This is a genomic window from Candidatus Dadabacteria bacterium (assembly GCA_026705445.1).
In the GTDB taxonomy this organism is placed as follows: Bacteria; Desulfobacterota_D; UBA1144; order Nemesobacterales; family Nemesobacteraceae; genus Nemesobacter.
Genome location: JAPPAR010000040.1, coordinates 1 through 57,671 on the forward strand (window position 1 = coordinate 1; position 57,671 = coordinate 57,671).

The 57,671-nt window shown below is 52.9% G+C and carries 47 protein-coding genes (1 of these 47 running past the window's edge); 20 read left to right on the plus strand and 27 right to left on the minus strand.

Annotation, left to right across the window (positions count from 1 at the left end; genetic code table 11):
- Positions 1-258: 258 nt before the first annotated feature.
- Complete coding sequence (locus OXG75_07435; GenBank protein ID MCY3625801.1) at positions 259-10,629, minus strand: SDR family NAD(P)-dependent oxidoreductase; 10,371 nt, start codon at positions 10,627-10,629, stop codon at positions 259-261.
- A 356-nt stretch (positions 10,630-10,985) separates the two neighbouring features.
- Here OXG75_07435 and OXG75_07440 point away from each other — a divergent pair, with 356 nt between their 5' ends.
- Positions 10,986-11,717, plus strand: a complete 732-nt coding sequence (locus tag OXG75_07440; protein ID MCY3625802.1) for an ion transporter — start codon at positions 10,986-10,988, stop codon at positions 11,715-11,717.
- A gap of 185 nt (positions 11,718-11,902) precedes the next feature.
- Positions 11,903-13,246 carry a hypothetical protein gene (locus OXG75_07445; GenBank protein MCY3625803.1) on the plus strand — a complete coding sequence of 448 codons (1,344 nt, stop codon included), beginning with the start codon at positions 11,903-11,905 and terminating at the stop codon, positions 13,244-13,246.
- 59 nt (positions 13,247-13,305) lie between these two features.
- Here OXG75_07445 and OXG75_07450 read toward each other — a convergent pair whose 3' ends face one another.
- The 12 genes from OXG75_07450 to OXG75_07505 all read right to left on the minus strand — a co-directional run bounded on the left by OXG75_07450 (position 13,306) and on the right by OXG75_07505 (position 22,842).
- On the minus strand, positions 13,306-13,965 hold the full coding sequence (locus OXG75_07450; GenBank protein ID MCY3625804.1) for an outer membrane lipoprotein carrier protein LolA: 660 nt from the start codon (positions 13,963-13,965) through the stop codon (positions 13,306-13,308).
- The gene (locus OXG75_07455) at positions 13,962-16,160 is read right to left on the minus strand and encodes a DNA translocase FtsK 4TM domain-containing protein (protein MCY3625805.1); all 2,199 of its coding nucleotides are present in this window, start codon (positions 16,158-16,160) and stop codon (positions 13,962-13,964) included. Before OXG75_07455 ends, OXG75_07450 begins: the two co-directional genes overlap by 4 nt.
- 59 nt (positions 16,161-16,219) lie before the next feature.
- The gene (locus OXG75_07460; protein MCY3625806.1) at positions 16,220-17,677 is read right to left on the minus strand and encodes an NADH-quinone oxidoreductase subunit N; all 1,458 of its coding nucleotides are present in this window, start codon (positions 17,675-17,677) and stop codon (positions 16,220-16,222) included.
- A 60-nt stretch (positions 17,678-17,737) separates the two neighbouring features.
- Positions 17,738-18,205 carry a M67 family metallopeptidase gene (locus tag OXG75_07465; GenBank protein MCY3625807.1) on the minus strand — a complete coding sequence of 156 codons (468 nt, stop codon included), beginning with the start codon at positions 18,203-18,205 and terminating at the stop codon, positions 17,738-17,740.
- The gene (locus OXG75_07470) at positions 18,199-19,140 is read right to left on the minus strand and encodes a cysteine synthase family protein (GenBank protein ID MCY3625808.1); all 942 of its coding nucleotides are present in this window, start codon (positions 19,138-19,140) and stop codon (positions 18,199-18,201) included. The genes OXG75_07465 and OXG75_07470 overlap by 7 nt, the downstream gene beginning before the upstream one ends.
- A complete protein-coding gene (locus tag OXG75_07475) occupies positions 19,140-19,379 on the minus strand; it encodes a sulfurtransferase TusA family protein (GenBank protein MCY3625809.1) in 240 nt (79 codons plus the stop codon). Before OXG75_07475 ends, OXG75_07470 begins: the two co-directional genes overlap by 1 nt.
- Before the next feature lie 124 nt (positions 19,380-19,503).
- Positions 19,504-19,878, minus strand: a complete 375-nt coding sequence (locus OXG75_07480; protein MCY3625810.1) for a PIN domain-containing protein — start codon at positions 19,876-19,878, stop codon at positions 19,504-19,506.
- The gene (locus tag OXG75_07485) at positions 19,865-20,068 is read right to left on the minus strand and encodes a type II toxin-antitoxin system VapB family antitoxin (protein ID MCY3625811.1); all 204 of its coding nucleotides are present in this window, start codon (positions 20,066-20,068) and stop codon (positions 19,865-19,867) included. The genes OXG75_07480 and OXG75_07485 overlap by 14 nt, the downstream gene beginning before the upstream one ends.
- A gap of 96 nt (positions 20,069-20,164) precedes the next feature.
- A complete protein-coding gene (gene purQ, locus OXG75_07490; protein ID MCY3625812.1) occupies positions 20,165-20,905 on the minus strand; it encodes a phosphoribosylformylglycinamidine synthase I in 741 nt (246 codons plus the stop codon).
- Positions 20,905-21,159, minus strand: coding sequence for a phosphoribosylformylglycinamidine synthase subunit PurS (gene purS, locus OXG75_07495; protein MCY3625813.1), 255 nt, complete (start codon positions 21,157-21,159; stop codon positions 20,905-20,907). The genes purQ and purS overlap by 1 nt, the downstream gene beginning before the upstream one ends.
- Positions 21,160-21,197: 38 nt before the next feature.
- The gene (locus OXG75_07500) at positions 21,198-22,055 is read right to left on the minus strand and encodes a ParB/RepB/Spo0J family partition protein (protein ID MCY3625814.1); all 858 of its coding nucleotides are present in this window, start codon (positions 22,053-22,055) and stop codon (positions 21,198-21,200) included.
- A 1-nt stretch (position 22,056) separates the two neighbouring features.
- Positions 22,057-22,842, minus strand: a complete 786-nt coding sequence (locus OXG75_07505; GenBank protein MCY3625815.1) for an AAA family ATPase — start codon at positions 22,840-22,842, stop codon at positions 22,057-22,059.
- Between the two features lie 96 nt (positions 22,843-22,938).
- Here OXG75_07505 and OXG75_07510 point away from each other — a divergent pair, with 96 nt between their 5' ends.
- A complete protein-coding gene (locus OXG75_07510; protein ID MCY3625816.1) occupies positions 22,939-23,391 on the plus strand; it encodes a phosphatidylglycerophosphatase A in 453 nt (150 codons plus the stop codon).
- A 33-nt stretch (positions 23,392-23,424) separates the two neighbouring features.
- Here OXG75_07510 and OXG75_07515 read toward each other — a convergent pair whose 3' ends face one another.
- The 4 genes from OXG75_07515 to OXG75_07530 form a co-directional block, all read right to left on the minus strand.
- The gene (locus tag OXG75_07515; GenBank protein ID MCY3625817.1) at positions 23,425-23,850 is read right to left on the minus strand and encodes a PIN domain-containing protein; all 426 of its coding nucleotides are present in this window, start codon (positions 23,848-23,850) and stop codon (positions 23,425-23,427) included.
- On the minus strand, positions 23,840-24,127 hold the full coding sequence (locus tag OXG75_07520; protein ID MCY3625818.1) for an AbrB/MazE/SpoVT family DNA-binding domain-containing protein: 288 nt from the start codon (positions 24,125-24,127) through the stop codon (positions 23,840-23,842). The genes OXG75_07515 and OXG75_07520 overlap by 11 nt, the downstream gene beginning before the upstream one ends.
- Positions 24,128-24,224: 97 nt before the next feature.
- The gene (locus OXG75_07525) at positions 24,225-24,521 is read right to left on the minus strand and encodes a type II toxin-antitoxin system RelE/ParE family toxin (protein MCY3625819.1); all 297 of its coding nucleotides are present in this window, start codon (positions 24,519-24,521) and stop codon (positions 24,225-24,227) included.
- On the minus strand, positions 24,518-24,727 hold the full coding sequence (locus tag OXG75_07530; protein MCY3625820.1) for an addiction module protein: 210 nt from the start codon (positions 24,725-24,727) through the stop codon (positions 24,518-24,520). The genes OXG75_07525 and OXG75_07530 overlap by 4 nt, the downstream gene beginning before the upstream one ends.
- 124 nt (positions 24,728-24,851) lie before the next feature.
- On the opposite strand from OXG75_07530, the gene OXG75_07535 reads away from it, so the two are divergent.
- The 9 genes from OXG75_07535 (at position 24,852) to OXG75_07575 (ending at position 40,155) form a co-directional block, all read left to right on the plus strand.
- Positions 24,852-26,096, plus strand: coding sequence for a competence/damage-inducible protein A (locus OXG75_07535; GenBank protein MCY3625821.1), 1,245 nt, complete (start codon positions 24,852-24,854; stop codon positions 26,094-26,096).
- Between the two features lie 43 nt (positions 26,097-26,139).
- A complete protein-coding gene (recA, locus tag OXG75_07540) occupies positions 26,140-27,159 on the plus strand; it encodes a recombinase RecA (protein MCY3625822.1) in 1,020 nt (339 codons plus the stop codon).
- A 289-nt stretch (positions 27,160-27,448) separates the two neighbouring features.
- Positions 27,449-28,135 (plus strand): tRNA (adenosine(37)-N6)-threonylcarbamoyltransferase complex dimerization subunit type 1 TsaB, encoded by a 687-nt coding sequence (gene tsaB / locus OXG75_07545; GenBank protein MCY3625823.1) that lies wholly within the window; start codon positions 27,449-27,451, stop codon positions 28,133-28,135.
- Between the two features lie 108 nt (positions 28,136-28,243).
- A complete protein-coding gene (ilvB, locus tag OXG75_07550) occupies positions 28,244-29,956 on the plus strand; it encodes a biosynthetic-type acetolactate synthase large subunit (protein MCY3625824.1) in 1,713 nt (570 codons plus the stop codon).
- A gap of 127 nt (positions 29,957-30,083) precedes the next feature.
- Positions 30,084-31,349, plus strand: coding sequence for an ABC transporter substrate-binding protein (locus OXG75_07555; GenBank protein MCY3625825.1), 1,266 nt, complete (start codon positions 30,084-30,086; stop codon positions 31,347-31,349).
- Positions 31,350-31,705: 356 nt separating this feature from the next.
- On the plus strand, positions 31,706-33,061 hold the full coding sequence (locus OXG75_07560; GenBank protein MCY3625826.1) for a hypothetical protein: 1,356 nt from the start codon (positions 31,706-31,708) through the stop codon (positions 33,059-33,061).
- A 441-nt stretch (positions 33,062-33,502) separates the two neighbouring features.
- The gene (gene priA, locus OXG75_07565) at positions 33,503-35,926 is read left to right on the plus strand and encodes a primosomal protein N' (protein MCY3625827.1); all 2,424 of its coding nucleotides are present in this window, start codon (positions 33,503-33,505) and stop codon (positions 35,924-35,926) included.
- 9 nt (positions 35,927-35,935) lie between these two features.
- Positions 35,936-38,737, plus strand: coding sequence for a bifunctional [glutamate--ammonia ligase]-adenylyl-L-tyrosine phosphorylase/[glutamate--ammonia-ligase] adenylyltransferase (gene glnE, locus OXG75_07570; protein ID MCY3625828.1), 2,802 nt, complete (start codon positions 35,936-35,938; stop codon positions 38,735-38,737).
- Positions 38,737-40,155, plus strand: a complete 1,419-nt coding sequence (locus tag OXG75_07575; GenBank protein ID MCY3625829.1) for an alkaline phosphatase family protein — start codon at positions 38,737-38,739, stop codon at positions 40,153-40,155. The genes glnE and OXG75_07575 overlap by 1 nt, the downstream gene beginning before the upstream one ends.
- 6 nt (positions 40,156-40,161) lie before the next feature.
- Here OXG75_07575 and OXG75_07580 read toward each other — a convergent pair whose 3' ends face one another.
- On the minus strand, positions 40,162-40,659 hold the full coding sequence (locus OXG75_07580) for a CarD family transcriptional regulator (GenBank protein MCY3625830.1): 498 nt from the start codon (positions 40,657-40,659) through the stop codon (positions 40,162-40,164).
- Between the two features lie 79 nt (positions 40,660-40,738).
- On the opposite strand from OXG75_07580, the gene lhgO reads away from it, so the two are divergent.
- From lhgO to OXG75_07595, 3 genes are all read left to right on the plus strand, one after another.
- Positions 40,739-41,944, plus strand: coding sequence for an L-2-hydroxyglutarate oxidase (lhgO, locus tag OXG75_07585; GenBank protein ID MCY3625831.1), 1,206 nt, complete (start codon positions 40,739-40,741; stop codon positions 41,942-41,944).
- Positions 41,945-42,082: 138 nt separating this feature from the next.
- Positions 42,083-43,348, plus strand: coding sequence for an NADH-quinone oxidoreductase subunit NuoF (gene nuoF, locus OXG75_07590; protein MCY3625832.1), 1,266 nt, complete (start codon positions 42,083-42,085; stop codon positions 43,346-43,348).
- A gap of 275 nt (positions 43,349-43,623) precedes the next feature.
- On the plus strand, positions 43,624-44,235 hold the full coding sequence (locus tag OXG75_07595) for a sodium-independent anion transporter (protein ID MCY3625833.1): 612 nt from the start codon (positions 43,624-43,626) through the stop codon (positions 44,233-44,235).
- Positions 44,236-44,290: 55 nt separating this feature from the next.
- Here the strand turns inward: OXG75_07595 and OXG75_07600 are convergent, their stop codons facing one another.
- Both OXG75_07600 and gatB read right to left on the minus strand, forming a co-directional pair.
- Positions 44,291-44,503: a hypothetical protein gene (locus OXG75_07600; GenBank protein ID MCY3625834.1), complete on the minus strand. Its 213-nt coding sequence runs from the start codon at positions 44,501-44,503 to the stop codon at positions 44,291-44,293.
- 88 nt (positions 44,504-44,591) lie between these two features.
- On the minus strand, positions 44,592-46,022 hold the full coding sequence (gene gatB / locus OXG75_07605) for an Asp-tRNA(Asn)/Glu-tRNA(Gln) amidotransferase subunit GatB (GenBank protein ID MCY3625835.1): 1,431 nt from the start codon (positions 46,020-46,022) through the stop codon (positions 44,592-44,594).
- Between the two features lie 305 nt (positions 46,023-46,327).
- On the opposite strand from gatB, the gene OXG75_07610 reads away from it, so the two are divergent.
- Both OXG75_07610 and OXG75_07615 read left to right on the plus strand, forming a co-directional pair.
- Positions 46,328-47,596, plus strand: a complete 1,269-nt coding sequence (locus OXG75_07610; GenBank protein ID MCY3625836.1) for a porin — start codon at positions 46,328-46,330, stop codon at positions 47,594-47,596.
- Positions 47,597-47,827: 231 nt separating this feature from the next.
- A complete protein-coding gene (locus OXG75_07615; protein MCY3625837.1) occupies positions 47,828-48,493 on the plus strand; it encodes a PIG-L family deacetylase in 666 nt (221 codons plus the stop codon).
- 2 nt (positions 48,494-48,495) lie between these two features.
- Here OXG75_07615 and OXG75_07620 read toward each other — a convergent pair whose 3' ends face one another.
- From OXG75_07620 to OXG75_07630, 3 genes are read right to left on the minus strand one after another with little or no spacing between them, the layout of a single operon-like run.
- On the minus strand, positions 48,496-49,146 hold the full coding sequence (locus OXG75_07620) for a hypothetical protein (protein MCY3625838.1): 651 nt from the start codon (positions 49,144-49,146) through the stop codon (positions 48,496-48,498).
- A 25-nt stretch (positions 49,147-49,171) separates the two neighbouring features.
- Positions 49,172-49,816, minus strand: a complete 645-nt coding sequence (locus OXG75_07625) for a hypothetical protein (GenBank protein MCY3625839.1) — start codon at positions 49,814-49,816, stop codon at positions 49,172-49,174.
- Positions 49,817-49,823: 7 nt separating this feature from the next.
- Positions 49,824-51,455: a LysM peptidoglycan-binding domain-containing protein gene (locus tag OXG75_07630; GenBank protein MCY3625840.1), complete on the minus strand. Its 1,632-nt coding sequence runs from the start codon at positions 51,453-51,455 to the stop codon at positions 49,824-49,826.
- A 244-nt stretch (positions 51,456-51,699) separates the two neighbouring features.
- Between OXG75_07630 and OXG75_07635 the strand changes: the two genes are divergently transcribed.
- Entirely contained in the window at positions 51,700-52,812 is a 1,113-nt protein-coding gene (locus OXG75_07635) for a D-alanine--D-alanine ligase (GenBank protein ID MCY3625841.1), read from the plus strand.
- A gap of 3 nt (positions 52,813-52,815) precedes the next feature.
- On the opposite strand, the gene OXG75_07640 is transcribed toward OXG75_07635, so the two are convergent.
- The 4 genes from OXG75_07640 to OXG75_07655 are packed head-to-tail and all read right to left on the minus strand — an operon-like array spanning position 52,816 to position 55,726.
- Positions 52,816-53,724: a DMT family transporter gene (locus OXG75_07640; protein MCY3625842.1), complete on the minus strand. Its 909-nt coding sequence runs from the start codon at positions 53,722-53,724 to the stop codon at positions 52,816-52,818.
- Positions 53,711-54,661, minus strand: coding sequence for a bile acid:sodium symporter family protein (locus OXG75_07645; protein MCY3625843.1), 951 nt, complete (start codon positions 54,659-54,661; stop codon positions 53,711-53,713). The genes OXG75_07640 and OXG75_07645 overlap by 14 nt, the downstream gene beginning before the upstream one ends.
- 49 nt (positions 54,662-54,710) lie before the next feature.
- Positions 54,711-55,109: a biopolymer transporter ExbD gene (locus tag OXG75_07650; GenBank protein ID MCY3625844.1), complete on the minus strand. Its 399-nt coding sequence runs from the start codon at positions 55,107-55,109 to the stop codon at positions 54,711-54,713.
- Positions 55,106-55,726 (minus strand): MotA/TolQ/ExbB proton channel family protein, encoded by a 621-nt coding sequence (locus OXG75_07655; protein MCY3625845.1) that lies wholly within the window; start codon positions 55,724-55,726, stop codon positions 55,106-55,108. Before OXG75_07655 ends, OXG75_07650 begins: the two co-directional genes overlap by 4 nt.
- 237 nt (positions 55,727-55,963) lie before the next feature.
- On the opposite strand from OXG75_07655, the gene lysA reads away from it, so the two are divergent.
- Positions 55,964-57,229, plus strand: coding sequence for a diaminopimelate decarboxylase (gene lysA / locus OXG75_07660; GenBank protein MCY3625846.1), 1,266 nt, complete (start codon positions 55,964-55,966; stop codon positions 57,227-57,229).
- 28 nt (positions 57,230-57,257) lie between these two features.
- A protein-coding gene (gene hemE, locus OXG75_07665) for a uroporphyrinogen decarboxylase (GenBank protein ID MCY3625847.1) crosses the window boundary here: on the plus strand, positions 57,258-57,671 show its beginning. Its footprint extends 1,548 nt past the window's final position; the window shows 414 of its 1,962 coding nt (coding positions 1-414); it begins with the start codon at positions 57,258-57,260; the stop codon falls past the right edge of the window.

Here is a 57,671-nt window from a genome sequence, read left to right on the forward strand (position 1 = left end):
ACTTTGGCGAATGACACTGCGTCCATAGAGGAAACACCTACATCAGCAAGGCCCTTGTCCGGGTCCAGCAACTGGCCTACCGGCTGTCCGTCTACCTCCAGGTTTTCGTCCGCAAGTTGTCTTAGTCGCTCTTCAACTGAAGCCATAATTACAGTCCTCCTTTTAAAAAATTTAAGATGTTAGAACACAATGGTACAATACATAGGTGCTTGGGTCAATCGATTTTTCTCTAGTTTTCTCCGTGACACGGCACCTCAGTTACACCCAGTGACGCCTGCGCTGGAACGGATAGCTCGGCAGCGAGATGCGGCGGCGCGATTCCCCGGCGAACATGCCCTCAAAGGAAAGTGCCAGTCCCGCATCGTATGCCCCTGCAACCGCCTCCGCAAAACCGGTACTGTGCTCCTGTGAATCCTCGTCGGATGGTCGCATCAGGCTCGCAAGCACGAGTGGTGAAGTGGTGGCTTCCTTTCCGTTTGACGAGTCCGGCCATTCGGGATTCACCTGCGGCCCCAGTACCGCGCCGGGGCCAATCTCTATCACTGCATCCACTCCCAACTCGGCAAGCGTGGAAACACCTGCGCTGAACGCCGCAGTCTCGCACGCTTGCATACGCCAGTATGCCCCGTCTAGCGGGCTGTCCGCATCCACAACTTGCCCCGTAACGCCGCTCACCAGAGTCAGGGATGGAGGTGAGACCTCACTCTCTGCAAATGCCACTTCCAGACCGTCGAGAGATTGGTTCGGGTCCACTCCCGGCAGCGCCGCCATCAGCGTGCCACGAGTCAAGGCAAAGCGCAGTCCGTCCTCTAAGGTGAGGACTCCCGCAGCCTGCGCCGCGGCAATCTCACCCGTGCCGTGCCCCAGCGCGACGTTCGGGCGGATCCCAACGCTTGCCCACAGCGCCGTCAGCGCGCACTCCAATGCGTAGAGAGCTGGCTGCGCCCAATCGGCATCATTCAAGTCGCCCGCTGCTTCGGCGTGCCCGAACATCACATCGAGCAGCGATGCTCCCCTCTCTGCGCGCACCACGGTGTCACAGTGGTCCAAAACAGCGCGTACGACTGGCTCGCTGTTGTACAGCGCCTCGCCCATACCAACCCACTGGTTGCCCTCGCCTGTGTACACGAATGCCACCTTTGTTACGGGTTGTGGATCTGGCTTATCAGGCGTAGCGTCGGTCTCCGTGAGTTTCGTTAGCCCTGCACGCAGAGACTGCATATCCCCGAACACTAAAGCGGCACGATGGTCAAAATGGCTGCGTCCGACACTCGCCGTCCACGCTATGTCAGCAAGTGCAGGCGCTTCAGGCGACGACTCAGCAATATGGTTGTCGAACCACGACAGGTACTGTCCTGCCATGTCCCGCAGGGCGCCGTCCGACTTGCCCGATAGCGGCAGGAAACGCACTGTGCGCTCCGTTAGTTCCCCCGCAGCTAGCGGCAGATTCGCAACCGGCTCTGGCAGAGAAACGGGCACCTGCCGCGCGGTGCCCCTAAGCGACTGCACTCCAGCACTTGCGCTGTTATCCTCTGTCGCGATTCCGTAGCCTTCCACCACCATATGCGCGTTTGTGCCCGATATGCCGAACGCGCTTACTGCCGCGCGTGGCGGCCTGTCAGGATGGGGCGGCCAGTCGGTCTTTTCAGAAGTCACCCGCACGGGAAGTCGGTTCCAGTCGATTTGTGGGTTCGGTTCCTTGAAGTGCAGATGTTTCGGAATGATACCCTGCTTCATCGCCAGCACAGCCTTTATCAGGCCGGCAACGCCCGCCGCCGTCTCCAGATATCCGATGTTTGACTTTACGGTGCCCATCAGCAGCGGGCGGTCGGCGTCGCGCCCTCTGCCGTACACCGAGCCTGCCGCGTGTACTTCAATTGCGTCGCCCAACTGGGATGCTGTAGCGTGTGCTTCGAGATAGTCAACATCCCTTCCGGTGAGGCCCGCCTTAACAAGCGTCTCCTCTATAACACGCTCCTGTGCCGGGCCGTTCGGAACGGTCAATCCCGCGCTGGCCCCGTTCTGGTTAATGGCAGAACCCTTGATGACGCCCCATATCCGGTCGCCGTCAACCTCCGCCTCATTCAGTCGTTTCAAAATGAGCATTCCGCAACCTTCGCCGCGTACATAGCCGTCCGCAGACGCATCAAAGGGGTGGCACTGCCCACTCGGCGACAGCATCCCCACATCCAGCATAAGTTTGGAAATGTCGCGCGACAGCGCCGCATGCACGCCTCCGGCGAGGGCCAGGTCCACCTCGCCCCGCTGTAGCCCAACGACGGCTTGATGCACCGCAACCAATGCCGAGGCGCAGGCCATATCGATAGCCATTGCCGGACCCTCAAGACCCAGCACGGATGCGACCCGCCCGGCGGTGACGCTGGCCATTAGGCCGAGGAAAGTGCCAGCCTTACCGCTGGCTTCAATTACATGTTGGTATTCGCTGTGACTGACTCCGGCATACACTCCGGTGCGGCTGCCTCGTAGGCTGTCGGGAGCGATTCCGGCGTCTTCGATAGCCTCCCAACTTGTCTCCAACATCATTCTCTGTCGTGGGTCCATCATCCGCGCTTCTATCGGCGCAATGCGGAAGAAGCGTGAGTCAAACCACTCGATACCCTCAACAAACGCGCCGTGCAGGTGGGTGGCGCTCTCGGAATTTGAGTCTCCAAAGGTGTCCCTCGGCGAATCGCCGGCCTGACGTCCGTCGGTCACTGCATCAGTGCCCGATTCCAGAAGATTCCAGTATTCCAGAAGGTTTTTCGCGCCCGGGAAGCGGCACGCCATGCCGACTATCGCTATGTCGTCATCCTCAGTAGCGACGGACGGGCGCGGTGGGGGTGCGACTGTCTCGGGCGTTGAAGCCGTCCCACTGTCCCCGCCCAGTTGACCGAGTTCACCCGCCAGATAGTGGGCTAAGGTCGTGATGTCGGGGTAGTCGAAGACAGCTGTGTTGGAGACGACATACTCGCCCGCGAATGCCCGGTTGAGCCGGTTTCTCAGTTCTACTGCCATCAATGAGTCCATCCCCAGATCGAAGAACCCCACTGTTGGCGTCGGCGTCGACGGTAGCCGCAGAACTGCCTGCACTTCCTCTTGGAGGAATGACACCAGCATGCCTTCGCGTTCCGCCACAGTCGTTTTCCGCACCCTGGACATCAGGTCGTCCGCCTGAGCAGGCGAGTCGGCGTCGGCCTTGGAGCTGGTGGACAGCAGTTCCTCTAGCAGGGAGGGACGGTCTTCGACAGCCTCCTCAAAAACTGCCCAGTCCATAGACATTACCACGGAATTCGTTACGTCCTGGCGCACCAGCCTGTCGAACGCCCTGAGACCTTGCTGGGGTGTAAACCACCGGCCGCCGAGCGCCGCTCGTTGCCGTTCAATCCGATCTCGTTGTTCCGCGGCTTCGCCGATCTCTGACCACGCTCCCCAGGCAATGGCCTGTCCCGGAAGCCCTACCGCCCGCCGGTGGGCGGCGAGCTGGTCCAAAAACGCATTGGCTGCGGCGTGGTTCGCCTGTCCCGGATTGCCCATGACGCCAACTCGGCTCGAAAAGAGGATGAAGAGCTCCAGATCGCGGTCCGCCGTCGCACGGTGCAGGTGCCAGGCGCCCAGCACCTTCGGCCACAGCACCTGCTCGAACCTCTCCCAACTCTGGTTCGACAGCGAAGCATCCGACAACACTCCCACGCTGTGAATCACTCCGCCGAGCGGCGGCAGTTCCCGGTCCATCCGCGCCAGCATGTCGTCCACAGCAGCGGCATCCGTCACATCCGCCAGCTCCACCCTCACCGTGTACCCGCGTTCACGCAACGAGTCAATCTCTTTTTCAACCTCGGGGTCCGGTGGCCGTCGTCCATTGAGCACGATTGCCCCTGCGCCGTGATCCGCCAGCCAGCTGGCCACGGCGCACCCGATACCGCCCAGGCCTCCGGTCACTAGGTAGGTCCGATCCTGCCGCAACCCACCTCTCACAAGCGGTGGTGTCGTCACGACGATCTTTCCGATGTGCCGGGCCGATCGCATGAATCTCAACGCGGCCCCCGTTTCGGCCAAGGGCCACCTGCTGTGGATAAGCGGTTTCAGTTCTCCCGACTTAAGGCGCTCCATCACTTCCCGGAGAACCTTTCCGACGCAAGCCGGGTCAGTCTTCTTCAAAACATCCAGCTCCAGGATGGAGTAGGCAACGTCGGGACGAACTTCGGCCATCTCCTCCTCGCTCAGAATGTCCCGCCTGGACAATTCCACAAACCGGCCACCCTGTGCCAGGCATGACAGACTCGACTCGATGAATCCCTCTCCCGTCAGGCTGTTCAGCACCACGTCAACTCCTGCTCCGTCCGTGGCCTCGAGGATCTCTTCCCCGAACTTTGTCGTGCGGCTGTCAAACACATGCTCCACGCCGATGGAGCGGAGGTATGGCCGCTTCAGCTCGCTCGCCGTGGCATACACCTCGGCGCCTGCAGCACGCGCCAACTGGATGGCCGCGAGTCCCACACCGCCAGCGCCCGCGTGAATCAGCACCCGTTCGCCGGCGTTTAGCCCTGAGAGTTCGTACGAGAATGCGGCTGAGGCGAACACATTCGGCACCGTGGCGAGATCCGTCACCGAGATTCCCGATGGCGCGGGTGCCACCAATTCCTCCCGTATAACCATTTCGTCCGCGAACGCACCACCGAACCCCAATCCAACCACATGGTCGCCGACCGAGACGGTTGACACCTCGGAACCCACATCGAGCACGTGGCCGCACATCTCCTTGCCTAAGTTCTCTTCTTCAATGAAGCCAAGCGAACGAAATACATCCCAGAAGTTCAGCCCGGCAGCTTCGACCGCGACACGGACTTCTTTCGGCTCTAGGGAATGCTCCGGCAGCGGCTTGACGTAAGGCTTGTCGAATATGCCTTCCGGATCCGGAGCCAGCACCCAGCCCGGCTGCTCCGGCAATGTCAACCGCTCCGTGTCAGTCCCGGCCCGGACCAGGCGGGCCACCACGCGTCGTCCGTAGCGATGTGCGATGTGATTCTCCTGATCGGGATACAGCAGTTCGTCCAGTAGTTCAGGCGACTGCGTTTTTGTGGGGTCCAGGTCAATCATCCTCGGTTCTAGATGCGCCGCTTCGCGGGCCAGCGTCTTCCCGAAACCCCATAGCGTCGCGCCGGCAAGTTCCCCGCCAAGCTCCCGCTCCAGCACCTGGGCACCCCGCGTAAGAAACCACACTCCGTTCTCGGGCACCACATCGGAGTCAAGCAGCCCCTGCGTTAACGCCAGTGCGCTCGCCATCGCTTGCCTCGTGTCCTTCGCCATCTCTTCGGTTGTCGCATTCAGGCCGTGGCCGCCCAGCGCCACGAGGTGCACGACGCCGCTAAGAGGCGCATCCCCGGGCAGACACTCCAACAGCGATTGCCACGACTCGCGCCGCTCCATGTCCACCGCTCCGCGGACAATGCTGGACCCGTCCGCTTCTGAATGCCCGTCCTCCGGGAGTTGATGGTCCGCCAGCACGACTGTCTGGTTGCGCGCGGCCAACTCCGCTGCCAGTTCCTCGGCCACACCGGCGCTATCCGCCGCCAGAACCCAGGTGCCCGGTTTTTCGGTCACCTCAGCCGTACCCCGCGCCACGATCACACCTTTATCCGGCATCCCGGTCGAGTCGGACTCTTCTAGCCCCAGCACTTCTATTTCCTCGAAACCCACGTCAGCAAGTACGCGGCGCCACACAGCTGGCTCCACCAAGGCGTGTTGCGGTCGGTAGGCATCGGCGAACCGCCACCAGCCGTCTAGCGGCCCGAAAGTCAAGTCCATCCAACCCATACCCCTCAGGTTCTCGAGCGCGACCATCTGTCCTGATGGTGCGAGAAGCCGCCGGCAGTGCGCAAGCGTCTCATCCAGATATCGCGTGGCGTGCAACACATTGGACGCAATCACCAAGTCATAACCGTGGGAGTCGAATCCCTGCTCCACCGGATCTTTCTCGATATCCAGCATGCGGTAATCTATCGACGCTTCCTCGCCTCCGAAACGCGCCTCTGCTTCCGCAAAGAAGCCCGCCGAGATATCCGTGTACATGTAGTCGAACCGTCCTTCCGGGAGTTCTGGCAGGATGGCCGCGGTTGCCGATCCTGTACCCGCCCCGACCTCGATCACCCTGAGGTGTCGGCCGTCGGGCAACCCCTCCACAAGAGTCTGAACCGTTTCTCGCAGTAGACGGTTCGCCGCACGCGCCACCGGGGCTTTTAGATACAGATCGCCCGGGGTCGGGTCTCCGCTGCTGAACAGGACCGTCAACGGGTCCGCTCGGCCCAGCAGGATGTCTGCCAGGGCGTTGCCAGACCGTCGAAAAAGCCCGATCTCGGTCAAGCCGTGGGGATATAGCTCAGCCATTCGGGTAGCGAATTCCTCGGTGTCAGGCGGCATTTCATCCGGCAAGGGATCCCCGGGTCCGGTCCTCACGACGAAGTCGCCGTCTACCTCCTCCAACACCCCGGACTTGGCCAGCATCTCGAGCGTCCGGCGGAACAACTTCTTATGCTCCTCCACGACGTTTAAGCGCTGCCGCAATTCCTCTGAATCCACGGTCACGCCCACCTCGCGTTCCCACCCCAGCTTCTCCAAGGTCTCGAGCGCGCAGGACCGAGACCACCGCTCTAGGTCGGTCAGGAGGGCGCTTCTGTCTTTGGGCGTGACTCCTTCGTCGGCCAAATAATCTGAGAGCAGCCCCGAGCGCGTTGCAACCGTTGCCTGAGATGCGAGAAAATCTGCGGACAGCATTCCGGGCGGGAGAGTCCTTTCGCGCCACACAACCTCGTACAGCAGTTCATTCACCCCTTCGCCCGCGGAGAGCAGCGCCGCCCGCGTCGCGCGTTTCACCATGTATCCGCTCAGCCCGCCAAGCAGAAGCCCGTTGGGATCGTAGATGCGCAATTCTCCGTTCCAGACCTCAGGCGGCTCGTCCTGTTCCGTTTCTGTACCTTGGGAAACCTCACTCATGCGCACGTGACAGAACAGGCGATCCGGCAGCCAATCCGCCAGCCACAGCCGCTCCCAGCCAAATGGCAGATAGGTGGTTTCCTCTTCTATCCCGCCCGGATTGCGCGCTGCGGCCACAACCTGAAAGCAACCGTCGAGCAGGAGCGGATGAACGTCCAGCTCATTGCGGCCGAGAGCTTCAGGGAAAGAAATCTCGCCTAACGCCTCGCCTGGCCGGGACCAGACCTTCCCGAGCGTACGGAAGAACGGGCCGAGATTGATCCCCGTACCCGCCCGGGCGCGGTAGTAGTCTGCCACGTCTATTGGCGACAGAGGGGCCTTGAGGCTTTCAAGATCGATGCGGCTTCCGGCTTCCGGCATGGGGGTGCCCTGCGATATGTGGCCTTCCACATGTGCCGTCCAGTCCTCTCCGCTCCCCTTGCTGAATATCTGGACCCGACGCGAATTCGGCCGTTCGGAAGAATCAAGCACAACCTGCACCTTCCGGCCCTCGTCACCGGTACCGTCCTCGAAACCCTCCTCCGGGAAAACCAGTGCGTTGAGCAGTTGCATGTCCTCCACAACCACCGCGCCGCTTTCTTCCGTAAGGGATACCGATGCTGCCATGGCCCCGTAGAGCGCGCCCGGAGCTATAACCCGGCCAAACACCCGGTGGTCGCTCAACCACTCCGGATCCGACTGGAACACTTCTGTCTCGAATGTGACCTCGCCTGTAGCGGATTCGTGCCGGACCCCCAGTAAAGGGTGGCCGACGCCCGAGCGCTGTTTTCTCTTCGAATCGAGCCAATGGCGTTCGCGCTGGAATGGATAGCTTGGCAGCGAGATGCGATGGCGCCCCTCCCCCGCAAAGAGCCCTTCAAAACGAATCGGGAGTCCCGCCTGATACGCTTCCGCGACGGCCTGCGTGAAATCGGCGCCATCCGCGGACGCTTGGGATTCACCGGATGGTGGACGCAGGCTCGACAGCACCATGGGCGTCGGTGTCTGTACCGAGTCTGGCCAGGCCGAGCGAGTCATCGTGGCCAGGATCGGTCTCGGCCCTATCTCCAGCACCAGGTCCACCCCGAGTTCCGCCAACGTCCGGACACCGCGGGCGAATGCCACTTTCTCACGGGCATGCTGCCTCCAGTAGGCTCCGTCCAGCGCCTGGCCAGACTCCACCACTTGGCCAGTCAGGTTGCTGACCACGGTGAGGGAGGGTGGCTCGACCGCCACATTATCCAAGGAAGCTTCCAGCATATCCAGAGCTGGCTCCACCAAGGCGCTGTGGAACGCGCGGGCCGTGTTCAATCGTCTTACCCGGACTCCTTCCGATTCGAAACGCTTCGAGATGGCTTCAATTTCCGCAACCGGGCCGCTCACCACCTGGTGGGTGCCGTTGTCCGCCGAGATGCTCAGCCCAACACTGTCAGATGATTCATTCAGCTCCCCGACCGTCGACGCCACTCGTGCCGGAGTGGCAAAAACTGCCGCCATTGCGCCCGGTTCGGTTTCCGACAGCAGGGTGCCCCGCGCCGCGGCAAACCGCATTCCATCCTCCAGGCTGAACACTCCCGCCGCCTGCGCCGCCGCCAGTTCCCCGACACTGTGCCCCAACACCACGCTGGGACGAACTCCTACGCTCGACCAGAGCGCCGTGAGCGCGCACTCGAGGGCATAGAGGGCTGGCTGCTCCCACGCCGTATCGCCCAGATTGCCTTCGCCGCGCCCAAACATTACGTCAAGCAACGAGGTTCCCCTTTCGGCCCGAAACACCTCTTCACAGCGGTCAAGAACCGCCCGCGCCACCGGCTCACGTTCGTAGAGCGCCTTTCCCATGCCGGCCCATTGGCTTCCTTGCCCGGTATAAGCGAACGCTATCTTCGTCGGCGTTTGCGGGCCCGGACTCTCGCCCGCATTCCCCAACGCTTTCAGCCCCTCCCGCAGCGACCCGGTATCCCGAAACACCACGCCCGCACGGTGATCAAAATGGCTCCTCCCTACGCCTGCAGTCCACGCCATGTCCGAGAGCAAGGCTTCTGCCGAGGCGCTTTGGGAAGCAATATCCTCTGGATGCTCATCCAGCCATGAGAGGTAACGTTCCGCAAGTTCCCGGAGCGCGTTCACCGATTTTCCGGACAGCGGCAGCAAACGGGTCTCGCGCTTCTTTAATCCTTGCTCCGGCAGCGGCAAACTCTCCACGGCCTCCGGCAAAGAGACTGTCACCGCCTGGGCTGAGCCCGCAAGCTCACTCTTTCCGTAGGGCAATCCCCCCGGGGCTATGTATTCTTCCACCACTATGTGGGCGTTCGTCCCGGATATCCCGAAGGAGTTTACTCCCGCCAGTCGCGGCCGTCCGCCGCGCTCGGGCAAGTCCATCATGGACGAAGTAACTTTCAAGGGCAGTCGGTCCCAATCGAGGCTAGGGTTGGGGACCTGGAAGTGCAGATGCTTCGGAATCACGCCGCGCTGCATCACCAGCACTGCCTTGATCAGACCGGCGATTCCGGCAGCCGACTCGAGGTGGCCGATATTGGTCTTTACCGAACCGATCAAGAGAGGACGATCGGCTTTGCGTCCTTTGCCGTAGACAGCGGAGACGGCGTCGATCTCAATCGGGTCGCCTACAGCTGTTCCAGTCCCGTGTGCCTCCAGGTAATCCACATCCGAAGCAGAAACTCCGGCATCGGACAGGGCCGCTTCCATCACCTGTTCCAGTGCTGGGATGTGCGGTACGGTCAGTCCGGTGCTGGCCCCGCCGTTATTCACCGCCGAGCCTCGGATCACACCCCAGATCCGATCGCCATCCTCCTCGGCCTCGCTCAGCCGCTTCAGGATAACGACGCCGCAACCTTCGCCGCGCACGTAACCGTTCGCAGACTCATCGAACGTTTTGCACTGCCCGTCCGGAGACAGCATCATCGCATCCGCACGGAGTTCGAATATACGACTGTTCAGGATAGCCTGCACACCGCCCGCAATGGCCAGATCCGCCTTGCCCTGCTGCAGGTCCGCCACCGCGTCGTGGACCGACACCATGGACGACGCGCACGCGGCGTCCACTGCCTTCGCCGGTCCCATGAGGCCCAGCACGAAAGAGACCCGTCCGCTGGTACCGTTCAGGTTCGTGCCGCTCAGAGCATAAAGACATGAGGCGGCATCGGCAGGTTTCCTTGACTCCACTACCAGCATCCTGTATTCGTCGTTGCTGATCCCGGTGTATACCCCGGTGCGGCTGCCCCTCAGCCGATCCGGGTCCATGCCCGCATCCTCGAGAGCCTCCCAAGTGGTTTCCAGCATCATTCGCTGCTGTGGATCCAGCAACTGGGCCTCGACCGGAGAAATGCGAAAGAACCCCGCGTCGAACTGCTCGATTCCGTCGACATAGGCACAGAAACGACAGCCCTTGCTCGGAATCTGTCCATCGGGGAAAAGCTCGTCCATACGCCCGATGCCGGAACCCGGGACGCCCTCCATCACTGTATTCTGGCCGGCTTCAAGCAGGCGCCAAAAGGCCGGTATACTCGGTGCGCCGGGGAACCGGCACCCCATGCCCACGATCGCTATCGGTGGACCGAATCCAGATTTTTCCTGTTTCTGAGTTTCAGAGTGGGGCTGTGATTCCCCGGAAGAATCGCAAGATTTGTTTGACTTCGTCATCGAAATCTTCCTCCCAAGATTATGAACTGATGGCTCTATCCGTTCCCTCAGCCTGAACTGTTTCCGTTTTATAAAACGGTTTTCAGTTCACCACTGGCTTTGATAGTTCTCTTTCGGAAAAGTTTAGCATAGGGATGGACAGGGAACAAAGCTCTTCTTCGCTCGTGCCACGACTATCTCACGCTAAATACAGGTGGCAGTTTTATTTAAGATTTGCGGGCGGGATGAGGGGCGCACGGCACGCTTGACGCCCTTGCCTGCTGCATGGACAAGCGTAAGGTCAACTGGATAGTGGACGCCGCACTTGTCTTTCCCGTTTTTAAAGCCCCAAAAAATCAAGTAATCTACATTGCTGCATGACGGTCTACGCGAAGACGCGTTCCCGGCTGGCTGCTGTAGTAGTGCGTCGGGACACTAAAGCCGGCGTAGCATTCGATTACGCCGTCCAGTTCTTGGTTCTGATGGCCCTTGCGGTTTTTTCAATCGGAACGCTGCCGGATCTGGATCCCGCCGACCGGCGCTGGCTGGAAATGGCGGAAACAGCGATCCTCGCTGTTTTCACCTTTGAATACGCGCTTCGTATCTGGGTCAGCGAAAACAGGTGGGGCTACGTGTTCAGTTTCTTCGGGATCGTGGACCTTGTCGCCATTCTGCCCGTTTTCTGGTTCGCAAGGGGGACGACAGACTTGGTGTTCGTGCGCTCCTTTCGCCTGCTGCGCCTGTTGCTGATAATCAAGGCGGTGCAGTCCTCAGAGGCGGTGTTCAGGCTGAAGCAGGCATGGTGGCAGATCAGAGACGAACTAATGCTCTACGGAGCGGCAAGCGTCATAGTGCTGTTCACGGCGGCGGCCGGCATTCACCACTTTGAGCACAAAGCCCAGCCCGAAGCGTTCAAAAGCGTGTTCCATAGCCTCTGGTGGGCGATTACGACCCTCGCCTCGGTCGAGTACGGAGACGTGTACCCGATAACCACGGGCGGAAAGATATTCACTTTTTTCGTCGCGGTAACGGGGCTCGGAGTTGTGGCGGTTCCCACCGCCCTGTTGGCCTCGGCGCTCACGAAAACAAAAAGACCGGAAGGTCCATAGCCGGTTGGTTTCCGGTTCTGCCGGGCTCACTGTGCCGGAAATTGATCGCTTCCCCGGACGCAAGCCTCCTGCTTCTGCCGCTTGGAACAGCAGACCTGACTTTTGCGCGCGGCTTGCGCGGGCAGGCTGGTTCGTCGCGCGCTTTTGGAGAAAACACCGACGCATGTTAGAATTATCGGCGGTTTATGGACAGTTTGCCCGAATATCTTGAACGCGGAGAAAAAGCGCGTCTTTTTCCGGTGCTGGCGGACACTTCAAAGGAGGGCCGAAGCACTTCAATTCTTCTTTCCTGCCTTGTGCACGTGCGCGGATTCGGCCAGGCGATGCTGGGTTCCGTCAACCAGCGCGTCGGGAAACTTGCGAGTCTCACGGCGTACACCGAAGTCACATTCGCGGACCGGGGGGAGGAAAAAGCGCACAGGCCGGACGGGCTGATCGTGCTCAGGGTTGACAGGCGCCGGTGGAAAGCGCTGGTTGAAACGAAGATCGGCAACGTCAAGCTCGATGAGGAGCAGCTTGCCGCCTACATGCGCTTGGCCAGAGAACATAACATTGATGCCGTGATAACCGTCTCAAACCAGTTCACCTCGAGACCGGATCATCACCCTGTCAAGCTCTCCGCCAAAACGCGCTCAAGGGTGAAAATCTATCACTGGTCATGGATGTACATTATTACGCAGGCCGACCTGCTGATTTCCAATGACGACATTGAAGACGAGGACCAGTATTTTGTTCTCTCCGAGATGTTGAGATTCCTGACGCATGCGAGCACGGGGGTAAAAGCTTTCGACCGCATGCCCGAGGCATGGCCCGGTATCGTGCAGAAAATCGCCGCCGGCGCTTCGCTCCAGACAAAAAGCGAGGAAGTGCAGGATATAGTGGGCGCCTGGCATCAGGAAGTCAGGGACATCTCTCTTCTGCTGACGCGCAAGGTCAATGTGAAAGTTGAAGTCAGGTTGCCGCGTTCCCACGTTCTGGATCCGGCGGCACGTGCAAAGAAAGACGCCTACGAACTTGCCGAAGAGCAGACGCTTTCGGCCGGACTTAAGATTCAAGATGCGGCAGCACCGATTGAGTTGGTCGTCGATATCGGAAAACGGACGATCAGCGCGTCAATGACGCTTGAAGCTCCCGGCAACAGAAAAACCACCCCGGCCCGTCTCAACTGGCTGCTCCGCCAGCTGCGGAAAACCTCCGAAACGGATATCCATATCAGGCTGATCTGGCCCGGACGAAGGCCCCGCACGCAGTATACGCTTGGGGAACTGAGAGAGAATTCGGTGATGGCTTCCACAAGCGGTCAGGATCTTCCCGTCGCCAGATTCGAAGTATGCATGATCCATCAGCTGGGCAGACGTTTCAGTCAGCGCAAAAGCTTCATTGACGAACTGGAGCAGATGGTGTCAGGGTTTTACGAAACCGCCGGTCAGTACCTGCGCGCGTACCAACCCCCCGCCCCCAAGGTCAGCGAAGACGGAACCGCCCCGCAAAGCGTTACTCCCGAAGGATTACAGCGCACTGAAGAATAAAAACACGCTTGCTTTGAAACCCGCGCTGTCGGAGTTGTCAAATGCGATACGTAAAAAACTCAGGGAAAAGCATCCATCCTTGCCCCCTTTGGTTTTTTGAAACTGAAAAACAAATCGGCAATGCCGAGGTTAACTTCTGCGGCGCCCAGTTTTATGACCGTAGTGTTTCCGAAGACATCGCCGATTATGATTTCTCTTAGCATGTAGGTCTTGGGATCGACTGCTATCGTTACCTGCTTTGACTGCTCCCGGTTTTTCTGTTTCAGGTCAAGGAGGACATTCCCCCGCTCGTCCGCGCTTCCGGCACCCGGGCGGACATCGAAAAGGCGGTCAAGATCCTCCAGTATGGAAATGATGGTATAGGAACCGAGAGAGTCTGCCCAGACGCTTTCAATTTCCATCTCGGTTACCTGGTTCTCCCGGCTGTCGAAATACCAGACCTTCTTTCCGTCAGAAACAATCGTATCTTTCCATGGCTCTTGGTACTGCCACTTCATCATCCCGGGTTTTTTGAACCACACCTTGCCCGAGGAAGCGATTTTCTCATCAAGGTCCTTTATCCGGGTTACCTGGGTGAATGGAGAACTGAGGTCGTTTATCGAGGCGTATTTTTTCTGGATGCCGCTTACAACAGTGCTTGGGTCCTGGGTCCTCGCGGGCTGCGCGGTAAAAAGAAGGGAGGTGGCGAAAAGCGCTGCCGCAAGCGCGATTTTTCTCAATCCGAGTTTCCCCTGTCCGCTTTGATCATGTTCACGTAGACTTCTCTCGGTTTGCCGGCAGCTCCCTGAGGACCTATAAGACCTTCTTTTTCCATTGTCTCAACGATCCTGGCCGCGCGGTTATATCCTATCTTGAGCCTTCTCTGTATCATGGAGATGGATGCCTGTCCCGTTTCGGCTATTATGCCGAGCGCGGTTTCGTAGAGCTCGTCTTTTTCGTCTTCGCTGACTCCCGCGCTCTCATCGTCCGGGTCGTCTTTTGTTATCTCTTCTATGTAGACCGGGTCTGCCTGGGACCTTAGAAAATCCGTTACCCGTTTTCTTTCATCGTCGGATATAAGCGCGCCCTGCAGTCTTAAAAGGTTGCTCCCACCGGATGCGAGAAAAAGCATGTCCCCCTTTCCGAGCAGGGTCTCAGCTCCCCCGGTGTCAAGTATGATTCTTGAATCCACTTTTGAAGATACGAGAAAGGATATGCGCGCCGGGAAGTTAGCCTTTATGAGTCCCGCCACCACGTCCGCCGAGGGGCGCTGGGTGGAGACTATTATATGAATTCCCGCCGCCCTGGCTTTCTGCGCGAGCCTTATTATCGAGTCCTTGACGTCGCTCGGGGAGACCATCATCAGGTCGGCGAGCTCATCTATGATAACGACTATGTAGGGAAGCCACCTGAGCTGTTTTTCCTCGATTTCAAGCGCTTCAAGCTTCCTGTTATAGCTGTCTATGTCCCTTACCCCTTCCTCGGAGAGCATCCTGTATCTGGAATCCATTTCCCCGACCAGCCACTTAAGGGCGGCCACGGCTTTTTTCGATTCGGTTACCACCGGGTGGAGCAGGTGGGGAATGTCTTCGTATATGGAGAGCTCGAGCATCTTCGGATCTATCATTATCATCTTGAGCTCATAAGGGGTCGCTCTGTAAAGCAGGCTTGTGATTGCGGCGTTTAGGAGCACGCTTTTGCCCGAACCTGTAGTTCCGGCGATCATGAGGTGCGGGGCGGTCTGAAGGTCCATGTATCGCGGTTTTCCGGATATGTCTTTTCCGAGGGCGACGGTGAGCATCGATTTTTTCTCCATAAACGAGCTGCTCTCGAAAAGTTCCCGCAGTACCACTATCTCCCTGCTTTCGTTCGGCACCTCTATTCCGACCACGTCCTTTCCCGGTATGGGGGCAATGATTCTTATGCTAAGCGCCTTAAGACCCATTGCCAGATCACCTTCAAGGGATGATATTTTGTTTATTTTTATCCCCGGGGCGGGCTTGTATTCGAACATCGTGATAACCGGGCCGGGACGTATTTCCATGATCTTTCCGGTTACTCCGAAGTCCGCAAGCTTTTCCTCGATCAAGGTGGCCTTCCGATACATGGCTTCCTTGTCTATCTCTACCGACGTGTCGATTTTCGGGTCAAGCAGATCAATTGAGGGGAGGGAGAAGTCAAGCCATTTGCTCTCGGGCGCGGCAGGGGACGGCTCGTCTCTCTTGTCGGGGGCGGGAGGAGTGAAGACTATCTGCGGTTCCGTGTCGGCTTGTTGCTTGTGTTCTGTGGCCGTGGTTTTTGCCGCGCTGGGGGTCGCCTTCGGTGCGTCTTGCTTCTTTTTTCCTCGGGTGCCCCTTCGTGCGGCAACGCGTCTCAGCGCACCGATCGGTGCAGAAATTCCTTTTAACGCGCCTGAGAAGAGAAGGCGGATGATTTTCACCACGGTGGCGATCTTGGTTTCCGTTGCTATTATCACGGAGACGAATATGACGATTATGGCGATAATGTATGTTCCAAAGGTTCCCAGGATGTTTTGCGCGAACTCCCTGGAGATCGCAAGACCCAACCATCCCCCGGCCGGCGAGTATCCCAGAAGTGAGCTTTTTCCGTAAACAAGCCCCAGCAGGGTGGTCGAGGAGAGAAGGAAAATAATCGTGGAGAAAAGCTTCCAGTATATTTTCCGGGTGGGCCGCTTCCTGAGAATCACGTATGACGCGTAGAACATCAACACGGGAAATACGAAGGAAAGCGTCCCGAAGGAACTTCCAAGGGAGTGCGACACGTAAAGGCCCGTGCCTCCCATTGCGCCTTTTACGTCGATTTCAAGAAGGTTGCTGAAGGCCAGAAGACTTACGAAGGTAAATACGCCGAGGGCGAAGAAAAAAACCGCCATCACATCTACAAATACGCCTTGAGTGTCCTTGCCTTTCTCCATTTCCTAAATTCTGAAATAAAAATCCTCCGCGCCCGGGCGAAAGAAAAACCCCTTGCAGTCTAAAACGCGACCGCGGCGAGAAGAGTGATTGAGGCCTGAGCCGCCAGATCCCATGACAACAAAGGAAATATACCGAAAAAAACCGTTACTGCGGTAAGCACCGCAATTGTGGCCCCCGAAAGCGGTTTGTTTGCGCCTGCACCGTAACTATCTTCCCTCATAAACGCGTAGACAAGCACCTTGAGGTAGTAGTACGCGGAGATTACGCTTGCTATTATTCCTATTACTGCAAGCGGCGTCAGATTGGCGTCGACTGCAGCTAAAAACACCCTGTATTTCCCGAAAAACCCTATAGTCGGCGGGATTCCCGCAAGCGAGAACATAAATACTCCGAGTGCGAGCGATGCCGCCGGTTTTCTGCTCCAAAGCCCCGATATCCTCTCGAAAGTGTCACAGTCGTCTCCCTCCCTGCTCGCGTAGGCGAGGATTCCGAAAGCTCCGAGGTTCATAAAAGTATAGGCAAACAGATAATAAAGAACGCTCCCGCTTCCGACCGAAGAGTCCGAGAGAACTGCCGCTACCCCGACGAGGGCGTATCCGGCGTGTGCCACACTTGAGTAGGCAAGCATCCTCTTCACGCTTTTTTGATATATGGCGGCTATATTCCCCACTACCATGGTCAGCACCGCCGCAATCAGCACCGCGGCCGTCATGTAGCCCTCAAATCCCGGAGCGGAGCCGAGAAATATTCTCAGCAGCAGCACAAAAGCCGCCGCTTTTACCGCAACGGACATGTATCCCGTAACCGTGAGGGGGGCTCCGTCGTAGATATCGGGCACCCACTGGTGAAGCGGCACGGCTCCTATCTTGAAAATGACTCCCACTGCCACAAAGGCGGCTCCGCATACATACATCGGAAGATTCCCCGGACTTTTTAGAATTTCATCCAGAAAAGTGGAACCGGTGGCCCCGTAGAGAAGGGCGATTCCGAAAAGCAGCACCGCGGAAGAGAAGCCCCCCAGAATAAGGTATTTTACGCCTGATTCTGTCGAGTCGAGGGATTTGCTTCTGAACCCCGAGAGTATGTAGACGGCGATTGACATGATTTCGAATCCAACGAAAAGCGTCATGAGTTCGACCGAGGAGGCGAGAACCATCATCCCGCTCGTGCAGAAAAGCACAAGCGCGTAGAATTCCTCAAGCCACTGCGTGCGCCCCTTGAGGTGATCTTTTGAAAAAAGGATAGTCGCAAGCGCCGCCAAGAGAAAAAGGGAGTTGAAATAGGCGGAGAAGGAATCGATTACCAGCGCGCCTGAGAACGCGGAACTTTCTCCGGAGAACCTGGAGAAGTTAAGGATGAGGGAGAGCACGGTACCGGAGATTGCGAGGAGAAAAAGCGACCCCGTCCATCTTTTTTTCAGAATCGGGGCACAGATGAGTATGAGCAGGGCGGCGAGTATGAGTACGCACTCGGGAAGGATAGCCAGCGTGCTTTCAAACAGAACCTGCATATTCATGGTCGCGTCTCTCCCGGCATGTGCAGCCTTCTCCGGGTCTCGGTCCTCTTTTTCATTACATCAGTCGGGGTCTTTAAGCACTTCGAACTTTCTTTCTTCGAACTGGAAGTCCTGCTCGTCGATGTACCATATTCTCGCGTCGGCGAGTTTGCCGCAGTTTACCGAGAAAATTATATACGCCCATCCGGGCGATGCCACCTGCCTGTCGGTCTCCGAAGGTACCGAAGGGTGGTCTGGATGCGAGTGGTATATGCCGAGAATCTCAAGACCGTTCTCCCTCGCCCACGAATCCGCCTCTATGTAGGAACGTGGATCAAGCTCGTAACGGTCCTTTAACCGCTTGCTGTCAATGTCTGCTGTTTCCTTAAACGCTGTTTCGGATTTGTCGTCAGCGACCAGATTGGCGCATTTGCGAAAGTGAGTGACGGTATCTTCTTTCCCGATCATCACCCCACATACCTCGTAAGGATAACCGGATTCCGCGTCCCGTGTCATGCCCAGATAGGCCGATCTGTGTATTTTTACCACCAGAGTCCTTCGCTCAGGTACCTTCTGCCCGAGTCGGGAAGAATCGTAACGAGCACTCCTTCTTTCAGTTTTTTCGCGCACTCAAGGGTTACGCAGACCGCGGCTCCTCCCGAGTGACCTACGAATATCCCCTCGGTATCCATCAGCCGCTCCATCATTTCATACGCTTTCTCAGTCGAGATGAAGACAATTTCGTCGGCCGCTTCCTCGTCGTATATGCCGGGAACTATTGAAGTGGGCATATGTTTCATGCCTTCAAGTCCGTGAAGACTTTCTTCTGGCTGAATCGCGATTGTCTTTATATCGGGGTTGTATTCTTTAAGCCTTTTCCCGGTCCCCATGAAGGTTCCCGATGTGCCGAGTCCCGCGAGAAAGTGGGTCACGGCGCCCTTTGTCTGCTCCCAGATCTCGGGCGCAGTCGTCTCGTAGTGAGCCAGAAGATTGTTAATGTTGTTGTACTGGTCCGGCATGAAATATTTCTCGGGATTATCCGCCTTTAGCTGGTGAGCCATTCTTATGGCTCCGTCGGAACCTTCAAGGGGACTTGAGAAGGTTATTTTCGCCCCGTAGGCCTCGATTGCTTTTTTTCTCTCGGTGTTTACGTTCTCAGGCGTTACGATTTCAACCTCGTACCCGAGCGCGGCCCCGAGCATCGCGTACGCGATCGCTGTATTCCCGGAAGAGGAGTCCATAATGACCTTGTCTTTTGTGAGTTCGCCGGAGCGGATGGCTTCCAGGATCATTCTGCGGGCGGGGCGGTCTTTTATTGAACCTCCCGGGTTAAACCACTCGGCCTTTGCGTAAATACTGACTCCGGGAGAGCATTCCTTTGCCGTCTCGGAAAGTTTCAGGAGAGGGGTGTTGCCTATAAGGTCAACCACCGATTCGACTCTTGAACCTCCGGCAGTGGAGGTTCCGGCTTCGGATCTATACATTAGCAGCGCTCGATGATTACCTTGTGGTAGCGGCCTTCTTCTTTCTCTATGGAGAGAACCCTGTGACCTTCCTGTTCCACGCTTCTCGGGAGATTGGAAAGAGGTTCTCCTTCGCAGAGCCTTACTTCAAGGACTTCCCCGCGCTTCATCTGCTCAAGCTTGAGCTTGGTTTTAACAAACGTCATCGGGCAGATGTAGTCAGTTATGTCTATTTTTTCCTTGCTCTGCGTGTTGTCCATTTTAAACTCTCGTCCGCGCGATTTCCCGTTAAGATTAACACAGTCTGTGTTTTACTCAAACCGCCCCGCTCCGGCCTGACTTGGGCCCGCCCGCTGCAGGTGCTGAAGAAATTTCGGGATTCCATCAGTCCCGGGCGGGATCATACTCAAGTTCCATCGCTTCGGCGGCCGCTCTGAAGCGCTTGTCGAGCGTAAGTACTCGGGTCGGAGGCTCGAGGATCGCGGAGGCGAGCAGATGAGCGTCGATGTAGCCCATGCCCGACCCGGCCAGCTTGTTCTGATCGATAAAGTACAGTACTAGAGAGTCATCCGTCACGGAAAGAGCGGGCAGTCCATGGAGCATCGAGAGAACTTCTCCGCGGTTCGCAAAATTGCCGCAGGCGATTTCGCCTATGATAAATGGATGCATAATTACTTCCTCGGTGGTGAGCAGATCTTCAACCACCTCAGTCTTCCCTCTCAAGTGCTCAATCCATACCGAAGTGTCAATCAGAACCATAATCAAAACGGCGCCGCGGAATAGGGCGGAGTCCAGGTTCGCTGCCTTTCAGCTTGGCGAGCCGCCGTGCGCTCTCCCTCTGCACAAGCGCCTTCAGGGCTTCCCGAAGGAGCTTGGTGTTTGACGTGATGCTTGTCATCTCCCGCGCCTGGGACAGCAGTTCATCGTCCAAGTTTACAGTAGTTCTCATTATTCAACGCTCCATTACGTTTGCTGAACGCACAAGAAAGTCATACCAAATATACATCAACTGATGTCGTAAAGCAAGTTATTCAGAAATTTATTTTTACGAAGAAGCCAAGGGTTCAAGGCTCGTAACGCCTGAGGATTTCCGCCCGCCCGACTCTATCCAGGACACTACGCTCTCAAACATCTTCCTGCCGTCTTCTGAGCCCAGCAGGCTCTCGAAGCTACGCTCGGGGTGAGGCATCATCCCGAGTACGTTGCCCCGGTTGTTGGCGATTCCCGCTATGTTGTCCTCGGCGCCGCTTGGATTCGCCTCGGCACTGAGTTTTCCCCTTTCCCCGCAGTAGCGCAGAACTATTCTCCGTTCCCGGGCATCGTCTCCGTTCGGGGGCAGCACGAAATTGCCCTGGGCGTTTGCGACGGGCAGCTTGAGCACCTCTCCCCTGCGGAGAAGGCAGGTAAAGGGCGTATCGGTATCCTCGACCCTCACGTTTGTCCATCTGCAGACGAACTTGAGGGAGGAGTTGTGTATAAATGCCCCGGGAAGAAGTCCCGATTCAACAAGAATCTGAAACCCGTTGCATATCCCTATTACGGGGACTCCGCTTGCGGCAAGTTCCCTGAGAGGGCTTACCACCGGAGAGAACTGCGATATGGCTCCCGCGCGAAGATAATCTCCGTAGGAAAACCCCCCTGGTATCACGATGCAGTCTATTCCCTCGAGGGAAGGTTCCTCGTGCCATATAAGTTCGCAGGGCCGGCCCAGGATTTTCTTTATGGCGTGATAGCAGTCGTGGTCGCAGTTGGACCCCGGAAAGAACAGAACTCCGAAACTTGGCATTATTTTTCCGCTACCTCTACCGAAGAATCTTCGATTACCGGGTTGGAAAGGAGTTTCCGGCACATCTCGTCCGCTTTGCGGCTTACTTCCTCGGCGGATTCGCCCTCCATGGTGAGCTCCACGACTTTGCCTACCCTTGCGTCTGAGACCCCGCTGAATCCGAGACCGGAAAGAGCGTTAAGCACCGCCTTGCCCTGGGGATCAAGCACCACGGGCTTGAGCTTAACCTCTATTTTCACGGAAAACTGTTTCATCTCCTGTTTCCTTGCTCCGGTGTGAATTCTGCGGGATATTACCCGCGCGAGAGCAGTATGCCAATAATTCTCTCAAGCTCCTCGGGAGAATAGTACTCTATTTCTATTTTCCCTTTTGTCTTGTTGCGGCTGATTCTTACTTTGGTCGAGAATTTCCCGGAAAGCTCTTCTGTAAGTTCCCTGGTGAAGATATCTTCTGCCACCTCATTCAAAGCTGGTTCAGTGGGCTGTTCTGTATCTCTGCTTCTCTTTTTTACAAGCGCTTCGGTTCGCCTTACCGTAAGATCCTTTTTCAGCACTTCTCCGAGAAGGGAATTCATTTCCTCGGGGGAGGATGCGGCTAGAAGCGCTCTTGCGTGCCCTGCCGTTATAGAGCCCGAAACAAGCGCTTCCTTGGCTTTATCGGAAAGCTTGAGAAGCCTCAACTGGTTCGTGACGACCGAGCGGTTTTTCCCCGTTTTTCTGGCAATATCGTCATGGGTAAGCCCGAAGCGCTCTGAGAGCTTTTCATAAGCCTCAGCCTCCTCAATGGGATTTAAGTCCTCTCTTTGTATGTTTTCTATTAACGTCAGCTCCGCTACGTCCTGGTCGGTAGCGGTTCTTATCACTACGGGGAGCTTTTCGAGTTTGGCAATCTTTGCCGCTCTCCATCTGCGTTCCCCGGCCACTATTTCAAAGCCGCCGTCTATCTTCCTGACGATAAGAGGCTGTATGACCCCGTTTTCCTTTATAGACTCTGCGAGTTCCTCAAGCGCACCCTGTTCAAACTGCTTTCTCGGCTGCGAGGGATTCGGCTTGAGCAGGTTCGTGCTTACCATCTGGTACCCGGTGGATTCCGTTTCCAGACTCTTTGGAATAAGGGAGTCAAGTCCTCTTCCCAAGCTTTCTCTTTTCACGTCAGTTAACCTCCGCTCTGCTTATTATCTCATTTGCGAGTTTCATGTAGTTCTGAGCTCCGCTCGACTTGATTTCATAAAGCAGAAGCGGCTTTCCGTGGCTTGGCGCTTCGGCGAGCTTAACGTTTCTGCTTATTACGGTGTCGAAGGTCTTTTCGCCGAAGTGACTCCTTACGTCCTCGGCCACAGAGTGACATATGTTATTGCGGGAATCGAACATGGTCAGAAGATAGCCTTCCACCTCGAGCGAAGGATTGAGTCTCTGCCTGGCGAGCGATATGGTTGTCTGCAGCTGGCCTATTCCTTCAAGGGCGTAGTATTCGCACTGAACGGGTATTAATACCCGTTCGGCCGCGGCGAGCGCGTTTATGGTGAGCAGGCTTAGAGACGGAGGGGCGTCTATGAATACGTAATCGTACTCAGCCCTTATCTCGTCGATAACTTTCTTGAGACGGTATTCCCTGCCTTCTGTCTCTATGAGGTGTATCTCCGCCCCGGTGAGTTCGTGATTCGCCGGACACAGGTGCAGGTAGCCGTTTAGAAGCTCGGGATAGACGTCAATTACGGTGTCTGCGAGCTTTGCTTCTCCCAGTATGACGCTGCAGATGTTTTTCGAATTAATCGATTCCTTGTCAATGCCGAGCCCTCCGGTGGCGTTTCCCTGGGAATCAAGGTCTATGAGAAGCGTTCGGCGGTTTGCCACCGCCAGAGAGGCCGAAAGGTTGACCGCGGTTGTGGTCTTGCCTACTCCCCCTTTCTGATTTACCACGCATATTACCTTTGACATTTGCCTGTAAAAAAATGATAAACTTGCCGGTGTTATCAGTCAAATGAGTCTTGCTGAAAATCCGCCCCCGCGGGCGGGATTCCCGGAGAACTGACCTTGACAGACAGGATATGCGTTGTTTTTTCGACTTTTTTCGGGTTGGGATATGTTCCCGGAGCCCCCGGAACCGCGGGAACTCTTGCGGCGGTCGGGGTCGTGTACCTGCTGAGTCTCGCAGGCGGCGAGGCTCTTTATTCGATATTCACGTTGGGGCTGATCCTTGTCTCTTTTATAGCCGCTTCCCGCTGCGTGCGGATTTTTAAAAGGAAGGACCCGCCCGAGGTCGTGATTGACGAGGTATGCGGATTCTTGGTGTGCATGCTTTTCATCACCCCGGACCCGCTTAACCTGGTGATCGGCTTTTTTCTGTTCAGGTTTTTCGATATAGCGAAGCCGTTTCCTATAAGAAGATTTGAGAAACTGCCGGGGGGATACGGTATCGTTATGGATGACGTTCTGGCCGGAGTGTACGCTAATCTCTGCCTTCAGGTGCTTGTCCGGTTCTATTGATGATGCCTGTCGCGTTTTTCGCGGACCTGGTTTTTATGCGTAAAGCAGAAAGGGATTCTGCGCGGTTACCGTGCCGTACATGCGGCCGTGTTGGAAGTTTTCCGAGAACAGTTCCCTTATGCCGTGAACTTCTGCGTAGGCCCATATGTGAGCATCAGACCACGACAGGCTGTATGCCGCCGCGCCGCGCAGGGCCATTCGCAGCACAGATTCATCTGGATAGATAATCGGCAACAGGGCCATCAGTTCTTCCGCTTCGCGTATTGCGTCTGTGAATTCAAGGATTCGATTTCCTGGTGCTCCCCGGGTTGTTGACGCAATGAACTCAACTATCGACTGGTGTGTGATACGCAAATGCCCGCTCGCAATGCCGTCGCGAATAAAATGTTCAGCAATCTGTTGCTTGTTCGGGAAATGGTTGTCGTAACGATAGACCAGTATGTTGGTGTCAATCAGCATCTGGGCTGCCCCGAGTGTAGAGTTCTTCCCGGGTCCAGCCTCGCTCAGTTGCTGGGGCAAGTGTCCTTCCCGCTTCGCGGGCCCGTTGTCGGGCCATTGCCTCATCAAATATGCGCAGACGCGTTTCGGTGTCGAGCTCTTTTCTCTGCATCCTGGCATTAGGAGGCACCACGCGGATGGTCTCTCCGGCTTCCTCAAAACGTATATCATCCCCAGGCCGGATGCCGTAACGCTCGGCAATTGCTTTTGGCACAGTTACCTGCAGTTTGCTGCTCACTTTAGCCATATCTTTACTTTATCAAAGAAAATTTCTTTGTCAATTGTTGCAATCATTCTGCAGGGCTAGAGAATGAAAATGCTTGTCGTTGCGACTTCTACATTCTGCTCTGCCATCGAAGCGGATGTCGGCTTGCGTGCATAACAGCAAAAATGACAATGAATTCCGGCTCAACGCGATAGAAAATCCCGAATGGAAACCGTTTAATCAAAGCTCTGCGAACACCACGGTGTACGATTGGAAATCCGAATGGGTGCTGCTGAACGGACCGTATGGTGAGAAGCAATTCTTCAAGAAACTCATCCCCTAATCCTGATCTCTGAAATTCGTACCATAAAGCGGAATCAGCAAGATCCATTTCCGCTTCTTCGTGGAACCGGATTTCGTAACTCACAGTTTTTTGCGGATTTCCGAAATGACTTCATCCGCGGGTCGCCCCGGATATTTAGTCACTTCGTAAGCGTCAAGCCTTTTGTCAAGCTCGGCTTTCTGTGCTGATGAAAGAGAAATAGAGTTCTGGTCAGAGGCGATGCTGTCCCATAGATCTTCTACAAGGCGAATCCGTTCATCAACCGGCAGGTTTTTCAGGCTGGAATCCATGATAATTAAAATACATTAAGTTCGCTGATTTGCAAAAAGCCGGAACTTGTTCTGCTAGCTAGCTTTGTATCTTAAGGAGTTTCCTTTCCCGCTGAGTTTTCTTTCCAGTTAAAATTACCCGGCAATGTGCGTTGAGGTGATCACGACCGGAAATGAGATAATGAGCGGTCTTACCCTGGATACCAACTTCAGCTGGGTAGCCGCGGAACTGTCCTCATCCGGTATTGAGGTTAAGCACCACTGCGCGGTTGCCGATGACCTCGATGATCTTCTCGCTTCTTTCTACGCGGCTTCAAAGAGAGCCAGGTTTGTCGTAGTCACAGGAGGGCTCGGCCCCACCGAGGATGATCTGAGCGCACTTGCCGCCTCGAAGTTTCTCGGAACTTCCCTTGTTTCCAATCAGGCGGTCTATCAGGACATCTTACGGAAACTCAGGGAAAGGGGCAGGAAGCCCAACATTCACCATGAAAAACAGGCCATGTTTCCTGAAAAAACGGCGGTTATCGAAAACCCGGTCGGCACGGCCGCAGGCTTCAGTTTTCTCTCCGGCAACTCGAAATTCTACTTTCTCCCCGGTGTCCCGAGGGAATTCAGACGTATGTTCAGAGAGCATGTTCTTCCCGATATAACTGGTGTCGCGCAAAAAGGAACCATCCTGCGCGTTAGAGTGCTAAGGACCTTTGGGCTCGGCGAATCCGAGGTGGCGGAAAAACTGAGCGGCTTTTCCCCCGAAGGAGTGGATCTCGGATACAGAATCCGCCTGCCCGAGATTCACCTTAGACTCACGGCCTCGGGTGATGACGGCGATGCGCTTGATTCGCTTCTGGGCGATGCCTGTGCGCGGGCAGAAGAAAGGCTGGGGTTTTTTCTCTTTTCCCGGGAGGACGAATCCATGGAAGAGGTGACTGCATCTTTGTTGATTGAAAAAGACCTGACCCTGTCTGTTGCGGAATCCTGCACTGGAGGACTCTGCTCAAGCCGGTTTACTGACATTCCTGGGAGTTCCGCTTATTTTCTTGGCGGGGCGGTGGTTTACAGCAACGATTCCAAGGAAAAGCTTCTGGGAGTAAGCACAGATACACTCACCTGGTTCGGAGCGGTGAGCGAGCAGGCAGTTTCCGAAATGGCTCAGAGAGCAAGAGAGCTTTTCGGAAGCGACATAGGGATTTCCATATCCGGGGTCGCGGGCCCGGGAGGCGGAACTCCGGAGAAACCCGTGGGCACCGTGTGGTTCGGATTCAGCCATGTTTCCTCGGGGACTTTCTGCGAGAAGCGGAATTTTGCCGGCACGAGAGATGAGATAAAGAGCTTTGCCTCTTCCACCGCCATTGATATGGTTAGGAAGTTCTGTATTGATTATGTAGCATAATAGTTTTCAGAACCTGAGAAATCGAAACGGAGACAAGGACGGAATGAGCGATACTGACGAGAAGAACAAGAACATAGACGTAGCCATCAGCACCATAGAGAAGCAGTTCGGAAAGGGTTCCATAATGAGACTCGGGGAGGACATTTCTCTTTCGGACATCCCGGTTATTACCTCGGGCTCTCTCGGACTTGATATAGCTCTTGGAGTCGGGGGTTTTCCCAGGGGAAGGATTGTCGAGGTTTACGGTCCTGAGGCCTCGGGCAAGACCACCATAGCGCTCCACGCCATTGCGGAAGCCCAGAAGGCCGGCGGAATAACCGCGTTTGTCGACGCAGAGCACGCTCTTTCGACAAGCTACGCGGCGGCGCTTGGGATCAAGGTTGAGGACCTTCTTATTTCGCAGCCCGATTTCGGAGAACAGGCCCTTGAGATAATTGATACCCTGATAAGAAGCAACGCAGTTGATCTCATAGTGCTTGATTCGGTTGCGGCCCTTACACCCCGGGCCGAGATTGAGGGTGAGATGGGAGACACTCACGTGGGTCTTCAGGCGAGACTGATGTCGCAGGCACTTCGCAAAATAACGGCTAACGTAAGCCGTTCCAAGACCATAGTGATTTTCGTTAACCAGCTCCGCATGAAAATCGGGGTTCCGGCGTACATGAATCCCGAAACCACCACCGGGGGCAACGCGCTTAGGTTCTATTCGTCGGTGAGAATTGATATAAGGCGCATCGGGTCTCTTAAGGACGGCGACCGCATAATTGGCAACAGAGTGAGGGCCAAGCTTGTAAAGAACAAGGTAGCTCCGCCTTTTCGGGAAGCGGAATTCGAGGTGATTTTCGGAAGGGGGATATCAAAGCTCGGGGAGCTCATTGATTTAGGAAGCAAGTTCAACGTGATAAAGAAAAGCGGGACCTGGTATTCCTATGAAGGAGAGAGAATGGGGCAGGGCAGGGATAATTCCAAAAAGTTTCTGCACGAAAATCCGGAAATCCGCGAAAAAATAACAGACGAGATCATAAAGGCCTCGGGGGTTGGTTCTGCTGAGGAAGCAGAGTAATCTGGATACACGGAATCAAGATCGAAGAATCTATGTGAATCCCTATACGAGGGATGAAGTATGAGAACCTGTTCATGGTTTTCCCTGGATCATTCTTGTTTTTGGAGCTCCCGTCACTTGGTTTTTCTGCTGGTTATTTTTCAGGCGGGATGATTAGGGGTTTAGCGGGATTGGTAATGCCGCGATACAGGGGAAGAATGGAAGTTCTCATAAAAACTAAACCTCCCTCTGAATAGAACTACCTTGGAAATTTACAGAATATTTTTGGGCATTTTTTAAGCGGCGCATTATGAAAATCTTAGGAATCGAAACCTCTACTTTTTCAGGAAGCGTGTCATTATCCGATGATGACGCGCTTCTCTGCGAATATGTTTTCAACACCGGCCCAAGACACAACGAAGTGCTTATTCCCACCATCAAGAGGCTTTTTTCGGATTGCGGGCTCGGAAAAGATGATCTGGATGCGGTCTGCGTATCAGTGGGTCCGGGGTCTTTCACCTCTCTTCGCATAGGGGTCTCCACTGCGAAGGCCCTTTGTTATTCCCTGGGAGCGGAACTTGTGGGAGTTCCGTCCCTTGAGATTCTCACTTCAAACGCACTTTGGTGCGGAGACTGCGTGTGCGCCATGACCGACGCTGGCAGAGGAGAGGTTTTCTTTTCGTTTTATGATCCAGAAAGCGCAGAGATGACCCCCGCGGAAATTGCCACACCTGAGTCTGTGTGCGCCAGGGTGAGAACAAAGACCGTTTTTGTGGGCAGTGGGTCCCTGCTATACGAAAATCTAATACAGGATTCCGCAGGAGAAAGAGCCGTGTTTCTGCCTGCAAATCTGAACACCCCGAGGGCGTCTGGCTGTGCGCTTTTGGGAAGAAAGAAAATTCTTTCCGGGCACAAGGACGATCCTTTCACCTTAACCCCCTTCTATCTTCGCCGCTCCGCTGCGGAGCACAAAACGGTATCGGTGAAAAGAGGGTAAAAATCTTTTTTCACATGACGGTCTTGAAGTTGCCCGTGCGCAGTGATAGATTAAGCGGTGCGGGTTTTTGTTTTCCGCATTTTAAAATAATCAGGGAGATAGACCAAAATGGCCAAGATGCTCGGCGCACAGATGTTCTTTGAGACGCTTCTTCACCAAGGTATTGACGTGGTCTTCGGACTGCCGGGAGGGTACGTTCTCAAGGTGTATGACGTGATGACCGATTATACCGACAGGATAGAGCACGTGCTTGTGAGGCATGAACAGGGAGCTACGCACATGGCCGACGGGTATGCAAGGGCATCGGGAAAACCGGGAGTGGTACTTTGCACCTCGGGTCCTGCGGCAACCAATACCGTTACCGGCATTGCGACGGCGCAGATGGATTCATCTCCCATAGTTATCTTCACAGGACAGGTTCCTACTCAGTATCTTGGAAGCGACGCTTTTCAGGAAGCCGACCATATCGGCATAACAAGACCCTGCACGAAACATAACTATCTTGTACGAGAGACCCGGGATCTTCCAAGAGCTATGAAAGAGGCTTTTCACATAGCTGGTACTGGAAGACCCAGCCCTGTTCTGGTTGATATGCCCAAGGACGTTCTCATAGGAGAAGACGAGCTTGTAATCCCTGAGGATCACGAGATAGATATCAAAGGCTACAAACCCACTATGAAGGGAAACCCTTCGCAGATAAAAAGAGCGGTGGAGATGCTGCTTGCCTCAAAGCGGCCAGTTATTTATTCCGGGGGAGGAGTTATCTGGTCCGGGGCTACAGATGAACTGATTGAGTTCTGCCACCGGCTTCAGATACCTGTAGCGTCAACTCTTATGGGCCTGGGGGGTTATCCGGCAAGCGATCCGCTTTTTATAAGCATGCTCGGGATGCACGGTTCCTACGCCGCAAACATGACTGTTACTGAATCGGACCTCGTTATCTCGATCGGCGGGCGGTTTGATGACAGGGCTACGGGCGGGAACTTTGATGAGTTCGCCCCCAACGCGGAGATTATCCATATAGATATAGATCCCTCCTCGATAGATAAAAACATAACGGTTCAGTGTCCGATAGTAGGGGATGCAAAAGCTGTGCTGCGCCAGATACTCGATGCTCTACCCGGGGAGATTGATCTTGAGGGAAGGGAATCCTGGCTCAGGCGGATACAGGAGTGGAACGAAAAGCATCCGCTCACCTATTGCCAGGGAAGCGAGAAAATTCTGACTACCTACGCCATAGACATGCTCTACAAGATCACGAAAGGAGAGGCCATAATAGTTTCCGACGTGGGTCAGCACCAGATGTGGGTAGCACAGTTCTACAAGTTCGAAAGACCGAGAACCCATCTCACCTCTGGAGGGTTGGGAACTATGGGATTCAGTTTCCCCGCAGCCATGGGAGCGAAATATGCAAGGCCTGATGAGCAGGTTATATGTGTTGCCGGCGACGGAAGTTTCCAGATGAATTTTCAGGAACTCGCAACTGCGGTTGAATACAATATGGATCTTAAGATCATTGTTTTCAACAACCGCCACCACGGAATGGTAAGGCAGTGGCAGACGATGTTTTTTGAAGGCAACTATTCTGCTTCCCGGTTCGAGGTACTACCGGATTTCGTGAAGCTCGCGGAAGCGTTCGGCGCCCGCGGCCTTCGGGCGGTGAGGCCCGAGGAGCTTGAGCCCACTCTCAGGGAAGGCCTTAACACTCCGGGAGTTGTCCTCATGGAGATAGAAGTCGATTGTACCGAGATGGTTTATCCGATGATAGCCCCCGGCGCGTCAATGGACAACATGATAATGATGCCCGCGGATCTTGCCTGATCCTCTGTTGTTGGTAACAGGTGGCCACTTCTCTGTGTCCGTTGGACTGATGTAGTTTGACTTGTTAATTCAGCATTCACTGTTCTGGCGGGCCATAACAGTAAGACGGTCTCTTTAAGACCCTGAAATGAAAAACATCTGCTCAGTTCTGTACGTTTTCATCCTGATCTGCATTCTTGTTTCTTCAGGTTGCCGAAGCAATGACTGTGCGGATGCTTCTCTCTGCATAGGGGTGCTCATCCCCGAGAGGATTTTTGACGGCAGTTATGACAGCAGACGACAGGCGGTAGTTTCGGCCGTAGAAGATATTAATGCCGCAGGCGGTGGTATAGAGCTTGTTTTTGGCCGCGACACTGACCGTTCTTTTGATTCTGATGCCCTGAGGAATGTTCTGGACAGTGGGGTTGACGGAATAATAGGTCCGGCTACCTCTGCTGATTCTGTGGGTCTTGTGGATGATCTTGCCGGAGCGAAGATGGTCGCGATATCACCCTCGGCCAGTTCGGTTGAAATAAGCACTTTCGCTGATGACGGCTACTTCTTCAGAGTTATTCCATCGGACGCATTCCAAGCACCCATAATTGCGAAACTGATAAAGCAAGCTGGGGGAAAACGTGCGGCCATACTGTTTCGTGACGACAGTTACGGAAGAAACCTTAAGGACGGTCTTGTCGAATCCCTTAAGCAAGCGGGAGTAAGTTCACTTGAACCGATTGAGTATGGGGAAGGTTCCGAGGCGGCAGTAAATGCCGTAGTCAGTGCAGTAAATGCCGAGGATAATCCTGTGGACTCCGTGGTTCTCGTGCTGTTTCGTGAAGGGGGAGCGAACTTTATGGCAAGCATGCTCAAGAGGGAAGAGCTCAATGGAAAGGTGAAATACTACGGGGCGGATTCATTGTCAATTGAGAGCTTTGCTGAAATAGTTGTCGCCCTTGACCCCGAAGCACTTTCGCTTGAGGACATGGAAGGTTTTGTGACCACCATCGCGGGTCCTGACCCCTGCAGACTGGAAGACGGGAAGGAAATTTTTGATGAAGCGGGGAGATATGCAAGACAGATATACGATGCTGTTGTGCTGATGAAGCTTGCGTCCATTAAAAGCGCATCTTCTGATCCCGCCGTGTATGTCAGGGAAATGATAGGAATAAGCAGGGATGGGATCAAATGCAGAACTTATGCAGAATGTGCGGGATTTCTCACCGATAGCGACAGTACCAACGATGATATTGATTATCACGGTTTTTCGGGCGAGATTGATTTCGATGCTAACGGCGACGCAACTAAGGGTTTTTACTATGTACACACTTATGACGACATGGGTGAAAGGCCTGAACCTGTCCTCGTTAACCTGGAAGGGAATCCCGCAGGCGAGTGCAAGGTGGACAACAGATAGGGTCTGCTGAGTATGAGGATGGGAGGATGGCGGTGGTACACGGAAGAAAGCGTAAGCTTGGGGTTTACGACAGGGCGGGGGATCTGATTGAAGGGGCGGAGGAGATCAGGAAGGCAGTGGGAGAGTAAGCGGACGGTTTCAAATCAGACTTTTCGGGCTCGCCCTTCAAGTCTGATTTGAAAGAAAAAGAAAAGAAAAAGAAAAAAACAAAAACCGGACAACTAAAAAATTCTAAAACCGGACAATTTAATTTACTTCGGCTATTTTTGTGCTTGAATTCACTGGGGTTTTTATGGTTCACTCTAAATGTAAGGCTATGCTGGGTTCCGGTCGCCATTTCAGCATGCGGAAAAACCATGGAGGTAATAGAGAATGATGAATTTAAGAATCAAGAGAGTAGTTCTAGGCTTGCTTTTTGTCTTAGGGGGGGGCTTGTTTTTTCATCCGGTATGGAAGCAGCCGCTACTCACGGGGACAATACGGGGATAGTTGCGGAAGATGTTGTTCCTACTAACCGGATGCACGTGGAAGAATTTCTTAATAAAATAGTACGTTATTATGAAGAAGTTTATAAAGCAAACTTTGACCCGAATAACCTCCAGGTGCTGATCAAAGAAGTCACATTATACAACAGGGCGGTAAGGCAGGAAGGAGACTACAAGCACGGTGAAGTTTATTCATTAAGCATAAACAACAGAAATATAGTAACGAATCACGCGAGATATCCTGACCTGTTCGGTTACCGGTTTGACCCGCCTGCTACCTCGGGTTCCGATGTCGCAGGCACTATATCAGATTTAACTGAGGGCGCAGGCAATGCGTCCCAAGGTATGAACCACTGTGAACAATACGGCGACGCCGGGAGATGGGCCTGCGCGCGCAATGTGTCGGATAACCTCGGCGGACATATAACGTTCATAGCGGGTCTTCACCACCGTGAAAATGACTCCGCTTTTGTTGAGCCTGTCTGTACCGGGTTCAAGCTCACACCTTCAGCTGAGGATGTACATGGAGACCCTACAGATAAGAATCTTGAAGATTACGTGAAAGGGGTTATCAGGGTAGCTCAAGCTCAATTTGCAAGAGCATTCGGAGCAGCAGTAGCACAAGGCGGTTCTCCCCAGCAAATCCAGTTAAACACACTCACAAACCTGAATGACCAATCCGCTTGCTACAGGGTAGGAGATCTCAGGCATGGAAACATATATACCTTCATAATGGAGGCGAAATCGGATCCAGAAGAACCCGCCGCGGTGATTATAAACGGAAACAATTTTGATCTTAACGGCACCAACCTGGATCTGAACGATGACAGACTGTCAGGAGAGACGAATATAGCAAAACTGTTCAGCCAAGAGTTGGGAGACGTAGAAATCGGAAGTTCCACTTACGTAAATTATCACTGGGATGACCCCACGAATCTTGATGATAACGTTGCAAACTTTCTTGAAAACAAGAAGGTTCCCGGCACTTCATGCAAGAGAAGCTATATCGAGGTGGCAAGCATAACCGCGATGGTGCCGTCCCTCAATCCAACCCTGTATATCTTCGGCTCCGGAACTTATCCCGGAGATGATGTGTGCAAGATTGATGATGATGATGGAGGATGCGCGATTGCGGGTACGGCAAATACGTACAAGGGCGCCTTGCTTAACCTGTTCGTTATGGCTTCAGTCCTGTTCCCGGTCGTTTTCCTGAGAAGGCGCACATAGAAGGTTTCAGGAAATACCGGCTTCCAAGACTGCCGGTAATATCTGCTGAACAGGGGCGGCCTTGAGGCTGCCCCTGTTTTTTTCAGCTTCTGAAAACACTGATGCCAAACCCGGAAACCAGTACATTCGGTATCGAAACATTTCCCGGCAGTCATCTTCTGTAAAGTCTCTGTTAGAATTAGCGGCGCTTTGCCGCCCGCTGTTTACGCTCCACTACATACGTTGCCGCATGCCATGTAAAACTTGCTTCCGGCTAACTGACCTTATCTTTGCCAGGTGGGATTCGAACCCGCTGGCACACTATGAAAGATTAACAGTTAGATCATAGCCTCCTGCCCACTTCCAGAACTTTCCCCGGCGCAACGCAAATGCCTCGATTTAGCGTTACCTTCATGATTGCTCGTGTGGCGGGTACGATATCTTCGAGTTTCTAATATAGCTATGAATCCAGGAAAAATTGTTCAGGTAGCATTGCCGATTCATTCCGAGCAGCTTTTTCTATATTCGGTTCCGAAGCGTCTCCGGCAAGGGATCGCTACGGGGAAGAGGGTGTTTGTCCCCCTCGGGAACCGCAAGGCCATAGGATATGTGGTGGGAGATGCGGGAAAACGGAAAGTCGATTTCGAGCTAAAGGATATAATCGATATCCTCGATGAATTACCGCTTTTTAACGAGAAACGCCTGGAATTCTTCCGCCGGGTTTCTGAGTACTACATGGCGCCTCTCGGGATCGTGCTTAAATTCGCCCATCCTTTGGGTCTTGGCAAAAGCGTCGGGAAAACCGTGCGGATCACGGAGGAGGGGGAAAGCTGCCTTAAGGAACCGGGGCTTAACCGTCTCGACAAAAGAGTTCTGGAAACTCTTCTGCTCGAAGGAGAACTCGCCTCGGAGAAGCTTATTGAACTCAGCGGTGGGGCGTCGCTTGAGAACCTTAACTCTCTTAAAAGAAGAGGCCATGTCGAATTTGACTACAGGGTCGTAAGAGATGAGAAGGTAAAGTACGAGAAGGTCTATGGAATCTCCTGTGACCCGGACACTGTCTCGGAGATTAGGCGGAAAAAACCGGCCAAGGGCGCCATACTTGAGTTCATAAACCTCCGCGGTTCCGTCCCCCGCTCGGAACTGAGGGAAATATTCGGCAATTTCACGGCTCACGTAAAATGGCTTGTGGATAACGCTCTGGTCTCCGTGGAGCAAAAAGAGATCGGAAGGGACCCCTACGGTGTGCTTGATTCAAAGGAAGAGCCGCCGAAGAAACTTACTCAGGATCAGCGTATGGCGATGGAGAAAATCCTGCCTTACGTCAAGAGGGGGGAATACCGCTGCTTTCTTCTTCACGGTGTCACGGGAAGCGGAAAGACCGAGGTTTATTTAAGGACCGTGAGCGAAGTCATAGCCAGGGGGAAACAGGCGATTGTTCTCGTTCCCGAGATAGCGCTCACACCGCTTCTGGTAAAGAGGTTCCGCTCGCGTTTCGCCGACTCTGTGTCGGTGATTCACAGCGCCCTCAGCGAGGGTGAGAGGTTCGATGCCTGGAGAAAAGCCCGTAGCGGAGACCTGAGCGTGGTGATAGGCGCCCGCTCCGCGGTTTTCGCTCCGCTTGAGAATCTCGGCCTCGTTGTAGTCGACGAGGAGCACGAGTCCTCCTACAAGCAGAACGAGGCGCCATGTTACAACGCCCGCGACGCCGCGGTCATGCTCGGAACCATATACAGCTGTCCTGTGCTGCTGGGTTCCGCGACTCCTTCACTTGAATCCTACGCAAACTCGATCAGTGGCAAGTACGAATATCTTTCTCTTCCCGCAAGGGTGGGGGAGAGCAGGCTTCCCGATGTTGAACTCGTGGATATGAAAAACGTGAATGAAGCTGTCTTCTCCCCGCGCCTGAGGGACGCCCTGGTGGAGAATTTCAGCCGCGGGGAGCAATCGATTCTTTTTATTAACAGGAGAGGTTTTTCAAGCTTTCTGGTCTGCGGGGACTGCGGTGAAACCTTCAAGTGCCCCAACTGCTCTATAACCCTTACCTTCCACAAGAAGGATAACTCAATTAAGTGCCATTACTGCGGGATTATGCAGGAATTCGAGAACATCTGCTCAAGCTGCGGGGCCAAATACATGGGCAAGGGTCTCGGGACCCAGAAAGTGGAGGAGCAGGTAAAGAGCATGCTTCCCGATGCCAGGGTCTTCGTCATGGACAGGGATTACACCCGCGGAAAAACCAAACTTCTCGACCTTTACAGAAAGCTTGAGTCCGGGGAGGTGGATGTTCTTATCGGGACCCAGATGGTAGCCAAAGGACATGATCTGCCAGGGGTTACGCTTGTGGGTGTTCTCTCGGCTGACCATATGCTGGGGATTCCCGACTTCCGCTCGGGAGAAAGAACTTTCCAGATCCTCACGCAGGTAGCTGGAAGAACAGGCAGGGGAAGAAAACCCGGGACGGTTTTTCTGCAGACATATAACCCCGAACATCCTTCGGTAAGATTTGCCATTTCCCATAACAGTTCCGGGTTCCTGGATGAAGAACTGGAACTTAGAAAATCTCTTGATCAGCCTCCTTTCTCGAAGTTCATATCCTTAAGAGTGAACGGACTTGATGAGGAGAGGACACGAGATTTTGCCAAAAGAATGAAACGCACGGCCGAGAGGTTTCTCCTCAGGCTTCCGCCCGGGTCGCTCCGAGTGCTTGGCCCGTCGGAGGCTCCAATATACAAACTCAGGAACAGGTTCAGATGGCAGATCATTATCGTGTCGGGGAATCTGGGGCTGCTTCGCAACTACGCCTCGGCACTTTACGATTCGTTGAAAAAACACGCTTCGGGAATTAAGCTTATAATTGATATTGATCCCTATGATTTCATGTGACCCGGCTTGATGAGAAAGAAGATTGTTTTTCCCGACGAGGAAAACGCGCGCTTAACAGTTGAGAGATTCCGGGAGATGAACGGCAAGCTCTCTGTGGAAAAGGAGAGAGCCCTCCGCGTCATCTCTTCGCACAGCAGATTTCTCGGCAATTCAATCATAAGAAATCCACGCGCGCTAAACGTACTTACTAATGAAAAAGCCCTAGAGAGAAAAAAAACGCTTTCTTCCCACCGGACTCCGCTCGGCTCGATTGTGAGGAATTCGCAGGATTCAGAGCGGCTAGGAGAAAGGCTCAAGAAGTACAAGTACACGGAACTCTCGAGGATAATCTACAGAGAAATTCTTGGTCTCTGCACGTTTCGCCAGACCATGGAGGAAATTTCCGACCTGGCCAGCTCCGTGGTCAGGGCGGTGCTTGATTTTTACAGGTTCCGAATCGAGGGAGGAGACCAGTTTGAGTTCGTAGTGCTTGGCATGGGGAAACTCGGCGGAAGACTCCTTAACCTCAGTTCCGATATAGACCTCGTTTATCTCTACAGAAGCGAGGACTACGCCGAACAGATATTCACGCTTTGCTCATCGGTTACCAGAACGATAAGCTCCGTTACCCCCGGCGGTTTTCTCTACAGAGTCGACCTTGGTCTGCGTCCGGGTGGCAGCAGGAGTCCGCTAGCAGTGTCAATTGACGCGGCCCTTGATCATTATTACCACTGGGCCGAGACCTGGGAGAGAGCGGTTCTGCTCAAGGCGAGTCCTGTTGCCGGGGATATTGAGCTTGGTCGCGAATTCCTCGGGGAACTTGAACCGGTAATATACCGCAAGCTGCTTGATTACGAGTCCATAGAGGATCTCAAGGACATGAAGGTTCGTCTTGAGGGCATCCGGAAGGAAAACGACGTGAAGCTCGGAAGGGGAGGAATAAGGGATATCGAGTTTTTCGTGCAGGCGACCCAGCTTATGAGCGGCGGGGCGGTGAACAAGCTCAGGGGACTCATGAACACTCTTGACGGCCTTTCCGCCATGGAGACGACGGGTTTCATAAAAAAACAGGTAAGGGAAGAGATGGAGCATTGCTATCTTTTTCTTAGGAAAGTGGAGCATTCAATTCAGCTCTGGGATGAATTTCAGACGCACAGTATTCCCACAGATGAAAATTCACTCGCCAGACTCTCAAGGAGGATGGGTTTTGAAATGACGGCGGACTTCAGGGCCGCTTATGAAGAAGTAACCTCGCTTGTCGTGAAGAACTGCGGGAATCTGTTCGTTGATCCCGGAGTGGAGCTTGAGGAAAAAGGCAGGGAATTCTGGGAGGTGGCGGATTTTATGGCCGAGGGAAATGTAAACCGCGAGGAAGCTATTTCGACCCTCGGAAATCTCGGTTTCTCGGCGCCGGACGACGCGATCGAAATCATATCGAGCCTCATGAACCCCCAGAGAGCCGGACTCACGGAAAGGGGAAGGATGCTTTCGAGAAAAGTGATACCGGCTTTTCTCTCAAACATAATCAAGCTCAGCGATCAGGACTCTGCGCTTTTAAATCTTGAAAGGTTTATCTCTGGTCTGGGTTCCAGGATGTCGGTCTACTTTCTTCTGACTGAAAACCCCAAAATTATTCCTCTGCTCTCTAGGCTATTTTCAAGAGGCGGCATGCTGTCTGATTTTCTTATCAGGCACCCCGAGTATCTTGACTCCATCATACTGAAGGACGTGACGCAGTTTTACGATTCGAAAGATGCCATGGCGGAGGCCCTCGGGGAAGCCGTCTCGCAAGAGGAGTTCTTTGAGGACAAACTCAATGCTCTCCGAAGCTTCAAGCACATTGAGTCCCTTAAACTTTGCTTTAAGGAGCTCTCCGAGGACTTGGAACCGATTTACGTGGGGAAATATCTGTCGATGGTTGCGGACGTTGTAATGGACTCAAGCCTCGAACTTGCCAAGGATTCCCTTAAGTGTTCTCCAAGAAAAAGAAAACTCCTTGATAACATGGTTGTTCTGGGACTTGGCAAGCTCGGAGGAAGTGAAATGAGCTACGCTTCAGATCTGGACATAATTTTCATTTACGAGGGAGATGACCACGAGCTTTTTTCCAAGTACGGTCAGAGATTCATATCCAATCTTTCGGTTTACACTTCTGAGAGCTTCTGTTACAAGGTGGATGTGGAACTGCGCCCGTCGGGAAATTCGGGCGCCCTCGTCGCCTCGCTTGAAGCCTTTGAAGAATATCATAATTCAAGTGCTCAAATCTGGGAGAGGCAGGCTCTTGTAAAAGCCCGCGCCGTTGCGGGAAACCGCGCACTCGGCGAGAAGGTAATGAAAGTCATAGACAATTTCATTTACGCAAAAGAACTCGCTGCGGATTTCCCCAAGGAAATCCACAGGCTGCGCGAGAGGGTCGAAAAAGAACTTGCCAACGAGACCGAATCCAGATTTAACCTGAAGATGGGAAGGGGAGGGTTGGTTGACATTGAGTTCCTCATCCAGATGCTTCAGCTTGCCCATGGTCCCGCAAACCCCGAACTGAGAACGGCAAACACCATGGAGGCTATCGGGGCGCTCTACGGGGCCGGGTTAATTGAAAGCGACGAGGTCCTGACGCTTAGCGAAGGCTATATGTTTTTAAGAAAAATGGGAAATCTGCTGAGTCTTTTCAACGACAGGAGCAAAAACGAGATCACGCGGGGCGATTTTGACCGAATGGCGCCTGAGTTCGGTGGTTCCGGTGGAGAGGGAGGTTTTCTCATGTCTGAATATGCGCGCGTGACCGGGGATATCAGGGAAATTTATAACCGGCACTTTACGGGAAGCACTTGATGAACAGAAGAAAATGCGTTTTTTTTCTTGCCGACGGTACGAGGCTGGATGTCTTCGCTGAACTTCTAAAAAGAGGCGACCTTGAGAATATACAGAAATATGTTGTTGAACCTGGAGAGTTCCTTAAGGGAGTCACGGTTTTTCCTTCCACAACGGGTCCGGCCTATACCCCGTACCTTCTCGGCAAGTTTCCAGGCAGGTGCAACCTCCCCGGCATAAGGTGGTTTGACAGAAGGTATTACGACAAGACTCCGTTTTCCCTGCGAAGATTCAGAAGCTACGCGGGTCCCCAAGCGTCTCTTATCAACCGGGACATAGAGTGCGGCTCCCCGACGCTTTTCGGCATGGTTCCGGGGAGCGTAAGCATTCTAAACGAAATAACCAGGGATATAGGTCCCTCGGGGAGAAACAGGACCAAGTATCTTAAGTATTACCTGGTCGTAAAAAGCCATTTCACGGACAGAAGCGACAGTGTTGAAGAGGCCGCGGCAAGAATTCTGGTTGATTCTCTCAGGGATTCTCCGCGTTTTATTTTCTGCGTTTTCACTGCGGCAGATGCCTATTCCCACCGCTACCATCCGTTCCACCACAAGGTTATGGAATCCTACAGAAGGCTTGACCGGTACGTTGGAATGGTTGCAGAAAAGATCGCCGAGCAAGGTGAACTTGACGATACGCTTTTTGTCGTGGGAAGCGACCACGGACTTACGTCCACGCACTCGCATTTCGATTCCCTGGATTTTCTTCGCAGACGGGGTTTCAAGCCGCTTTACTACACCAACGTGTTCAGGCATTACCTTGACGCCGATTCATCCGTCATGGTTTCCGGAAACTCCATGGCGCATTACTATTTCAAAAATTCCGATGGATGGAAAAGACACACCTTCTACGAAGAAATAGCGGATATAGTTAACGAGCTCTCCGGGCGGCCGGAAGTGGATCTTGTCTGCGCCAGAACCGGCGGGGCAGGGGGGGAGGTGAAAATAACTAACCCCAGGGGAGAGGCTCTCGTGAGTGTGGATGAAGAAGGTCTGATCTGCTACAGCAATGTTTCGGGCGACCCTCTTGGCTACGGCTTTTCCTCAAGGAAGATGAATCCCTCGGAGTCGCTTCGACTCACGATCGATTCTGACTATCCGGATGCCCCCCTCCAGATTCTCCAGCTTTTCGAATCGCCTCGAACCGGCGATGTGGTAATCAGTTCAAAACCGGGCTATGACCTTCGGGCCACGCACGAGAACCCTGAACATCACGGTTCCCATGGCTCCCTGCACAAAGACCACATGGTGGTTCCCATTCTTATAAGCCGCCCGGCCCGATACGACTGCGTAAGAACCGCAGATATCTTCTCGAGCATCGTCAATTATCTCGGGTTTGAAGTTCCCCGGGGCGTTGACGGAAGGGATATTCTTGAGTGAGCGGATTTAGGAGAAGATTTCCTCTATCTGGTTGCTGACTTCTCCCTCTTTTTTTCTAAGCGATATGGAAAGTTCTTTAACTACGTGGGAAAGGGCGTTTTCCATTATTCTTTTCTCGCCGAAAGAGAGGTTTTTTACTTTTTTCAGATGGTGTATGTCCCTTAGTACCCTGGCTATTTCGTATATGTCGCCGCTTTTAACCTTGTCGGCGTATTCCTTATACCTTTTGTTCCAGCTCTGAACTCCCAGCTTGGGCACTTCGCCGTTTTCTTCCTTTAGTATGTCAAGGATTTTCTTTACTTCCTTCCTGGGTACTACGGGCCTTAAGCCCACGGACTCTATGTTATCCGTGGGGACCATGAGTTTTACGTTACTTTCAAGAACGTTAAGTATGTAAAAGGATTTTCTCGAACCCAGTATTTCCTTTTCCTCAACTCCCTGAACCTCAACCACACCGTGAACTGGATACACAGCGTTTTGTCCTGCTTTAAATTTCCTGCCCATTTTATTAAGTTATATGAAACAGTCAATATACCTGATTTACACCCGGTTTGCCAGAAAACGGACGAGAAGGGCCAGAGTAATGGAAAAGAATTGCGATTTTCTTGTTGTTGGCGGAGGAATTGTGGGTCTTGCAATCACAAATGAACTTCTTCTGCGCGGCTGCAGTAACATCATTGTTTTGGAAAAGGAAGAGGGCTTGGGGGCGCATTCAAGTGGCCGAAACAGCGGGGTTCTACACGCCGGGATCTATTACACGCCCGATTCTCTGAAGGCGCGGTACTGTATTGAGGGAAACCGGATGATGAGAGATTTCTGCCGTGAGAACGGAGTCGCTATATCCGAATGCGGCAAGGCCATCGTGGCGGACTCCGAGGAGAAGCTTGAAGGACTCCAGGCACTTCAGCAGAGGGCGCAGAGAAACGGAGTGGAGTCGTATCTTATCGATGAAAAAGAGCTTGCAGAGGTAGAACCGCATGCCGCTACGTTTGAGAAAGCCATATATTCTCCCGCGACATCGGTGTTTGACCCTATAGGCGTTTTGGATGCTCTTTGCTCGAAGATTAAAAAAACCGGGAAAGCACGAGTACTTTTTGACACGGTTTTTATTGGACAAAAAAAGAATCGCGTTGCCCTTACGAGCGCGGGAGAGATAAGTTACGGAAAACTCATAAACGCTGCCGGCCTCCACGCGGACGTCATAGCGCGCCAATTCGGAGTGGGTCTCAGGTACAGAGCCATCCCTTTTATGGGCTCCTACAGCGAACTTACAAAGAAAAGCACTTATCTTGTCCGCGGAAATATCTATCCGGTTCCCGACCCGAGAATGCCTTTTCTGGGGGTGCACTTCACGAGGAGCACTTCGGGACGGGTCTTTATCGGCCCTACCGCCGTGCCGGTTCTGGGAAGGGAGAGCTACGGATTTCTTGAGGACCTGGGGCTTGAGTCGTTCCGGTTTCTTTACAGAAACGCGTCGATGTTCGTAAGTGACAGCGGATTCAGGGCAAATGCGCTCTCCGAGGTGAAAAAATATCTGGGATCCCATTTCTACTCAGAAGCCAGAAAGCTGGTTCCCGGTCTCCTGCCCCGTCATCTAGTCTCTTCTGCGAAAACCGGTATCCGTTCGCAGCTTGTGGACTGGAAGGAGAAAAAACTCGTTATGGACTACGTCGTCTGCAGGGAAGAGAACACTGTTCACGTTCTAAACGCCATATCGCCCGCTTTTACATCCTCGATGTCGTTTGCCAAGTATGTAGCGGACATTCTGCTTGAGGAAGAAGCTCGCTAGAAGCGGTGAACACGGGGCTTTTTTATGCCCGGCCTTATTTTTTCCATTTTTCCTTGAAAAAATTCCGGCAATCGCATTTAATATTTATCCATATTCATCCTTTTTTCCATTGAGAAATTGCTTTAACCGGACTCGAAAATGCCCGAGCAAAGAGTCATAAGAAATTACGTCGACAGGCCCAACTCCTACACCATCGGATCGTATCTGTCCTCGGGGGGATACTCGGCGCTGAGAAAAGCCCTTGACATGGCCCCTGGAGAAGTAACCGACGCGGTCAAGAAATCGGGTCTGCGGGGAAGGGGAGGGGCTGGCTTTCCGGCGGGGATAAAGTGGAGCTTCATCCCGCCTGACTCCAAGAAACCGGTTTATCTCTGTTGCAACGCTGATGAGAGCGAACCCGGAAGCTTCAAGGACAGGGAGATTCTGGAGAAAGATCCCCATCAGATGATAGAGGGCATAATAATCGCCTGCTACGCTATCCGCTCCCACAAAGCCTACATATACATAAGAGGGGAGATGCCGTACGGTGCCAAAAGGATACAGCAGGCAATAGAGGAAGCTTACGAACACGGCTATCTCGGCAAGAACATACTCCTAAGCGGCTTTGATCTCGATATGAAACTGTATATAGGCGCCGGTGCCTACATATGCGGGGAGGAGACCGGTCTTCTTGAGTCAATAGAAGGAAAAAAGGGAGAGCCGAGACCCAAGCCTCCTTTTCCGGCTCAGGTGGGCCTTTTCGGCTGCCCCACCATAGTAAATAACGTGGAGACGCTTGCATGCGTTCCCCATATAATAAACAACGGGGCGGACTGGTTTGCCTCGATAGGGACTCCCAGAAACACCGGAACCAAGATTTTCGGACTGAGCGGGCATGTAAATAAACCCGGGCTTTACGAACTTCCCCTCGGAATAAACCTTCTTGAGCTGATTGAAGAGTACGGCGGAGGAGTTCTCGGAGGAAGAAAAATAAAAGCGGTTTCTCCCGGTGGTTCTTCTTCTGCGGTTTTTTCCGCGGATGAACTGGATATTGCGATGGATTTCGATACCGTTGCGGCTGCAGGCTCCATGCTTGGAACGGCGGGAGTAACTGTGATGGATGAAACGGTGAGCATGATCAAGGTAGCCCAGAACCTTGCCCATTTCTACAGGGATGAGTCATGCGGCCAGTGCGTTCAGTGCAGAGAAGGGACGTGGTGGCTTGAGAAGATACTGAGAGAGATTGACGAAGGCAAGGGATCCATTGAGCACCTCGACATAATACTTGACGCGTGCTCACAGATGAGAGGAACTACCATATGCGCCCTTGCAGATGGCTGCGCCATGCCCGTTGACTCAATAGTGAGAAAATTCAGAGACGAGTTCGAAGAGCATATAAAAAGAGGATATTCTGAGCGCTTGTGATTTATAATACGAAAGAGTTATATCTGAACGTTATGGCTTGGTTAAAGAAGCAAGGAATTTTAAGGGGAGAGAGGTAGGGTTTTACAACAAGCTTTTACGCCATGAGGGGATTGAGGGGCGTACTCCGGACTAAGTTTGTTAAGGTTTGGGTGGAAAGTTGCTGAAAAAGGAAGCAGCTTTAAATTGTTCGGGAAAAGAAGGGAAAATCTTTTTTCGGGTCGATAGGGCCCACTTTTCTAGATGACGTATTCGGCGGTGTCACTTCCGCAATCGTAATGCTGCCGCTGGCGTTAGCCTTTGGTGTTGCCTCGGGCGTGGTGCGCTCAAGAGACTTGACTCAGAACGAACTGGAAGGCGTGTTTTCCGTTCCAGTCCTGGACTTCGATTCTTTACCGTCTCTGGCGGACATTGATCCCTATAGCATGCCGGTCGGACTCATCAAGTTGAGAGGAAGTTTCTCGATCGCTTCCGCAAACGAACTGACCCGAGTGATTGCTGCGGACATCAAGGATCACAACATCATCATCCTCGACTTCTCCGAGACCACCAGCGTGGACGATAGCGCTGCGCTTGCGATCGAGGAACTTGTCCAATCTGCCATAGAGGACGACACCGACTGTGTCGTGTTGGGATTGTCTGGTGACGTGGGTAGAATTCTGCGATCTCTCGAGGTCTTCCACCGTGTCCCCGCCGGGAATTTCGTGGACACCCTTGACGAGGCGAAGCAGTTGTCCAAGAACCTTCTCCACAAGCGCGGTGCCGATGACGAAGCCTGGCGAGGAAGGATGAAGGGTGTTGCGCGTACACGTTGGTGTATATTTTTATGCGCATTCATGTCTGCTCAGGGTAGTTTCAAAGGCGAAACTCTCCTGAATAAAGTTGTCTGAGTCAGTAGTGCATTTCGGAGTTCAAGTGTGAACAGCTGAGGTTGTTATGTCAGAGTCAGTTGCCCTGATTTTCATCCGGGAAGATTTTTCTTAGATCTTTCTCCCGGACGATTTTGCCGTTTCTGAAAATAGTTACTGAGCCACTGGTATCTATTGCCCGGCGACGCGCACTTTCAGAGGCTCTTAGCATGGCTGCCTCCGCACCAATCAAATCTGGATCCCGCAGCTTCTTGCTTGGGTTGCGGTTCTCTTGGTCCCTTGTGGTCATAATTGATTCTTTTCCGACAATAGCGTGGGTGTGTCTCCCGAATTTTCGTATATTACCCATTCATCTACTAGATTTCTATAGATTGGAATTATTCTTTTTCCAGAGAGTTCCTGAGCATTTGATTCACTGCTGCGGGATCGGCTTTTCCCCTTGTTGCCTTCATCACCTGACCGACGAAAAAACTGAGAAGCTTTGTGTCCCCTTTCCTATATCTCTCGACTTCCTTCGGATTTTCTTCGATTATTTTGCTTATAATAGAGGAAATCTCGTCTTCATCGGTAATCTGGGCAAGCCCTTTTTCGATTACTATTTCCTCGGCGCGTTTCCCCCCGCTTATCATCTCGGAGAATATTTCCTTGGCGGTCTTGCGGTTTATTTTTCCTTCTCCGATAAGGTTAAGCAGTTCGGCGAGGTTCTCGGGCTTGACCGGAAATTCTGCTATGCTGTCTTCGTTCTCCACTTCTCTAAGCATCTCGTTTAATATCCAGTTACTCGCCGCCTTCTTGTCTTTCGTGTGTTTTGCACACTCTTCAAAGTATTCGGCAAGCGGTCTTGAAGATGAAAGCGTCTCGGCATCGTTTCTCGGTATATTGAATTCATCCACGAATCTGCTGAGTTTTTCTTCGGGAAGTTCCGGGCGGGACCGGCGGATTTTCTCCAGATAATCTTCCACCACCACAACCGGGAGAAGGTCCGGGTCCGGGAAGTATCTGTAGTCGTGAGCCTCTTCTTTTGATCTCATTGCGAACGTGACCCCTTTTTGGGAGTCGAAAAGCCTTGTTTCCTGGACCACCTTTCCGCCACTTCGCAGAACCGCCTCCTGTCTCTTTATTTCGTATCCTATGGCCCTCTGTATGAAGCGGAAGGAATTAAGATTTTTGATCTCAGTTTTAGTTCCGAGTTCGTTCTGCCCCACCGGCCGCACGGAGACGTTCGCGTCGCAGCGCAGGCTTCCTTCCTCCATGTTCCCGTCGCAAACCTCGATATACCTGAGGATTGTCCTAAGTTTCCTTACGTATTCAACCGCTTCTTCAGCGGTTGAGATGTCGGGCTCGCTGACTATCTCCACAAGCGGCACTCCTGCCCTGTTGAGATCCACATGGCTTTCAAAGTCGGAGTATTCGTGCACGAGTTTCCCCGCATCTTCTTCCAGGTGTATTCGGGTTATCCTGATCTTTTTTCTGCCGTCCCCCGAATCTATCTCGAGATGCCCTCTGAGGCAAAGCGGTTCGTCGTACTGCGAAATCTGGTATCCCTTCGGAAGGTCCGGGTAGAAGTAGTTCTTCCTTGCGAATCTGGATTTCCGGGCGATTTCGCAGTTGGTCGCCAGACCGGCCCTTATGGCGTATTCAAGAACCCTTTCGTTAAAAACCGGCAACACCCCCGGCATTCCCAGACAGACCGGATTCACCTGGGAGTTGGGGGGACTTCCGAATTTCGTCGAGGAAGAAGAAAATATCTTGGATTCAGTGGCAAGTTGTGCGTGTACTTCGAGACCGATTACCGCTTCGTACTCCATTGATCGTTCCTTTGGGGAAAATTTGATAAAGCAGCCGAGCGAAAATTATATATGTACTTGGCCAGCAGGCAACCTCTGGTCCGCGTATTTCTGTCTGGAACAGGGAATAAATCTAACGGAAAGCCCTCCCAACGGATCAATCGTTTCTTTTTGACCTTTCGCCCCAAAAACTTTATTCTTTCTGCCCATGGAGGTGTATCCTCCTGTTGATTAGTTTAAGTGAATTCAAATCAATTGGATATGCCGCTTTTTTTTTCAAACCCTCCGTACACCAGATTTGAATATAACTCAGAGGAGGCCGTAAGATGAGGATTTTAGCAGTTTTAGCTGTTTCTTTTTTCACTCTGCTTACCTTTATGTCACTTCCCGCCCAAGCCGACGGCGACCAGAGCATAAAGGAGCAGATAGAGGGCCTTAAGAAGCAGATAGAAAGGCTTGAGCAGCAGATGAACATGAAGGAGTACGAGGCCAAGGTGAAAGATTCCAAGGCTTGGCACAACAAGATAAAGGTCAAGACCAAAAAAGGCGCGGGTCTTGCTTTCCAGACCGCGGACAGCAACTACAAGCTCAGGATGCGCTTTTTTGGTCAGTTTCTGTCCACCTACACAGATCCTGACGCTGACGAAGAAGGTTTAGGTTTCAGTGTAAGAAACCTCTGGTTGATCTGGGACGGTAACGCTTTCGCTCCTTGGATGAAATACACGGTTCAGTATGATCTCTCGGGGGGTGGAGCACTAAAGGATATGAGGCTTTCGTTTGCCAAGAACAAGGCTTTTGTTCCCACGATAGGCCAGTACAAGGTTCCGTTCAGCAGAGAGTTTCTTACCTCAATTACAGCCCTGCAGCTTGTGGGAACCTCGATCATAGACGATTACTTTGGGTATGGCAGGGATATCGGTGGTGGTGTTTACGGTTTCCTCGGCGACGGTATGATCCGCTATGATGCGGGTGTTTTCCAAGGCGAAGGTGCGAACCAGAAAAACGACAAGGGTGACACCGGTGTGCTCTGGGCAGGAAGGGTTCAGGCGGCCGTTATCGGCGGGAAAGCCAGAAGTGTAAAAGAGAATTTTGCCAAGAGGCCGACGCTCATGGTTGCAGCCGCTGTTGCGGGTATAGATGTTGAGGACGGCAATGATGGCAATATAGGAATTTCATCTGGAGAGAGAGCGCTTGAGAGCGGTACAGTCACCTCCTTTACGGCGGATATAAACTACAGGGATCCAAGGTTCAATCTTACCGGTGAGTATGTCGGAAGGTGGGCCAATCCTGATGAGGGCGGTGTAGATACTGCCTATGATCAGGGTTTCAGGGTTCAGGGCGGTTTCTTCCTCCTTCCGAAAAGGGTTGAGCTTGCATCGAGGTACGCGATGGTCATCTTTGACGATGACGCCAGCGTTCTCGGAGGCAATGACCTTGACAACGTATGGACTTTCACGCAGGGGCTTAGCTACTACCTGAGCGGCAATCACAAGTGGAAAGTGCAGCTTGACTACACGTTCCAGCGCGAAGAGTATCTCGCTGGCGCAGAGTCTGATGAGTCGATGGTAAGAGCGCAGGTTCAGACCTACTTCTAGGGATGCATTTGGAGATATAGCCAAATCTGGTTTATAGGAGCATAATCAAGCGGCGATCTGATAGTCTGTTTTTACCTCTGTTGTTTTGTCCATTGCCTGCTCGGTTCCATCATTGAATTTACTTCTTTGCTTTCTCGACAAAACGCGCAACAGGGCATTATTGGTATTTTTCTAATTTGAGTTCACGGTGTAATTTAGATTCCGGTACTCTTTTCACTGAGAAGGACCGATATGCAAGAGACAAAAGCCCTTATAGTTTCTCCGCACCCGGATGACCTTGAAATAGGCATGGGAGGAACTGCCTGCCTGCTTCTGGAAAAAGGTGTTGAGGTGGTTTCCGTTATCGTTACGGATGGGAGGAGGAGTGCGAATCCCCTTGGTATCTCGCAGGAAGAACTTGTGCAGACAAGGGAATTGGAAGTTAGGACGTCCTCAGAGATACTCGGAGTGGAGGTTTCTCTTCTGGGATTCTCCGACATGGAATCCGATTCGAACAAGCGTGAATTCAGTTCCAGAATGGCGAAAATAATAACAAATCTCCGCCCGGGGGAGATATATCTCCCGCATCCCGAAATTGACAAGCATAGAACACACAGGACGGTTTCCCGCCTGACGCTTGGTTGTCTCGACGCGGCGCTTGGGGAAAGCCCTTTTGAGTGTGAATGCTGGTTCTATGAGGTATGGACGCCCTTTCCTTCATACGACCGGATCGAAGATATAACGTCTTTTGCCGACCGCAAGCGCCAGGCGATTGAGGCGCACATGAGCCAGACGTCCTACAAGGACTACACAGACGGCATAATGGGCCTTAACAGGTACAGAGGGGCTTTTCACGACACCGCGGACGGATTCGCGCCGCTTTGGGCCGAGGTCTTCATAAAGCATGACTCCGGGTGACCTTATCTCGGAACGTATTTTCTTTTCCTTGACCAGAGAAGCAGATCAAACTCATCAAGACTGATTCCCAGCTCGTGAGCGGCTTCCGTCATAAGGCTTTCGGTTTCAAGGTATCTTTTTCTCGTCAGGGGATACTTCGTTTCGCCTATGATCCCCAGTTCGAAAAGGGATGCCAGATTGTTTCGGTCAAGAATCGCATAGCCTGAGAATCCCAGATTCCTCAGAAAATGGCTTGCCTGCATGTATCCGAGTCCCTTTATTCCGGGATTTTTCGCGAAGAAATCTCTTCTTTCCACCCTGTCTTCAAAGGAATCGACAAGTGATTTCAGAAGAAATCCGTATTCTTCCCTAAGATATTCTCTGGTGAAAACGATATAGCGGGATGCGTTCTCGGCATACTTGTGAATTGCTCCAATATGTTCCAGCAGTCCGTCTTCTTCTCCGTCCACGAGCTTTTCTCCTATGGCGCTCATGCATTGACCGGCTATTTTGGGTCCGACCCCGGAAGTCAGTATGCAGAATGAAAGTTCACGGAAGATCTGGAGGTCATCGGCTTCCCGAAAAGCCTGTCTGAATTCCAGAAGCCGGTTCTGTATCTCTTCTTTTTTAAGCCCGTAGAGTTCCAGAAGCTCTCGCCTTTCTTTTTCCGTCATCCGCGGAACCTTTTCTTCCAAGGTGTCATTTCAGTATCTCGCCTGTTTTCTCGCTCCAGAGAAACAGGTCCATTTCATCGAAATCAAATCCGTTTCTCTCCGTGAATCTCTTGAACCTGTTCTCAATCTCAATGTATTTTGACCTTGAGTGCGGTGCCCGGGCAGATTCCGTTATGCCCAGTTCGAAGAGACACTGTAGTATGTGCTTGTCAAGAATCGCGTAGCCGCGAAAACCAACATTTCTCAGAAAATGGCTTGCTTCCTTAAAGCCGAGCCCCTTTATGTCCTTGTTGAGCGCGAAAAAGTCTCTTCGCTCTGCAGGATCTTCAAAGGAAAGGAGAAGTGGCCTCAGCCTGAGTCCGTACCGGCTGGCCAGATATTCTCTTGTGTGGACCACGTGTTTTGAGCGCACGTTCGGGAACCTGTAAATCCCCCGCAGTTTCGCCCTCAGTTCGTCCTCGCTTGCCCTCGGGAGTATGTTCCTTACGGCGCGAAGTGCGCTTATTCCCATCTTTGCACTCGTTCCGGCCGTGAATATGCAGAAGACGAGTTCCTCGAAGATTATTTCTTCTGAGGCGTTTTTGATGATATTCTCAAATTCGCCGAGTTTCTTTCTTATTTCCGGGGCTTTGCGCGGAAGGTCTTCTCTTATTGACCCTACTGTCAGCATGCGGGATTTATTTGTAGATGACGAGGTTTCTTCCGGCGATCAGCGTGGTTGAAGACATGTTGTTCCACCTCTTGATCTGGGAAACCGAAACCCTGTAGTGAAGCGCCAGTTCGCTCAGCGTGTCGCCGGGGATTATCTTGTGGCGCATCTTCCTCGGAACGTCCTGCGGCGCGTAAGTGTAGGAGAGTCTCTGTGGAATGGAAAGGGTTTTTCCCGCTATTATAAGGGAGCCCTTGAGGTTGTTAGCCCTTTTTATCTCGTCGATTGAAGTTCCGTACCTCTTTGCCAGAACGTAAATATTTTCCCCGGGGCGGATTCTGTGCTTTACGTATATTACGTTTCCTCTAGCTGGTATCTTAAGTCTCTGCCCGGGGCGTATGATTGAACCCGAGAGGTTGTTTGCGTACTTGAGGACCTCGACGGACGTTCCGAATTTCCTGGCTATCTTCCAGAGGCTGTCATTAGTCCTTACGGTGTATCTTACGGGCCTTGTCCTGAAAGGAGTCTGAATATCCTTCAGGGTTTCCACTTCGCTTCTGACGGCGAGAAGTTTTTCTCCGTAGCCCTTAGGAACCTTAAGATCATAGCTCTCTCCCGGGGGAGTGGAAAGTCCGATGAGCGAGGGGTTGTACTTAGAAATCTCCTTGTATCCCATGTCGAGCAGGTTGGCGATTTCCGCAAGGCTTTTTCTGGGCGGAACGCTCACGACTTGATAATCTTTTTCCAGCTTTTTAACCCTGAAACCGTATTTCTCGGGGTTTTTGGCTATTATCAAAGCGGCGTTGAATTTCGGCACGTAGTTTCTTGTTTCCCTGGGGAGCTTCTTGGATACCTTCCAGAAATCTTTTGAACCTGTTCTGGTTATGGCCCTTGACACCCTGTTCTCTCCGCAGTTGTATGCGGCCAAGGCGAGTTCCCATGAACCGAACTCGTCATACAGCTTCCTGAGGTATCTGGCTGCCGCCAAGGTAGATTTCTCGACATGCCTTCTTTCATCTACCCAGTAATTTATTTCCAGTCCATACTTTTTTCCGGTAGGTCTTATGAACTGCCAGAGCCCGACTGCGTTCTTTTTTGAAACGGCACGCGGGTTGAAACCGCTTTCTATGATAGGCAGATAGGCGATATCCGTCGGAACTCCCTCGGAGCGAAGCGTTTCCTTAATTTCCGGCAGAAATTTCCCGGAGCGTTTGAGAACTTCGGCGAAATTTCCCTTTCCTTTTCCCGAAAACCGCCGGATGTAGTGTTCAACCCTTGAGTTTCTCTTTATCTGGAATTCTGTATCTTCATAGGTCCGGGGAACTTCAGCGTGTTCAACTGGCGAGATTTCTTCGGTTCCGGGTGATGTCTGCTGGGCTTGCGGAGCCTGGCTTTCTGATTCGGCAGGAGTTGACAGAACCACATTGTCGGTCTCAACAATTTCTTCGGCTTCTTCTTCAACTTCCTCTCCGAAATCCTGTGAACCGTCTGCTGTATCGGTAGCTGAGACTTTTTCGGGCTGGCGGGTCGCCTCGGCGTATCCGGACTGTTTTTTCTGCGGAAACAGAAGCGGATTCATCGAGTCCTGGTTTGATGCGGCGGCGGAGACCAGAGGAAAAGCAATGGCCAGAAGCACGCAAAATATCATTGTTAAGTTCATGTTAATTGTTCCTTGGCGCAAAACCATCCATCTCAGTCTGTGCAATTCCTGAATCAAACATGGGACGGCGATGTCCCTGAGATCCCCCGGTTTATTTTTCTGAAGTTGTTTGTACAATAATTCTAACCACATAGTTTCAACAGTCAAAGTATATCGTCGGGAATTTCGTAACAGCAGGATTTTCCAGGTTGCAGTTTCCACGGTTCTTCACGGACTTTCCCTGACGCATTATGGGGGTTATGAATTGAACAGAAAAACAGTTGCGGTTCTTTTCGGCGGTGTTTCGGTTGAGCATGAGATTTCGCTTGTTTCATCAAGGTTTATCATTTCCAGCTTCGATTCTTCTAAATTCGCCCTGCTGCCGATTTTTATTTCAAAAGAGGGTCGCTGGCAAAGAGCCGTTGTTGATAACTGGCCGGATGGAGAACCTCCCGCTCTGGTTTCCGACTCGGAAATTGTCCCCATGCTCCGGGGCTTTTCCCCCGGCCGTCTCGCTGAAATAGTCGCAGGGCAGATAACGGAAGTATTTTCGGTGGATGCAGTTTTTCCGGTTCTACACGGAACCTTTGGCGAAGACGGGTCGGTACAGGGACTCATCGACCTCATGGGAATTCCATGCGTTGGAGCGGATCTGCTCGGGTCTTCGCTCTGCATCGACAAGATAGTATCGAAAAACGTCCTCAGGGATAACGGTGTTCCGGTTGTTCCCTTTTTCGGTTTCTCTAAAACCCAATGGCGGAAAGCCAAAAGGCAAATTCTCCGTCGTGCAGAAGACGAAATAGGGTTTCCCTGTTTCGTTAAATCTTCAAATCTGGGTTCAAGCGTGGGAGTTTCAAGGGTGAGCTCTCCTGAGGTAATCGCCGATGCTGTGGAGGCCTCTTTTGATTTTTCTGAAAGGGTGATCGTTGAGAGGGCCGTGATGAATCTGAGGGAAGTGGAGGTAAGCGTAATAGGGAATCAGGACCCTCGGGCTTCAGTTCCTGGGGAACTTGTTGTGGATGGAGGCTTTTACGATTACCAAAAGAAATACCACGACAAGTCGACTGAATTCCGGATTCCCTGCGACCTTGACCCCGAGACTCAGGAGAGGGTTAGAACCCTTGCCCTTGCTTCCTATGCTGCCCTTTGCTGCACCGGTATGGCGAGGGTGGATCTTCTGGTTGATGCCGACACAGACCAGGTGTTTGTAAGCGAGATAAACACAATCCCCGGATTTACTCCGATAAGCATGTACCCGAAGCTGTGGGAGGCAAGCGGGCTTCCCGTCGGGGAGATGCTCGAGATGCTTGTTGATCTGGCCGAGCAGAGGCATCGGATGAGAAGGGAACTCAGAACGGATTTCTCCGGTTCCGACTAGAACTCACTTGCCGAGAATGTCGTTTTTCTGCCCCCGGAAAAGCACGAGGAAGACGACCCCGGCGATTATTGAGGCTCCGCCGAGAAGTTTAGTAACCGACGGCAGGTCGTCGAAAAAGACATGCGCGAAGATCAGCACGAAAATCGATTCCATCGGCATGACGGCAGTTGTTCGTGAGATGTCCAGAAGCTTTATGGCGTGGAACTGACTTCCTTTTGCTATATATGCTCCGCACGCACCTCCGCACGCCATCACAAGTGCCTGTTTCAGGCTTGGAGGCTCAAACGTCCCGGTGAGTATTAGGTAAATGAAAAGGACTATGGAGACTCCCAGGGTTCTTAGCGTTGCGACTGTCAGCATGTTAAGGTCCTGAGCTATCTTCTTCACCATGAAAGATAGGAAGGAATATAAAAACGCGGCCCCGAGGGCCATGGCAGTTCCGAAAATCAGATAATCCTCTTTCTGGTAGGCGACCACCGCCCCGCCGGCCACCGTCATGGCTATTCCTACGCTCTCCCCCTTGTTGAGCCTTTCACCGAGAAAGATTATGCCGAGCAGAAGTGCGAAGAGGGTCTGGGCCTTCATCAGGAATGAGGTAAGGGCCGGCCCGATCGTCCAGAGCGCGACCATCCACAAGGCGGCCCCCGCCGAGGTTATAATGGAACTCCAGATAAAAATGGCGCGGTACTCCCGGATTCTCCCGAGTTCCTTTCTCTGCGAGCGAAGGAAGGGGAAGAGGATTAAGGCGACCACAAAAGCCCCGAAGAACCAGAAAAAAGTGGTGGTCTCGGGGTGAAGGTCGCTTCGCTCAAGCGCCTTTCCTATTGCATAGGAAAGTGCCGTGAAAAAAGCGGTGGCCACGAGAAAGATATAGCCCTTTATAGGAAGTTTCTCTTTCTTATCGGTGTTCATTAATCCTTCTGTTTCTCCATGACCAAGCTATAGCCGCCCCCGAGATATTATGCCAGATGCTGAAAAGCGCGGCGGGAAGGGCGGAGAGATAGCCGAAGTGCAGCTGGGAAAGAGCTACCGCGAGCCCCGAGTTCTGCATTCCCACCTCGACGGATATAGCCCTGGCGCTGCTTTCTCCGAAACCCATTGCCTTCGCTATAAAATAACCGCATGTGAGACCAAGAGCGTTATGAATTATCACTATGAGGAAAACCATTGCGCCGATGGTTTTTATGGATTCTGCGTTCAAAGCCACTACTATTCCCACCACAAGAGCTATAACAAGACACGATACTGAGGGCAGAAAGGGCAGTACGGCCTCTGATTTTCTTCCGAGCAGCTTCCTCAATGCCACTCCGAGCAGGACCGGCAGCAGTACTATCTGAAGCGCGGAGATAAAAAGATCGGCGACCGGAACATCTATCCATCTTCCCGCGTAAACGTACATGAGCGCTGGCAGGAAAAACGGGCAAAGGAGCGTTGAAACCGAAGTCAGCGTTACGGAAAGCGCGAGATCGCCCCTCGCCAGATAGGTGATCACGTTTGACGCCGTTCCTCCGGGGCATGAACCGACGAGAACGACCCCCGCGGCGACAAGTGGGTGTGTACCGAAGGCAAAGACAAGGAGGAAACCCAAAAGAGGCATCACGGCGTATTGAGCGAAAACACCTGTCAGGATTTCAAGCGGTCTTGAAAAGACTCTCCTGAAGTCATCTGTCTTGAGCGTTATGCCCATGGCGAACATTATCACCGCGAGCATGGGCACTATGAGGAATCCGAGATCCCGAAAAACAGAGGGGAAAAAGTACGCTACGGCCGAGAACAGAATTATCCAGAGGATGAAGAACTTTGTTACGAGACCTGTAAGCGAAGTTAACGCGCTTTTCGTTGAATCCAATTTTATTTGTTACCGTCAGGGCTGCCGGGGAAGCGATTACAGGGAAGTTTTATCGCTTCGGCTCAACTCCGATTGCTATTTTCGAGAACCCCTGGGTCTTTGCCAGATCCATGGTGCTTACCACCGGGCCGTGCATGGCTTGGGAATCCGCCCTTATTATTACTAGGGTGTCTTTGTTGGGTATCTTCTGAAACTCCCGCTTCAAAGATCTCTCGGAACGCATAAGCACGTCGTTAAAGTAAACTTTCCCGTCTTTGGCAATGTGTATGTTCACGTCTTTTATCTCAACGATTTCGCCGGTTGCTTTCGGGAGGTTGACTTTTATGCCGCTTGATATGGCGAAATTGAGTGTAAGGGCAAAGAAAATAAGGAGGTTGAAAATCACGTCCACGATGGGAGCCATGTCTATGCCGGACCTGCTACCTGATTTTCTTTGCGAGAATTTCATAGAGATGCCTTTGCGGAAAAAGTTTCCAGTATTTTCTTGCCTTCATCCTCAAGCTCGGAGATTATCTCCTTGAATTTTCCATCTGTGTACTTGTAGGCTATGAGCGCCGGGATTGCTATCGTGAGTCCGAGAGCCGTCGTGTAAAGGGCTTCCGAGATACCTCCTGCGAGGGAAGGCGGATCCACTATATCCTTCTCCGATATTACGGCGAACACCTTTATCATTCCCGATATCGTTCCGAGAAGCCCGATAAGAGTGCTTATGCTGCTTATGGTGAGCAGAGTCTCGATATATTTTTCAAGACCTTGGGCCTCGTTCTTTCCTGCGGCCTCAATGGCTTCATGCATTTCCTCTTTCGATTTGCCTGAGTTCTGCGCGGCCGCGAGAGCCATTTTAGCTACCGCGGAATCGTTTGATGCTGAAAGGGATTTTGCCTCTTCAAGCCCCTTTGTCTCGACAGTCTCGTACAGGCTTGAAAGAAACTCTTCGGGGAGAAGCTTCTTCCTCTGAAGGAGTTGAAGCTTCTGAAGAAAAATCGCAAGTCCGAATATGGAACATAAAATCAGGGGGAAAATATATATTCCGCCCTTGGTAAAAAGATCAATAATTGCGTCCATGGGGGTTTATCCTTGAATAGAGAGGTTTTTGCTCCGAAGTCTGGGTTTTCGATACAACGAAACCATTATAAAACAAATCCGGGTTTTGTCCAAGCAAAATTTGGGGAATCGCTCTGTTTGCTCGGTAATAGCTGATACCCCGAGCTTGGTGAGTTCTCTACTGGTTTCGGATTCCATAATTGTTTTCCGCCGTTTTTTTCGGGTAGATTTTCTAGCTTCAAACCCGTGGAGACTTACATGATGACTTCCGATTTTGAATATACTGACGACGAGCTTTACGTTGAGAAAGTTCCCGTGAGGAAAATATGCGAAGACTTCGGAACTCCGGTCTATATCTACAGCCACAATTCCATCCGCTCAAGCTTCCTTGAGTACAAGGATGCGTTTTCCGGAATCGATCCCCTGATCTGCTATTCCGTAAAGGCGAACTCTAATATATCCGTGCTCAGGATTTTCTCCTCCATGGGTTCCGGTTTCGATATAGTCTCGTCTGGGGAGCTGCAGAGGGTTGTCACCGCCGGGGGAGACACCTCGAAAGTGGTGTTCTCTGGAGTCGGAAAGACCGAAGAGGAGATAGAGGCCGCAATTCGCTCCCGGATACTTTTTTTCAACGTGGAATCCGAAGCGGAGCTTCAGAAGATAAACGATGTGGCCGTCTCACTTGGAGAGAGGGCCCCGGTCGCGATAAGGGTTAATCCTGATGTTGATCCCGACACCCATCCGTACATATCAACTGGTTTTGAGAAAAGCAAGTTCGGAATCGGGATCGAAAAAGCTGTGGATGTATACAGAAACGCCTCACGGATGGGGGGAATTGAGATAAGGGGAATTGATGCCCATATAGGTTCCCAGATATTTGATCTTTCTTCCTTTTCCGAGTCCATATCGAAGCTTGTCTACCTGGCCGACAGGCTCGGGAGCGACGGAATTGAAGTTTCCTATATAGATATAGGAGGAGGCCTGGCGATAAACTACGGGAGTGGGGAAAAGCCTCCGGCGAAATCCGAGTACGCGCGGGTTTTTGAGGAACATCTTCGCGATACCAGTTACGGACTGGTACTTGAGCCCGGGAGATCAATGGTGGGCAACGCGGGAATAATGTCAACCAGGGTGCTTTATGTCAAGGAGGGAACCTCGAAGAAATTCGTAATAGTCGACGCCGCGATGAACGACCTTGTGAGACCCGCGTTCTACGATTCGTTTCACCGAATAGAGCCGGTGCGCGCGGGAGGTTCTCGGTCCCGCGAGGTGGTGGACATAGTCGGCCCGATATGCGAATCGGGCGATTTTCTGGCCAGAGACAGGAGTTTTCCCGAAGTTTCCGCGGGAGAACTCCTTGCGGTTTTCAGCGCGGGGGCGTACGGTTTCGTGATGTCGTCTAATTACAACACGAGACCCCGGGCTGCCGAGGTTCTTGTAAGCGGTGAGAGGTACTGCGAGATAAGGGCTAGGGAAACTCTCGAGGATCTCCTGAAAGCTGAGAGCATCGCGGAATTTCTTTAGCATCGAAACGGCACTTGGTAGTTAAGTCATGAAACAGGGTTTTAACGGGCTTAAGGTAACGTCTTTTGAAAGTCGCCGTTGCGAGGAGATGAAAAAACTCATCTCTTATCACGGCGGCGTGCCCAGGGTCGCACCCTCGATGAGGGAAGTCCCCGATCTTAAAAGTCCTTACGTTGCCGGGTTTGCCGATGATCTCTTCTCGGGCAACATCGATCTTCTTGTTTTAATGACAGGGGTAGGCACGCGGATCCTCTCCGACATCGTAATTGCTGAGTCGGGAGAAAAGAAATATTTGGATGCCCTGCGCGCGACGACGATTCTTGCCAGAGGTCCTAAACCCGTGGCGGCCCTTCGCAAATTCGGGATAAGACCGAATATAACCGTTTCCGAACCGAACACATGGAGAGACATACTTTCCACTTTTGACCAGAGGGACATGTCG

Bases quoted from the DNA above. Each gene is read 5' to 3' on its own strand.
- OXG75_07475 (MCY3625809.1), bottom strand. From the start codon at position 19,379: ATGGACAACACGCAGAGCAAGGAAAAAATAGACATAACTGACTACATC.
- OXG75_07460 (MCY3625806.1), bottom strand. From the start codon at position 17,677: ATGAATATGCAGGTTCTGTTTGAAAGCACGCTGGCTATCCTTCCCGAG.
- OXG75_07485 (MCY3625811.1), bottom strand. From the start codon at position 20,068: ATGAGAACTACTGTAAACTTGGACGATGAACTGCTGTCCCAGGCGCGG.
- OXG75_07600 (MCY3625834.1), bottom strand. From the start codon at position 44,503: ATGACCACAAGGGACCAAGAGAACCGCAACCCAAGCAAGAAGCTGCGG.
- lysA (MCY3625846.1), top strand. From the start codon at position 55,964: ATGATGACTTCCGATTTTGAATATACTGACGACGAGCTTTACGTTGAG.
- OXG75_07630 (MCY3625840.1), bottom strand. From the start codon at position 51,455: ATGAACTTAACAATGATATTTTGCGTGCTTCTGGCCATTGCTTTTCCT.
- OXG75_07560 (MCY3625826.1), top strand. From the start codon at position 31,706: ATGGAGGTAATAGAGAATGATGAATTTAAGAATCAAGAGAGTAGTTCT.
- lhgO (MCY3625831.1), top strand. From the start codon at position 40,739: ATGGAAAAGAATTGCGATTTTCTTGTTGTTGGCGGAGGAATTGTGGGT.
- OXG75_07555 (MCY3625825.1), top strand. From the start codon at position 30,084: ATGAAAAACATCTGCTCAGTTCTGTACGTTTTCATCCTGATCTGCATT.
- OXG75_07455 (MCY3625805.1), bottom strand. From the start codon at position 16,160: ATGGAGAAAGGCAAGGACACTCAAGGCGTATTTGTAGATGTGATGGCG.
- OXG75_07650 (MCY3625844.1), bottom strand. From the start codon at position 55,109: ATGAAATTCTCGCAAAGAAAATCAGGTAGCAGGTCCGGCATAGACATG.
- OXG75_07615 (MCY3625837.1), top strand. From the start codon at position 47,828: ATGCAAGAGACAAAAGCCCTTATAGTTTCTCCGCACCCGGATGACCTT.
- tsaB (MCY3625823.1), top strand. From the start codon at position 27,449: ATGAAAATCTTAGGAATCGAAACCTCTACTTTTTCAGGAAGCGTGTCA.
- OXG75_07625 (MCY3625839.1), bottom strand. From the start codon at position 49,816: ATGCTGACAGTAGGGTCAATAAGAGAAGACCTTCCGCGCAAAGCCCCG.
- recA (MCY3625822.1), top strand. From the start codon at position 26,140: ATGAGCGATACTGACGAGAAGAACAAGAACATAGACGTAGCCATCAGC.
- OXG75_07580 (MCY3625830.1), bottom strand. From the start codon at position 40,659: ATGGGCAGGAAATTTAAAGCAGGACAAAACGCTGTGTATCCAGTTCAC.
- purQ (MCY3625812.1), bottom strand. From the start codon at position 20,905: ATGCCAAGTTTCGGAGTTCTGTTCTTTCCGGGGTCCAACTGCGACCAC.
- OXG75_07515 (MCY3625817.1), bottom strand. From the start codon at position 23,850: ATGCTGATTGACACCAACATACTGGTCTATCGTTACGACAACCATTTC.
- OXG75_07505 (MCY3625815.1), bottom strand. From the start codon at position 22,842: ATGTCAAAGGTAATATGCGTGGTAAATCAGAAAGGGGGAGTAGGCAAG.
- nuoF (MCY3625832.1), top strand. From the start codon at position 42,083: ATGCCCGAGCAAAGAGTCATAAGAAATTACGTCGACAGGCCCAACTCC.
- ilvB (MCY3625824.1), top strand. From the start codon at position 28,244: ATGGCCAAGATGCTCGGCGCACAGATGTTCTTTGAGACGCTTCTTCAC.
- OXG75_07530 (MCY3625820.1), bottom strand. From the start codon at position 24,727: ATGGATTCCAGCCTGAAAAACCTGCCGGTTGATGAACGGATTCGCCTT.
- priA (MCY3625827.1), top strand. From the start codon at position 33,503: ATGAATCCAGGAAAAATTGTTCAGGTAGCATTGCCGATTCATTCCGAG.
- OXG75_07655 (MCY3625845.1), bottom strand. From the start codon at position 55,726: ATGGACGCAATTATTGATCTTTTTACCAAGGGCGGAATATATATTTTC.
- OXG75_07470 (MCY3625808.1), bottom strand. From the start codon at position 19,140: ATGTATAGATCCGAAGCCGGAACCTCCACTGCCGGAGGTTCAAGAGTC.
- glnE (MCY3625828.1), top strand. From the start codon at position 35,936: ATGAGAAAGAAGATTGTTTTTCCCGACGAGGAAAACGCGCGCTTAACA.
- OXG75_07640 (MCY3625842.1), bottom strand. From the start codon at position 53,724: ATGAACACCGATAAGAAAGAGAAACTTCCTATAAAGGGCTATATCTTT.
- OXG75_07610 (MCY3625836.1), top strand. From the start codon at position 46,328: ATGAGGATTTTAGCAGTTTTAGCTGTTTCTTTTTTCACTCTGCTTACC.
- OXG75_07480 (MCY3625810.1), bottom strand. From the start codon at position 19,878: ATGGTTCTGATTGACACTTCGGTATGGATTGAGCACTTGAGAGGGAAG.
- OXG75_07620 (MCY3625838.1), bottom strand. From the start codon at position 49,146: ATGACGGAAAAAGAAAGGCGAGAGCTTCTGGAACTCTACGGGCTTAAA.
- gatB (MCY3625835.1), bottom strand. From the start codon at position 46,022: ATGGAGTACGAAGCGGTAATCGGTCTCGAAGTACACGCACAACTTGCC.
- purS (MCY3625813.1), bottom strand. From the start codon at position 21,159: ATGAAACAGTTTTCCGTGAAAATAGAGGTTAAGCTCAAGCCCGTGGTG.
- OXG75_07445 (MCY3625803.1), top strand. From the start codon at position 11,903: ATGGACAGTTTGCCCGAATATCTTGAACGCGGAGAAAAAGCGCGTCTT.
- OXG75_07575 (MCY3625829.1), top strand. From the start codon at position 38,737: ATGAACAGAAGAAAATGCGTTTTTTTTCTTGCCGACGGTACGAGGCTG.
- OXG75_07535 (MCY3625821.1), top strand. From the start codon at position 24,852: ATGTGCGTTGAGGTGATCACGACCGGAAATGAGATAATGAGCGGTCTT.
- OXG75_07435 (MCY3625801.1), bottom strand. From the start codon at position 10,629: ATGACGAAGTCAAACAAATCTTGCGATTCTTCCGGGGAATCACAGCCC.
- OXG75_07595 (MCY3625833.1), top strand. From the start codon at position 43,624: ATGCTGCCGCTGGCGTTAGCCTTTGGTGTTGCCTCGGGCGTGGTGCGC.
- OXG75_07440 (MCY3625802.1), top strand. From the start codon at position 10,986: ATGACGGTCTACGCGAAGACGCGTTCCCGGCTGGCTGCTGTAGTAGTG.